The organism is Luteibacter sp., assembly GCF_035539195.1.
Taxonomy (GTDB): domain Bacteria; phylum Pseudomonadota; class Gammaproteobacteria; order Xanthomonadales; family Rhodanobacteraceae; genus Luteibacter.
This window is the reverse complement of the sequence record NZ_DATLIW010000005.1, coordinates 1-55829: the sequence shown is the minus strand read 5'-3', so window position 1 is coordinate 55829 and position 55829 is coordinate 1. Positions and strand designations below refer to the sequence as shown.

At 64.9% G+C, this 55829-nt stretch carries 54 protein-coding genes; 23 read left to right on the top strand and 31 right to left on the bottom strand.

From position 1 onward, the window contains the following. Positions 1–16: 16 nt before the first annotated feature. Positions 17–1366 carry a chromosomal replication initiator protein DnaA gene (dnaA, locus tag VM621_RS01150; RefSeq protein ID WP_325467155.1) on the bottom strand — a complete coding sequence of 450 codons (1350 nt, stop codon included), beginning with the start codon at positions 1364–1366 and terminating at the stop codon, positions 17–19. Between the two features lie 189 nt (positions 1367–1555). On the opposite strand from dnaA, the gene rpmH reads away from it, so the two are divergent. The 4 genes from rpmH to mnmE all read left to right on the top strand — a co-directional run bounded on the left by rpmH (position 1556) and on the right by mnmE (position 5199). Then, positions 1556–1690, top strand: a complete 135-nt coding sequence (gene rpmH / locus VM621_RS01145; protein ID WP_008211413.1) for a 50S ribosomal protein L34 — start codon at positions 1556–1558, stop codon at positions 1688–1690. A gap of 14 nt (positions 1691–1704) precedes the next feature. Beyond that, complete coding sequence (gene rnpA, locus VM621_RS01140) at positions 1705–2085, top strand: ribonuclease P protein component (RefSeq protein ID WP_052767231.1); 381 nt, start codon at positions 1705–1707, stop codon at positions 2083–2085. A gap of 70 nt (positions 2086–2155) precedes the next feature. Further along, a complete protein-coding gene (yidC, locus tag VM621_RS01135) occupies positions 2156–3850 on the top strand; it encodes a membrane protein insertase YidC (RefSeq protein WP_325467154.1) in 1695 nt (564 codons plus the stop codon). A 5-nt stretch (positions 3851–3855) separates the two neighbouring features. Further along, the gene (mnmE, locus tag VM621_RS01130) at positions 3856–5199 is read left to right on the top strand and encodes a tRNA uridine-5-carboxymethylaminomethyl(34) synthesis GTPase MnmE (RefSeq protein ID WP_325467153.1); all 1344 of its coding nucleotides are present in this window, start codon (positions 3856–3858) and stop codon (positions 5197–5199) included. Between the two features lie 28 nt (positions 5200–5227). Here the strand turns inward: mnmE and VM621_RS01125 are convergent, their stop codons facing one another. Then, a complete protein-coding gene (locus VM621_RS01125; RefSeq protein WP_325467152.1) occupies positions 5228–5920 on the bottom strand; it encodes a hypothetical protein in 693 nt (230 codons plus the stop codon). Continuing rightward, a complete protein-coding gene (locus VM621_RS01120) occupies positions 5917–6540 on the bottom strand; it encodes a MarR family transcriptional regulator (protein ID WP_325467151.1) in 624 nt (207 codons plus the stop codon). Before VM621_RS01120 ends, VM621_RS01125 begins: the two co-directional genes overlap by 4 nt. 65 nt (positions 6541–6605) lie before the next feature. Between VM621_RS01120 and VM621_RS01115 the strand changes: the two genes are divergently transcribed. Continuing rightward, positions 6606–7367, top strand: a complete 762-nt coding sequence (locus tag VM621_RS01115; RefSeq protein ID WP_325467150.1) for a hypothetical protein — start codon at positions 6606–6608, stop codon at positions 7365–7367. A 142-nt stretch (positions 7368–7509) separates the two neighbouring features. Here VM621_RS01115 and VM621_RS01110 read toward each other — a convergent pair whose 3' ends face one another. Together VM621_RS01110 and VM621_RS01105 are read right to left on the bottom strand one after the other, a co-directional pair. Next, complete coding sequence (locus VM621_RS01110) at positions 7510–8736, bottom strand: MFS transporter (protein ID WP_325467149.1); 1227 nt, start codon at positions 8734–8736, stop codon at positions 7510–7512. Positions 8737–8834: 98 nt separating this feature from the next. After that, the gene (locus VM621_RS01105; protein ID WP_325467148.1) at positions 8835–9731 is read right to left on the bottom strand and encodes a LysR family transcriptional regulator; all 897 of its coding nucleotides are present in this window, start codon (positions 9729–9731) and stop codon (positions 8835–8837) included. A gap of 115 nt (positions 9732–9846) precedes the next feature. On the opposite strand from VM621_RS01105, the gene VM621_RS01100 reads away from it, so the two are divergent. Then, positions 9847–10896, top strand: a complete 1050-nt coding sequence (locus VM621_RS01100) for an NAD(P)-dependent alcohol dehydrogenase (protein WP_325467147.1) — start codon at positions 9847–9849, stop codon at positions 10894–10896. Positions 10897–11342: 446 nt separating this feature from the next. On the opposite strand, the gene VM621_RS01095 is transcribed toward VM621_RS01100, so the two are convergent. After that, positions 11343–11783 (bottom strand): helix-turn-helix domain-containing protein, encoded by a 441-nt coding sequence (locus VM621_RS01095; protein WP_325467146.1) that lies wholly within the window; start codon positions 11781–11783, stop codon positions 11343–11345. 79 nt (positions 11784–11862) lie between these two features. Between VM621_RS01095 and VM621_RS01090 the strand changes: the two genes are divergently transcribed. Both VM621_RS01090 and VM621_RS19550 read left to right on the top strand, forming a co-directional pair. Then, on the top strand, positions 11863–12657 hold the full coding sequence (locus VM621_RS01090; protein WP_325467145.1) for an SDR family oxidoreductase: 795 nt from the start codon (positions 11863–11865) through the stop codon (positions 12655–12657). Positions 12658–12825: 168 nt separating this feature from the next. After that, a complete protein-coding gene (locus VM621_RS19550; RefSeq protein ID WP_414674474.1) occupies positions 12826–15264 on the top strand; it encodes a DNA translocase FtsK 4TM domain-containing protein in 2439 nt (812 codons plus the stop codon). A 75-nt stretch (positions 15265–15339) separates the two neighbouring features. On the opposite strand, the gene rbsB is transcribed toward VM621_RS19550, so the two are convergent. The 14 genes from rbsB to VM621_RS01010 form a co-directional block, all read right to left on the bottom strand. Next, the gene (rbsB, locus tag VM621_RS01075) at positions 15340–16275 is read right to left on the bottom strand and encodes a ribose ABC transporter substrate-binding protein RbsB (RefSeq protein WP_325467144.1); all 936 of its coding nucleotides are present in this window, start codon (positions 16273–16275) and stop codon (positions 15340–15342) included. Between the two features lie 23 nt (positions 16276–16298). Further along, positions 16299–17243, bottom strand: a complete 945-nt coding sequence (locus VM621_RS01070) for an ABC transporter permease (RefSeq protein ID WP_325467143.1) — start codon at positions 17241–17243, stop codon at positions 16299–16301. Between the two features lies 1 nt (position 17244). Continuing rightward, a complete protein-coding gene (locus VM621_RS01065) occupies positions 17245–18726 on the bottom strand; it encodes a sugar ABC transporter ATP-binding protein (protein WP_325467142.1) in 1482 nt (493 codons plus the stop codon). Beyond that, positions 18726–19124 (bottom strand): D-ribose pyranase, encoded by a 399-nt coding sequence (gene rbsD, locus VM621_RS01060; protein WP_325467141.1) that lies wholly within the window; start codon positions 19122–19124, stop codon positions 18726–18728. The genes VM621_RS01065 and rbsD overlap by 1 nt, the downstream gene beginning before the upstream one ends. Further along, positions 19121–20017: a ribokinase gene (gene rbsK, locus VM621_RS01055; RefSeq protein WP_325467140.1), complete on the bottom strand. Its 897-nt coding sequence runs from the start codon at positions 20015–20017 to the stop codon at positions 19121–19123. The genes rbsD and rbsK overlap by 4 nt, the downstream gene beginning before the upstream one ends. A 115-nt stretch (positions 20018–20132) precedes the next feature. Continuing rightward, a complete protein-coding gene (locus tag VM621_RS01050; protein WP_325467139.1) occupies positions 20133–20486 on the bottom strand; it encodes a DUF971 domain-containing protein in 354 nt (117 codons plus the stop codon). A gap of 141 nt (positions 20487–20627) precedes the next feature. Further along, positions 20628–21248, bottom strand: coding sequence for a hypothetical protein (locus tag VM621_RS01045; RefSeq protein WP_325467138.1), 621 nt, complete (start codon positions 21246–21248; stop codon positions 20628–20630). A gap of 39 nt (positions 21249–21287) precedes the next feature. After that, on the bottom strand, positions 21288–22625 hold the full coding sequence (hslU, locus tag VM621_RS01040) for an ATP-dependent protease ATPase subunit HslU (RefSeq protein WP_325467137.1): 1338 nt from the start codon (positions 22623–22625) through the stop codon (positions 21288–21290). A gap of 4 nt (positions 22626–22629) precedes the next feature. Then, positions 22630–23163 carry an ATP-dependent protease subunit HslV gene (hslV, locus tag VM621_RS01035; protein WP_325467136.1) on the bottom strand — a complete coding sequence of 178 codons (534 nt, stop codon included), beginning with the start codon at positions 23161–23163 and terminating at the stop codon, positions 22630–22632. Positions 23164–23543: 380 nt separating this feature from the next. After that, on the bottom strand, positions 23544–24425 hold the full coding sequence (locus tag VM621_RS01030) for a tyrosine recombinase XerC (RefSeq protein ID WP_325467135.1): 882 nt from the start codon (positions 24423–24425) through the stop codon (positions 23544–23546). Next, positions 24422–25108, bottom strand: coding sequence for a DUF484 family protein (locus VM621_RS01025; protein WP_325467134.1), 687 nt, complete (start codon positions 25106–25108; stop codon positions 24422–24424). The genes VM621_RS01030 and VM621_RS01025 overlap by 4 nt, the downstream gene beginning before the upstream one ends. 49 nt (positions 25109–25157) lie before the next feature. Continuing rightward, positions 25158–25988, bottom strand: a complete 831-nt coding sequence (gene dapF / locus VM621_RS01020; RefSeq protein WP_325467133.1) for a diaminopimelate epimerase — start codon at positions 25986–25988, stop codon at positions 25158–25160. 5 nt (positions 25989–25993) lie between these two features. Continuing rightward, a complete protein-coding gene (gene lptM / locus VM621_RS01015; protein WP_325467132.1) occupies positions 25994–26206 on the bottom strand; it encodes an LPS translocon maturation chaperone LptM in 213 nt (70 codons plus the stop codon). Between the two features lie 43 nt (positions 26207–26249). After that, the gene (locus tag VM621_RS01010) at positions 26250–26720 is read right to left on the bottom strand and encodes a GNAT family N-acetyltransferase (protein WP_325467131.1); all 471 of its coding nucleotides are present in this window, start codon (positions 26718–26720) and stop codon (positions 26250–26252) included. Positions 26721–26963: 243 nt separating this feature from the next. Here VM621_RS01010 and VM621_RS01005 point away from each other — a divergent pair, with 243 nt between their 5' ends. Beyond that, positions 26964–28448: a RimK family protein gene (locus VM621_RS01005; protein WP_325467130.1), complete on the top strand. Its 1485-nt coding sequence runs from the start codon at positions 26964–26966 to the stop codon at positions 28446–28448. Here the strand turns inward: VM621_RS01005 and VM621_RS01000 are convergent. Next, entirely contained in the window at positions 28438–28674 is a 237-nt protein-coding gene (locus tag VM621_RS01000) for a hypothetical protein (RefSeq protein WP_325467129.1), read from the bottom strand. The two genes, VM621_RS01005 and VM621_RS01000, sit on opposite strands and share 11 nt — an antisense overlap. A 110-nt stretch (positions 28675–28784) precedes the next feature. Here VM621_RS01000 and VM621_RS00995 point away from each other — a divergent pair, with 110 nt between their 5' ends. From VM621_RS00995 to VM621_RS00980, 4 genes are read left to right on the top strand one after another with little or no spacing between them, the layout of a single operon-like run. Continuing rightward, entirely contained in the window at positions 28785–29333 is a 549-nt protein-coding gene (locus VM621_RS00995; RefSeq protein ID WP_325467128.1) for a lipocalin family protein, read from the top strand. A 58-nt stretch (positions 29334–29391) separates the two neighbouring features. Then, entirely contained in the window at positions 29392–30222 is an 831-nt protein-coding gene (gene aroE, locus VM621_RS00990; protein WP_325467127.1) for a shikimate dehydrogenase, read from the top strand. Between the two features lie 13 nt (positions 30223–30235). Then, positions 30236–30505, top strand: coding sequence for a YkgJ family cysteine cluster protein (locus VM621_RS00985; RefSeq protein ID WP_325467126.1), 270 nt, complete (start codon positions 30236–30238; stop codon positions 30503–30505). A 13-nt stretch (positions 30506–30518) separates the two neighbouring features. Next, on the top strand, positions 30519–31043 hold the full coding sequence (locus VM621_RS00980; RefSeq protein WP_325467125.1) for a dihydrofolate reductase family protein: 525 nt from the start codon (positions 30519–30521) through the stop codon (positions 31041–31043). 9 nt (positions 31044–31052) lie between these two features. Here the strand turns inward: VM621_RS00980 and VM621_RS00975 are convergent, their stop codons facing one another. Together VM621_RS00975 and VM621_RS00970 are read right to left on the bottom strand one after the other, a co-directional pair. Next, positions 31053–31370 (bottom strand): hypothetical protein, encoded by a 318-nt coding sequence (locus VM621_RS00975; protein ID WP_325467124.1) that lies wholly within the window; start codon positions 31368–31370, stop codon positions 31053–31055. Between the two features lie 52 nt (positions 31371–31422). After that, the gene (locus VM621_RS00970) at positions 31423–32037 is read right to left on the bottom strand and encodes a LysE family translocator (RefSeq protein WP_325467123.1); all 615 of its coding nucleotides are present in this window, start codon (positions 32035–32037) and stop codon (positions 31423–31425) included. A gap of 239 nt (positions 32038–32276) precedes the next feature. On the opposite strand from VM621_RS00970, the gene VM621_RS00965 reads away from it, so the two are divergent. The 10 genes from VM621_RS00965 to VM621_RS00920 all read left to right on the top strand — a co-directional run bounded on the left by VM621_RS00965 (position 32277) and on the right by VM621_RS00920 (position 41987). Further along, the gene (locus VM621_RS00965) at positions 32277–34583 is read left to right on the top strand and encodes a TonB-dependent receptor (RefSeq protein WP_325467122.1); all 2307 of its coding nucleotides are present in this window, start codon (positions 32277–32279) and stop codon (positions 34581–34583) included. 170 nt (positions 34584–34753) lie between these two features. Continuing rightward, a complete protein-coding gene (locus tag VM621_RS00960; RefSeq protein ID WP_325467121.1) occupies positions 34754–35287 on the top strand; it encodes an energy transducer TonB in 534 nt (177 codons plus the stop codon). A gap of 101 nt (positions 35288–35388) precedes the next feature. Further along, positions 35389–35682 (top strand): hypothetical protein, encoded by a 294-nt coding sequence (locus VM621_RS00955; protein ID WP_325467120.1) that lies wholly within the window; start codon positions 35389–35391, stop codon positions 35680–35682. A gap of 131 nt (positions 35683–35813) precedes the next feature. Continuing rightward, positions 35814–36110, top strand: coding sequence for a hypothetical protein (locus VM621_RS00950; RefSeq protein WP_325467119.1), 297 nt, complete (start codon positions 35814–35816; stop codon positions 36108–36110). 41 nt (positions 36111–36151) lie between these two features. Beyond that, positions 36152–36685, top strand: coding sequence for a gamma carbonic anhydrase family protein (locus tag VM621_RS00945; protein WP_325467118.1), 534 nt, complete (start codon positions 36152–36154; stop codon positions 36683–36685). Between the two features lie 48 nt (positions 36686–36733). Next, the gene (locus VM621_RS00940; protein ID WP_325467117.1) at positions 36734–38779 is read left to right on the top strand and encodes a M3 family metallopeptidase; all 2046 of its coding nucleotides are present in this window, start codon (positions 36734–36736) and stop codon (positions 38777–38779) included. Between the two features lie 49 nt (positions 38780–38828). Beyond that, positions 38829–39596 (top strand): exodeoxyribonuclease III, encoded by a 768-nt coding sequence (xth, locus tag VM621_RS00935; RefSeq protein ID WP_325467116.1) that lies wholly within the window; start codon positions 38829–38831, stop codon positions 39594–39596. Further along, on the top strand, positions 39593–40264 hold the full coding sequence (locus VM621_RS00930; protein WP_325467115.1) for a YecA family protein: 672 nt from the start codon (positions 39593–39595) through the stop codon (positions 40262–40264). Before xth ends, VM621_RS00930 begins: the two co-directional genes overlap by 4 nt. Before the next feature lie 221 nt (positions 40265–40485). Further along, complete coding sequence (locus VM621_RS00925) at positions 40486–41316, top strand: pirin family protein (protein ID WP_325467114.1); 831 nt, start codon at positions 40486–40488, stop codon at positions 41314–41316. Positions 41317–41627: 311 nt separating this feature from the next. Beyond that, the gene (locus VM621_RS00920) at positions 41628–41987 is read left to right on the top strand and encodes a hypothetical protein (RefSeq protein WP_325467113.1); all 360 of its coding nucleotides are present in this window, start codon (positions 41628–41630) and stop codon (positions 41985–41987) included. Between the two features lie 24 nt (positions 41988–42011). Here the strand turns inward: VM621_RS00920 and VM621_RS00915 are convergent, their stop codons facing one another. From VM621_RS00915 to VM621_RS00880, 8 genes are all read right to left on the bottom strand, one after another. Beyond that, entirely contained in the window at positions 42012–44753 is a 2742-nt protein-coding gene (locus tag VM621_RS00915) for a discoidin domain-containing protein (protein ID WP_325467112.1), read from the bottom strand. A 5-nt stretch (positions 44754–44758) separates the two neighbouring features. Continuing rightward, complete coding sequence (locus VM621_RS00910; protein WP_325467111.1) at positions 44759–45580, bottom strand: carbohydrate ABC transporter permease; 822 nt, start codon at positions 45578–45580, stop codon at positions 44759–44761. Continuing rightward, positions 45577–46455 carry a sugar ABC transporter permease gene (locus tag VM621_RS00905; protein ID WP_325467110.1) on the bottom strand — a complete coding sequence of 293 codons (879 nt, stop codon included), beginning with the start codon at positions 46453–46455 and terminating at the stop codon, positions 45577–45579. Before VM621_RS00905 ends, VM621_RS00910 begins: the two co-directional genes overlap by 4 nt. Next, on the bottom strand, positions 46452–47714 hold the full coding sequence (locus tag VM621_RS00900) for a sugar ABC transporter substrate-binding protein (protein WP_325467197.1): 1263 nt from the start codon (positions 47712–47714) through the stop codon (positions 46452–46454). Before VM621_RS00900 ends, VM621_RS00905 begins: the two co-directional genes overlap by 4 nt. Before the next feature lie 23 nt (positions 47715–47737). Then, a complete protein-coding gene (locus VM621_RS00895; protein WP_325467109.1) occupies positions 47738–49219 on the bottom strand; it encodes a glucoamylase family protein in 1482 nt (493 codons plus the stop codon). Positions 49220–49379: 160 nt separating this feature from the next. Next, a complete protein-coding gene (locus tag VM621_RS00890) occupies positions 49380–50906 on the bottom strand; it encodes a tryptophan halogenase family protein (protein WP_325467108.1) in 1527 nt (508 codons plus the stop codon). 105 nt (positions 50907–51011) lie between these two features. Continuing rightward, the gene (locus VM621_RS00885; protein WP_325467107.1) at positions 51012–54053 is read right to left on the bottom strand and encodes a TonB-dependent receptor; all 3042 of its coding nucleotides are present in this window, start codon (positions 54051–54053) and stop codon (positions 51012–51014) included. Between the two features lie 224 nt (positions 54054–54277). After that, on the bottom strand, positions 54278–55297 hold the full coding sequence (locus VM621_RS00880) for a LacI family DNA-binding transcriptional regulator (protein ID WP_325467106.1): 1020 nt from the start codon (positions 55295–55297) through the stop codon (positions 54278–54280). Positions 55298–55829: the final 532 nt, after the last annotated feature.

The window sequence follows — 55829 nt, the reverse complement described above, 5'->3', positions numbered from 1 at the left end:
TATTATCCACAGGTTCTCAGCCCGTCAATATACGGATGAGCTGTTCCCAGTCCTGACGCATGCGCACGTCCTTTTCGCAGAAACCGCGGATGGTTCGGCAGGCATGGAGCACCGTCGTATGGTCGCGACCGCCAAACGCCTCACCGATCTCCGGAAGGCTGTGGTCGGTCAGTTCCTTGGACAGCGCCATGGCTACTTGCCGGGGACGCGCCAGGGAGCGCACACGGCGTTTGGAGAGCAGATCGGACAGACGTACCTGATAGTAGTCGGCCACCATCTTCTGGATGTTGGGCACGGTGACCGCCTGTGCGTGCGTATTCAGCAGGTCGCGCAGGGTTTCCTCCGCGAAGTCGGTCGTAATCGGCTTACGGTAGAAGTTGGCCCGAGCCGCCAGCGTGTTGAGCGCGCCCTCGAGGTCGCGCACGTTGGAGCGAATGCGCTTGGCCAGCAGCATCGCCACATCTTCGGACACCTCCATGCCCTTGTCGGCTGCCTTGGACAGCAGGATCGCCGCACGCGTCTCGAAGTCCGGCGGCTCGATCGCCACCGACAAACCCCAGCCGAGGCGCGACTTGAGGCGTGGCTCGAGCTTGTCCAGTTCCTTCGGATAGCGGTCGCAGGTGAGGATGATCTGCTGCTTCGCTTCGAACAGCGCATTGAACGTGTGGAAGAACTCTTCCTGCGTGGTGTCCTTGCCGGCGAAGAACTGGATGTCGTCGATCAGCAGCGCATCCACGGTACGGAAGCGACGCTTGAACTCGTCCATGTTCTTCTGCTGCAGGGCCTTCACCATGCCGCTGACGAACTGTTCGGAGCGCAGGTAGAGCACCTTCGCGTCCGGGTTGTTCTGCATGAGCAGGTTGCCGGCCGCGTGCATGAGATGGGTCTTACCCAGGCCGGTGCCGCCATAAAGCAGCAACGGGTTGTAGGCGCGGCCCGGATTCATCGCCACCTGCATCGCGGCGGCCTTGCCCAGCTGGTTCGACTTGCCTTCGACGAAGGTGTCGAACGTGTAGTGGGGGTCGAGGTTGTGCACGTGGGGCGCTTCGGGCGCGGCCTCGCGTGCGGGGCGCGCAGGCGCCGCCGCCGGGGACGACGCGACGGGCCGTTGCGGCGCAGGTCGACCGCCGGACGAGCCGACTTCCAGACTCACCGGCACCGGATGTCCGAGCAGGTGTTCGGAGATCGTCTGGATCTGTTTCAGGTATTCGTCGCGGACCGTGTCCAGCGAGTACGGGTTCGGGGCGTAGAGATGCAGCCCGCTGGCGTCTTCCCTGGCCTGCAACGGCATTAACCAGGTCTGGACGTCCTCGGCGCTCAATTCGCCTTCAAGACGCTCGAGACAGCGCCTCCAAAGATCACTCATCGGGTATTCTTGCCACAGAAAGGGCGCTTGCGCGCGGGGTGGACGACGAAGTCTACCAGCGTTCCGCTTCTACCTCGGGGTTCGCCTGGCGGCGCCTCCGCCGTTCTTCCGCGGCCAAGCGGTTGACACACCTGCGGAATGTCGGCCATACTTTCCGGCCATATTCATTCTTCACCCGGATTAAGAGTCATGAAGCGGACTTTCCAGCCCAGCAAGCTCAAGCGCGCCCGCACCCACGGCTTCCGCGCCCGCATGGCGACGGCCGATGGTCGCAAGATCCTGAACGCGCGTCGCGCGAAGGGTCGCAAGCGCCTGATCCCGTAATAGGTTCGCCTGTCGTGCGAGCCGCAGCCCTGCCGCGTGATGCGCGGCTACGCCGCGCCGCCGACTTCGCAGCATTGCGAACTGTCAGCGGTCGCCTCGGCGGCCGCTGTTTTCTTTTGCGCTTCGGAAACAACGACGTCGACACGGCGAGGCTTGGCCTGGCCATCTCCAAGCGCTGTTCCAAGCGCGCGGTCGACCGTAACCGGATCAAGCGCCTGGCGCGTGAGGCGTTTCGCCGTGCGCGCATCGCCCTCCCCCATGTCGACATTCTTGTCATGGCGCGCGACAGCGCGGTCAAAGAGACCGGCGAAGCCTTGCTGGCCGAACTCGACATGCTCCTGCGCAAGGTCCGGCCGTTGAAGCGCGAAGGCGCCGACGGCACAATCGCGCGTTGACCTTCTTCTCACCGTCGTCCCCGCCTCTCCCGGCCAGCTGGTCGAGGCGTCATCCGGATCTGGCCCTGCAATGAATCAAACGCGCACGCTCCTCTTCTTCGCGCTCATGTTCGTGGCGTATCTCTTGTGGACCGAGTGGGAGAAGGACTACGTCCACCCGCCCGCTCCTCCTGCGCCCACCGGCCAGACCACGGCTGGACAGCCTGGCGCCGATGCGGCCGTGCCGGGTGCGACGAGCCCCGCTGGCGTGCCGAACGAATCCGCGACCCCGGCCGACGGCAAGGCCGAGCTGATCACGCTGTCCAACGACCTGCTCCGCCTGACCATCGACACCCGTGGCGGCAGCATCGTCCGTTCGGAACTGCTGGCCTACCCGACCGAGCCGGAAACCAAGAAGAATCCGCATTCGCCGCCGGTCCGCCTGCTCGACGACGAAGGCGCGCATTTCTTCGCCGCCCAGGATGGCCTGGTCAGCAACACCGGCGCCGCGCCTGACCATCGTGCGCTGTTCCACGCCGAGAAGACCGAGAACGTTCTCGCCGATGGCCAGAAGTCGGTCAGCGTCGACCTGACCTGGACCGACCCGTCGGGCGTTAAGGTGGTCAAGCGCTACACCCTGAAGCGCACCGACTACGTGGTCGACCTCGACCAGCGCATCGAGAACGGTTCGAGCGCCGTGTGGAATGGCAACGCCTACCACCAGCTGCAGCGCGTGCCGGCTGAGAAGGTCAACTGGTTCAAGGCGTATACGGACCCCGCGCAGCACAGCTTCTTCGGTGCCGCGTGGTACAGCCCGGAAAGCAAGTTCGAGTCGCTGCCCTTCGTCGACTTCGCCAAGAAGCCGCTCAACCGCCAGATCACCGGTGGCTGGGTGAGCATGTTGCAGCATTACTTCTTCGTCGCCTGGATTCCCCCGGCGAACGAGGCAGTGACCTATAGCAGCAACATCGTCGACCCGAACTCCGCGACGCCGCGCTACCTCGTGCGCGCCTTCGGTCCAGCCATCCAGGTCGCCCCCGGCCAGTCGGCCGACAGCGTCGCGCGCCTGTATATCGGTCCGAAGCTGCAGGGCACGCTCGACGTCATCGCGCCGGGCCTCGAACTGACCAGCAACTACGGCTGGTTCACCATCATCGCCCAGCCGCTGCACTGGCTGCTTTCGCAGCTGCATGCGATCAGCGGCAACTGGGGCGTTGCGATCATCCTGCTCGTGCTGCTGATCAAGGCCGCGCTGTACAAGCTCACCGATGCGCAGTTCCGCTCCGGTGCGCGCATGCGCAAACTGCAGCCGCGCGTCGCCGCGCTCAAGGAGCGTTACGGCGACGATCGCATGAAGATGCAGCAGGCGATGATGGAGCTGTACAAGAAGGAGAAGGTGAATCCGATGGCGGGCTGCCTGCCCATCCTGATCACCTTCCCGATCTTCATCGGCCTGCTTCGCGTGCTGTCGGAATCCATCGAGCTGCGCCACGCGCCCTTCTTCGGCTGGATCCACGATCTGTCCGCGCCGGATCCCTTCTACGTGCTGCCGGTGCTGTACTTCATCGTGACGCTGCTCACCCAGCGCATGATGCCGACCGCCGGCATGGATCCGACGCAGGCCAAGATGATGAAGGTGATGCCGCTGATCTTCGGCGTCTTCTTCGCCTTCTTCCCGTCGGGTCTCGTGCTCTACTGGACGATCAACGGCGCGACCAGCCTGCTCCAGCAGTGGTACATCAACCGCAGCGTCGACCGGGCCGAGATCAAGGCCAAGACCGCCTGAAGGAAATGACACACGGCGCCGACACCATCGCAGCCATCGCCACCGGCGCGGGCGCGGCCGGGGTCGGCGCCGTTCGTGTGTCGGGGCCCCTGGTTCCCGCTATCGCCATGGCTTTCCTCGGTCGCGAGCCGACACCGCGGCATGCGCACTTCGCCGCGTTTCGCGACGGTCGTGCCGAGCTGATCGATCGCGGCATCCTGCTGCACTTTCCTGGTCCCGCGTCGTACACCGGCGAGCATGTGCTCGAGTTGCAAGGGCATGGCAGTGCCGTGCTTCTCGACGCCCTGCTTCGTCGTTGCATCGAACTCGGCGCGCGGCTCGCGCGCCCGGGCGAGTTCACCGAACGCGCCTTCCTCAACGGGAAACTCGATCTCGCCCAGGCGGAGGCCGTGGCCGACGTCGTTGCCGCCACGTCGGAGGCGAGTGCCCGCGCCGCGCTGCGCTCGATGGAAGGTGTCTTCTCGGCCCGCGTCGACGATCTTCTCGCCGAGATGATCGCGCTACGTGTGCATATCGAAGCGGCGATCGACTTTCCGGAAGAGGAGATCGATTTCCTTGCGGACCCGGCGATCGGCCAACAGCTCGCCTCACTGCGTACGAACCTCGACACCTTGCTCGTCGAAACGCGTCGAGGGGTTCGTCTCAACGATGGCATCACCGTCGCGATCGTCGGTCGTCCCAATGCCGGCAAGTCCAGCTTGATGAACGCACTCGCGGGACAGGAGCGCGCCATCGTGACCGACATCGCCGGTACGACGCGTGACGTGTTGCGGGAGTCGATCAGCATCGACGGCGTCACACTCGAACTGGCGGACACCGCGGGTCTTCGTGAATCGTCCGATGTCGTCGAACGCGAAGGTATACGACGAGCCCGCGCTCAGCTGGAGCGCTGCGACGTTGCCTTGCTGGTGACCGACGCCGAGCACGCGTCGTCCGACCTCGCCTTCTTCGAAGGTACACCCGCGCACGCTTCGCGCGTCGTCATCGTCAACAAGATCGACCTGGCGCGCACGGCCGCCCATGGCGAGGTGCGCGATGGGTACGCCACGCTATGGGTGTCGGCTCTCACCGGCGAGGGACTGGAGGCGCTGCGCACGATGTTGAAAGCGCTCGCCACGGCCGGTGCCGGCGATGGCGCCTTCAGCGCGCGTCGTCGGCACGTCGTCGCGCTCGAGTCGGTCCGCGAGCATCTGCTGCGTACGGCGGATGCCTTGCATGGCTCGCACGCCGGGGAGCTGGCGGCGGAAGAGCTGCGTCACGCCCAGCAGGCGCTGGGCGAGATCACCGGAACCTACTCGTCCGACGATCTACTCGGCGCGATCTTCAGTTCGTTCTGTATCGGCAAGTAGACCGCGGACGACGAATGGCAATCAGCAATCAAACGCCAGCGATACGCCTTAAGCGTTCGAGCACGATCGCCAGTCTTTCTACATGATCTTCACTCGGATGAAAGTGGCGGACGATGTTCGACGTGAATTGCGGATTCCCCAGCATGCCATCGATTTCGTCGCGAATGAATTCGGAAACGCCAGGTACTTCGGCATCGATCTCATCGGCCAGTTCCGCTCTGCCGTCGACGAGGTTCACGATATCTTCGATGTCGTGATGCATGAAATCGCCACCCCCGCGCCCATGAAATGACGTGATCTTTGTCGCCAGGAATAACGGTGCCGAGATGTGTCGAAGGTTCACCCCATTAGGAAGGCGTGTGGTCAAGGGCCGCCTTGCCGCATCTTCGTACCACTCGTTTGAGAACCCCAGAACATTTTCCTCGGTTGACATCACGTCCAGCACCAGCTCGCCTTTCGTGAAGCGGCAGATCACATCGCTGTTCTCATTATCACGAAAGCCAAGGTCGACGAGGCGATCCCGAAGATCGTAGTACTGGACCTTCGTGGTCACCTCGGCCACGACGTCAACATCGATCGTCTGTCTGATAGGAGGACGGGACCCGTCGGTGATCAAAAGGCCCACGGCACATCCACCAACAAGCACAAGTTCATTCATCAGGTCGCCCAGCGACGCCGCTACTAACTGGACTACCAAGAGATTGGGATCATTGTCGATCAAAGTAGGAGCTTCCTCAGTTCCACCGTCGCTATCTCTCTTTCGCGCGCGGCCCCAATGCGCAGGGCATCGACAAGCGTCAGGATGTCGTAGAGCTTTGGGTCAGCCAGACTGGCGGCGGGAACGGACTTGAAAAGTGGAACCAAGCTCGCGCCACGACGACTCCCCGTCGAGTGGGGCCACACGAACACATCCGCACCTTCCGAAAAGTACCTGGCAAGTGTTGGGCCGCCACCGGCGGTCGGAATGCCTCGCACGTCTGGACCTATTACTGCCGGGAAAGCTACGCGCACGCCTCCGATGAGAAAATCGAACGTTATCTGACCATCGACGAGAATCGTTCCAGAGTCCGCGCGGAGGAGCCCGGATTGAGTTGCTCTTTGCACCGCCGCGTGGACCTCTGAAGCGGACATCTCCAGCTGTTCGGCCAGGGCCGCATAGGGCAAGGACACACCCCTGGTGCACTGAAGTTTCAGGGCGACCAGAAGGTCCTGGGGTTTTAACGAAGGTTGCTTAAGAGCCATGCGGATGAAGGTACACGAAGCATTCACTATTCGCAAATGGCGAATACTTGGTAGAAATAGCACCGATGTTTGTAAGTGACTGACAAAAATGCGATACATTTATACTTCTAAAGCGGATCAACGTATACTATATTAAGTATTAGAATGAGTAAGCGGAGTAGGCCATGCAAGCTTCCACACGCAAGAAAAGTCCAAGATCGCCGTCCGTCGCCTTGGATGAGGCGTTGGAGCGTGCTCTCCGAGCCTACGACAGAGATCGGCTGCACGCCGCTCCTACCGAAGTATTTGCGCAGAACGTCGGGTATAAAGGCGCAAACAACGGAGCAGCCCTAGGAGTCCTGGCCTCGCTTCGGTATTACGGACTTGCGGAACGCCCCTCGGAGGGAATGTTGGCGTTGACGAAGGCTGTTGAGGACTACAGGTTTGCTCCTGAAGAGCACATGCGACAGTCGCTACTCAAGACCTTCCTGAGATCCCCGCCCTTGTATGACGAGCTGCTCTCGAAGTACGCAACAGGATTGCCATCCGATGCAAACCTCCGGTACGAACTCATCCAGCGGGGCTTCTCGCCATCAGGCGCAGAATCTGCGCTGACGGCGTTCAAGCGATCGGTTGAGTTCGCCGGGTACTTCGACCACGAGCGCGAAAGAGACGCCGCGATGGCGCAGATGAATCAACTCGCTGGCTGGCCTGAAAGCAATGCAGCCGCGCAGTTTCAACCCGTGACGGGCGGAAGAGGCGATGACTTGGCCGCCCCTACTCGCGACGCCGACACCCCGAGTGCAGAAGAAAATGACCGTATCCCGGTCAGGCTCCCCGGTGGGCGGCGCGCTTGGCTGATCATCCCCAGTCCGTTCTATGAAGCGGATAAGAGCCGCCTAAAGGCCCAGATCGACCTCCTACTAACGGAAGAAGACGGAGCCTGAAAGGCTGCACCTGATACGCGACAACGCCCACTCGCTTAAATCGACCCGCTTATGGTCGGGTCATGCCACGCGTCGCTGCCGTCATGGGCTTCCGCGGGTGGTAAGGCGAAACGCACGAATCCACGACGGGATGCAGTGAGGCTCAGCAAGCCTCGGCGGTGGCTCCGGAGATCGTCCGCCTTTCGGCGGCGATCGCCGCCGCCCAGATACCGAGCCCGGCGACCGCCAGGAGGCTGCCGACCCAACCCGGAGACGTCCAGCCGTAACCGCCGGCAATGGCGAGGCCGCCGAGATAGGGGCCAAGCGCGTTCGCCGTATTGAAGGCGGAATGGTTGAGCGAAGCGGCAAGCCCCTGCGCATCGCCCGCGACATCCATCAGTCGCGTTTGCAACACGGTACCCAGCGCGCCGCCGATACCGATGCAGAACACATCCAGGCTCAGCAGCCAGATGTTTCCCGCGGTAAACGGGAACAGCGCGAGGATCGCCATGCTCCACACCAGCAGGACCCCGGCGGTACGCATCAGCGCGCGATCGGCGAAGACGGGAACGACCATGTTGCCGATCGTCATGCCCACGCCGAACACGCCCATCACCCAGGGCACCGAGGACAACGGCATCTTCGTCACGCTGATCAGGATGTCCGCCAGATAGGTATAGACCGCAAACATGCCGCCGAAGCCGATCGCCCCGATGGCGAGCGTGTACCAGACCTGCGCTCGCTTCAGCGCGCCGAGTTCGCGCAGCGGACTCGCCTTGGCATCGGCTGGCGTATCGGGCGCGAAGATAGCGACGGCGGTGATCGTCAACACGCCGAGCACGGCGACCAGCGCGAACGCCCAGCGCCAACCCACCGCCTGGCCCAGCCAGCTGGCAAGCGGCACGCCGACGATCGTGGCGACGGTCAGGCCGAGGAACATCTGGCCCACCGCGCGCGTCCGGCGGTTCGCCGGCACCAGCGACGAAGCCACCAGGGCGGCCACACCGAAGTACGCGCCGTGGGGCAGGCCGGCGAGGAAGCGGAAGACGAGCATCCAGTGGTAGTTCGGCGACAGGCCGGTCAGGCCGTTGAAGACCGTGAACATCGCCATGAGGATAAGCAGCAACCGGCGACGCGGCACGCGTGCACCGAGCACCGTCATCACCGGGGCGCCGACGACGACGCCAAGCGCGTAGGCGCTGATCGCATGGCCTGCGGTCGGCGCGTCGATGCCCAGGCCCTGCGCGAACAGCGGCAGCATGCTCATCGAGGCGAACTCGGTCGTGCCGATGGCGAAGCCGCCGACGGCCAGGGCGAGGATCACCAGACCGACGTGCGGCGCGCGAACGGGCGGGGTGCCCGGGTCTGTAACGGGAGCGGCTGTGGACATGCGAGGCTCGGGGACGTGAGGGGCCGCCGCGCTTGGTGCGCTGCAGCATGAGTCTAGGATACGCCGTGCCCGGCCTTCGACCAAGGCCGGCCGGCGCGTCAGGTGCCGTCGTCGTCGCGGATCAGGTCGATGAAGGCTCGCAGCGCCGAGGTGACGCGCCGCTGTCGCGGGTAATAAAGCATGAAACCCGGGTACGGCGGGCACCAGTCCTCCAGCACACGGACCAGCCGCCCCTCCCGGATAAAGTCGGTCACCTGGTCCTCGAGCACGAAGGTCAGGCCGACCCCGGTCAGCGCCACGTCCAGCGACAGCCGGAAATCTGCGAAGGTGAGCCGGCCCGGCACGTCGACATCGAGCTTGCGCCCGGCCTGCTCGAACTCCCACTTGTAGATACGCCCGCTGGGGAAGCGGAAGCGAATGCACTCGTGGTGCATCAGGTCATTGGGGTGCAACGGCGTGCCATGGGCGGCGAGGTAGCCAGGGGTGGCCACGCAGACGCTGCGGTGAGGGCCGCCGATCGGCACGGCGATCATGTCTTCGGGCACCTGCTCGAGGAAGCGGATGCCGGCGTCGAATCCGGAGGCGACGATGTCGATCAGGCCATCGTTATCCACGGCTTCGAAGCGTACGTCCGGATAGGCCGCGAGGAACCGCGGCAGTAACGGTGGCAGGATCAACTGGGCGGTGATCCTCGGCATGTTGATCCGCAGCGTGCCGGACGGGGCCGCGCGAAAGTCGTTCATTTCCTCCAGCGCGTCGCCGACATCGCGCAGGGCCGGCTCCAGTCGCTCGAGCAGCCGCTGCCCGGCCTCGGTAAGCGAAACGCTCCGGGTGGTGCGGTGGAACAGCATGACGCCGAGCCGCTCCTCGAGCCCGCGGATGGCATAGCTGATGGCCGAGGTGGAAAGGGTCAGCTCGGCCCCCGCCTTGCGGAAGCTGGCGTGGCGCGCGACGGCGGCGAAGGCGGCCAGGTGAGAAAGGTTGTCGGGGCGCATGATTGTGCAGGATACCTCAACAGCTCATCGCGGAATCCCCGTTGGCGGGGCCAATCCCGCCGACGTATTGTTGTGGACTACCGATCAAAACCCACAACGATAAGGATTGGCTCCCATGATCGAAGTCCGCGGATATGCCGCCAAAAGCGCAACGACCCCCCTCGTTCCGTTCACCTTCCAGCGCCGCGAGCCGGGCGAGCACGACGTCCGTATCGAGATCCTCTACAGCGGCGTCTGCCATTCCGACCTGCACCAGGCCAAGGGCGACTGGGGTAACTCCACCTTCCCGATGGTCCCCGGTCACGAGATCGTCGGCCGCGTCGTCGCCGTCGGCTCGGCGGTGAAGAAGTTCAAGGTCGGCGACTTCGCCGGCGTGGGCTGCATGGTCGACTCCTGCCGTACCTGTGAATCCTGCAAGCAGGATCTCGAGCAGTACTGCCTGACCCACACCAGCTTCACCTACAACGGCACCGAGCAGGACAAGACCACGGTGACCCAGGGCGGCTACTCGACCGAGATCGTCGTCGAAGAGCGTTTCGTGGTGAAGATCTCCGAAAAGCTCGACCTCAAGGCCACGGCTCCGCTGCTTTGCGCCGGTATCACCACCTACTCCCCGCTGCGTCACTGGAAGGTCGGCAAGGGCCAGAAGGTCGGCGTCATCGGTCTGGGCGGTCTCGGCCACATGGGCGTGAAGTTCGCCAAGGCCATGGGCGCGCACGTCACGATGATCACCACTTCCGCATCGAAGGGCGAAGACGCCAAGCGCCTCGGCGCTGACGCCGTATTGCTTTCCACCGACGCAGAAGCGATGGCGGCCCAGGCTGCCAGCTTCGACTTCCTGCTCAACACGGTGCCGGTGTCGCACGACATCAATCCGTACACCAACCTGCTCAAGCTCGACGGCACCATGGTGCTGGTCGGTGCGCTCACGCCGCTCGACGGCGTCATCGGTGGCAGCCTGATGCTCCCGCGTCGCACGATCGCCGGTTCGGCTATCGGCGGCATGGCCGAGACCCAGGAAATGATGGACTTCTGCGCCGAGCACAACATCGTCTCGGACATCGAAGTGGTCGACATGGCTTCGATCAACGAGACCTATGTGCGCCTGGCGAAGAACGACGTGCGCTATCGCTTCGTGATCGACATGGCGACGATGCCGGCGTGATGGATGTCAGACATCGCAGCATGAGGTAGCACCCATCGCCGGCACAGCCGGCTCCCACAAGGGCGGTCGATCGCACTTGTGGGAGTCTGCGTCATAGGCTTATGAGAGCCTCCGTCATGCGTTTGTGGGAGTCTGCGTCATACGCTTGTGGGAGCCTCCGTCATACGCTTGTGGGAGCCTGCCTCTTAAGCCTTTTTGGGATCTGCCTCGTATCGGCGCCGGCTCGGTATGAGGCTCGCTTTATGTGGGAGCCGGGTTTTTTATGTGGGAGCCGGCTTTGCCGGCGATAGCGCGAAGGTGCACCAGGACGCACCACGCGTGGACCGAACCGCCGGAGCGCATCATCGCCGCGGCGCAAGATCAAGCCGATCGTCGCTTCGACGCCCGGCGAACCGACGCAGAAGTTCGCGATCCCGACCTGCGCGTGATTCGCGGAGGCGGCCGACTCAGGCCGGCATGACCAGATGCATCGGCGTTTCGCTCAACGGCTTGCCGGTGCACTGGTCGATCACCACCGCCTTGATCGGCTCGCCCGTCTCGTCGTTCACCAGTCGGCTCATGGCTTGGCCGCCACCGTTATAGGTGCGGCCCCACTCGCCCATCGCCGCCATGATCGGGATGAAGTCGCGCCCGGCCTGGGTGAGCACGTATTCGTCGCGCGGCGGGCGCTCGCTGTAGCGGCGCTTCTCCAAGACGCCGGCTTCGGTCAGGGCTTTTAATCGACGGGACAGGATGTTCGGCGCAATGCCGAGGCTGGTCCGGAACTGGTCGAACTGACTCATGCCCCTGCTGGCATCCCGAAGGATCAGCACGCTCCAGGTATCGCCCACGAAGGCGAGGCCACGGGAGATGGCACAGGTGCCGGAAGAAAGTTTGTCGGTATCCATTGCATTATGATACCGACGTCACTATCGTATGGCAACCTAGTTACTATCTTTTTGCTACCAACCCATCCGGAGAGACTCCATGAGCACTGAAAACAAAGGCACCGCCATCGTTACGGGCGCTTCCTCGGGTATCGGCGAGGTCTACGCGGAGCGTCTCGCCGCCCGTGGCTACGACCTGATCCTGGTCGCCCGCCGCCTCGACCGTCTCGACGCCCTGGCCAAGTCCATCGGCGAGAAAACCGGCCGCAAGGTCGAGACCCTCAAGGCCGACCTGACCCAGAAGGCGGACGTCGCCCTGGTCGAGAAGCGCCTGAAGGAAGACGCCTCGATCACCCTGCTGGTGAACAACGCAGGCATCTCGCTCGAAGGCAGCATCCTCGACAACGACACCGCGGCCATCGAGCAACTGATCGCGATCAATATCACCGCACCGACCGTGCTCTCCGCCGCCGCGGGCAAGGTCTTCAAGGCCCGCGACCAGGGCGGCATCATCAACATCGCCTCGGTACTGGCATTCGCCCCCGACCTGTTCGACGGCATCTACAGTGGCTCCAAGGCGCATGTGGTCAATATCACCCTGGGCCTCGCCGCCCAGTTGAAGGGGACGAAGGTCCGCGCGCAGGCCGTGCTGCCGGGCGCTACTCGCTCCGAAATCTGGGAGAAGTCGGGTAAGGACGTCGACGCCCTGCTGCCGGGCATGGTCATGGAAACGGCCGACCTGGTCGACGCGGGCCTCCTCGGCTTCGATCGTGGCGAAGTCATCACCATCCCGCCGCTCGCGGACGAGGGCCAGTACCTGGCCTATGACGCCGCTCGCCTGGCGATGGCGCCGAACCTGTCGCGCAAGGACGTGGCACCGCGCTACCGCGTGTAACCGCCGCCGCGTCGGATCGACGCGTGTGACGATGGCCGACCGGGCCGCTCATCCAGGCCCGATCGGCATGCTTTTCAGTGTGAACAGCGGCTTATCCCACCTTCACACATCGACTCGCACGAATGCGCGCTAAACTACGGGGCTCGCTCGATTCTCTTGCGGTTCGGCATGCCCTCTTTCGTTTTCGGCGCCTTCGGGCTGTCCACGCTCTGGTTACTTCCCCTGCTCTGGCGCATCGGCGCCGCGCTGGTCCGTCGGCGCTCCCCGCCCACGGTCGGGCCGGGCGCGATTCGCTTCTGGTCGGGGTTTGTCATGGTCTTGCTTGCGAGCACGACGCTCGAAGGCATCGTCATAGCCCATTACACGGACGATCCTGCCGTCGGCGGCGTGATCTGTCGTTGGCTTGCTTTGGCGTTCGGCAACTTCCCCGGTGCGGCACTGACCTCACTCGTCGCGGTGGTCGCCATCGTCGTCGCGTTGCCCTGGTATCTGGGTGTGTCGTGGGCCTCGGCCGTCGTACGACTGAACGGATTCCTTGAGCCGATGGGCGCGCTCGCCATCGAGGGCACGCGCCGGCTCATGAGCCGTACGGCATCGCGCGCCACCGGTCGCCGCCCCGCGTCCGCCGTCCGCCGCGCGGATCGCGTGCCCGCTGCGCGTCGTCGGGCCAAAGCCCCGACGGCGACGCCACCCAAACCTTCGCCAACCGCCAAGCCGGTGAACGCTGCCCGGCAGAACGATCCCGTGCGTCCCTCGGTTTCGACATCCGTGCCGCCTCGCCATCGTGCGCGGCCCGATACCGTGATCCGCGAACCGTGGCTCGCACCCCGCGCCCTCGCCGCCGCGTCCGGTCCGGCTCGCGCCGAGGAACACTCCTACAGTGCCTTGCGTCGCGCCGAGGAGGAGCGAATGCCCGTCGAGCAGCCGGCGGCCGTCGTCGACGAGCCGTCGCCGGCCGCAGCCGCGCCACCTGTCGACGTAGCGCTGCCGACGCCCGTCGTCCCACCGGTTGCACCGGTCTCGCGCTTCGCCGTGGCCGCCAACGATGAAGTGCCGGTCGAGCCGATTCGCGGCATCACGCTGACACCGGTGCGGCCACTACGCAGCAGCACGGCGGTCAGTGCGGTCGGCCTTCCTCCGCTCGGCTTGCTCGCCGCCGCGCCCCCCTTGCACACGACGCTGGCAATCTCCGAACAGGAACTCCGCGACACCGGCGACCTGATCGAGCAGCGCCTGCGCGAGTTCAAGGTGCCGGTGCAGGTGGTCGGCGCCTCGGCCGGTCCGGTGATTACGCGTTACGAGGTCGAGCCCGCCGTCGGCGTGCGTGGCAACCAGATCGTCGCGTTGATGAAGGATCTCGCGCGCGGCCTCGGGCGCACCACCATCCGCGTGGTCGAGACGATTCCGGGCAAGACCTGCATGGGCCTGGAGCTACCGAACGAGCAGCGCCAGATGATCGCGCTGTCGGAGATCCTCGACTCCGCGGAATACCGCGAGTCGGATTCGCTGCTGACGCTGGCCATGGGCAAGGGCATCACCGGCGAGCCGGTCGTCGCCGATCTGGCCAAGGCCCCGCACATGCTCGTGGCCGGCACCACCGGTTCGGGTAAGTCGGTCGCCGTCAACGCGATGATCCTGTCGATGCTCTATAAGGCCACGCCTGAAGACGTCCGCATGATCATGATCGACCCGAAGATGCTCGAGCTCTCGGTCTATGAAGGTATCCCGCATCTGCTGGCGCCGGTCGTCACCGACATGAAGCTCGCGGCGAACGCGCTGAACTGGTGCGTGGCCGAAATGGAAAACCGCTACCGCGTGATGTCCGACCTGCGCGTACGCAACCTCGCCGGCTTCAACCAGAAGGTGCGCGAGGCGCGCGCCGCCGGCAAGCCGCTGTTCAATCCGTTCCCGGCGCACCCCGAAGTACCGGAACACCTGGATACCTTGCCGATGATCGTCGTGATCATCGACGAGCTCGCCGACCTGATGATGGTCGCCGGCAAGAAGATCGAGGAGCTGATCGCGCGGTTGGCGCAGAAGGCACGTGCGGCGGGTATCCATCTGATCCTTGCGACGCAGCGTCCGTCGGTCGATGTCATCACCGGTCTGATCAAGGCGAACATCCCGACGCGCGTGGCCTTCCAGGTGTCGTCCAAGATCGACTCGCGCACCATCCTCGATCAGATGGGTGCCGAGAGCCTGCTCGGCCAGGGCGACATGCTGTTCCTGCCGCCAGGCACAGGCTATCCACAGCGCATCCACGGCGCCTTCGTAGCCGACGAGGAGGTGCATCGGATCGTCGCCTGGCTCAAGCAGTTCGGTGAGCCGGACTATAAGGACGAGATCCTCGCGGGGCCACCGAGCGAGGCCGCCGATGGCGAGTTGGGCGAAGACGGCGTCGATGCCGAACTGGACCCGCTGTACGACGAAGCGGCCGCCTTCGTGCTGCGCTCGCGGCGCGCGTCCATCTCCTTCGTGCAGCGGCAGTTCCGTATCGGCTACAACCGCGCGGCGCGTCTGGTCGAGGCAATGGAAGCCGCAGGCCTGGTGTCGTCGATGGGCATCAACGGCCAGCGCGAGGTCATCGCGCCAGGGCCTTCGGACTAAGCCGGGGCCCCTCTGCCCGGTGCAAAAAAAAGGCCGGGCCATCGTCGGATGGCCCGGCCTTTTTGCAGGTGGTGCTTATTCCTTGGTCAGGAGCTTCAGCGGTACCGCGATGGACTTATCGACCGGCTGCTTGTCGATCAGTTTCTTCGCGGTCTCGACACCGAGCTTGCCGATCTCTTCCGGCTGCTGGGCGACCGTGGCGGCCATGGCGCCGCTCTGCACGGCGGTCTTGCCGTCCGGCGTGCCGTCGAAGCCGACGACGAGGATCTTCTTGTTCTTGCCGGCCAGGGCCTGCACCGCGCCGAGCGCCATTTCGTCGTTCTGGGCGAAGATCGCCTGGACGTCGTTGTTACCCTGGAGCAGGTTCTCGCTGACCGAGAGGCCCTGCGCACGGTCGAAGTTCGCCGGCTGTTGCGCGACGACCTTCATGCCGGTCGTGGCGACCTCGTCGTCGAAGCCCTTGCCGCGCTCACGTGCCGCCGAGGTGCCGGCGACGCCCTGCAGTTCGATGATGTTGCCCTTGCCGTTGAGCTGCTTGGCGAGGAAGTCGGCAGCCATCTTGCCACCGGCGATGTTGTCCGAGGCGATGTGCGAGGCGACTTCGGCACCGTCGACGCCGCGGTCCAGCGTGATCACCGGGATGTTGGCACGCTGTGCGGACTGCACGGCACCGGCGAGGGCCGAGGAATCGGTCGGGTTGAGCAGGATGACCGAGACGCGCTTCTGGATCAGGTCTTCGACGCTGGAGATCTGGCGAGCCGGATCGTCCTGTGCATCGACAACCACCAGCTGTACGCCGGCGTCCTTGGCGGCTTTCTGGGCGCCGTCCTTCAGTTCGACGAAGAACGGGTTGTTCTGCGTCGACAGGGCGAGGCCAATCACCGGCGTTCCGGAAGCGGCGGCACCGCCAGCCGTCGAAGCGGCCGCCGGCGTCGATTCGCCCGGGCCCTGCTGCGAACAGGCGGCGAGCAGCGTTGCCGCTGCGGCGGCCAGGAATGTGAGCTTACGCATGGTGTGTTTCCCTCGTTTTGTTTTTACTGCCGCCTGTCGAGCAGGACGGCGATCAGGATGACGATGCCCTTCACCACCTGCTGGTAGAAAGAGCTTACGCCGAGCAGATTGAGACCGTTATTCAGGAAGCCGATCAGGAGCGCGCCGATCAGGGTGCCGAACAGCCAGCCGCGGCCACCGGCCAGGCTGGTGCCGCCGAGCACTACCGCGGCGATCGCGTCCAGTTCGTAGCCTGCGCCGGCCGTCGCCTGCGCGGAGTACAGGCGTGAGGTAAGCACGACGCCTGCGAATGCGGAGAGAAGGCCGGACAAGCCGTAGATGCCGAGCTTCATCGGCGAAATGCGCACGCCGGAAAGACGGGCCGCCTCTTCGTTGCCGCCGATCGCGACGACGTGGCGGCCGAACACCGTGCCGCGAAGCAGGAAGCCGCAGAGGATGAAGGCGACGGCCATCCAGATCACCGGCAGCGGAATCAGGTTGGCGATGTAGCCGCCACCGAGCATGGCGAAGCCGGGATTGGTCACCGGGATCGGGCTGCCTTGCGTGTAAGACAGGGTCAGGCCGCGCAGCAGCGTGACCGTGCCCAGGGTCGCGATGAACGGTGCCACCTTGCCCCACGAAACCAGCGCGCCATTGACCATGCCAAGCACGAGGCCGAGACCGAGACCCGCGCCGACGGAAAGCACCATGCCGTGACCGGCCGCCATCAGGCCCGCGGTGATCGCGCCGGTAAAGGCGAGGATCGCGCCGACGGAAAGGTCGATGCCGCCGGAAAGAATAACGAAGGTCATGCCGAACGCGATCAACGCATTGATCGACACCTGGCGCAGCACGGTGAGCAGGTTGCCCGTGGTCAGGAAGTCCGGACTCAGCACCGACAGCACGATGAAGAGCAGCAGCAGTCCGATCACCGAGCCGAGGCGCTGGAACAGCGTCTTGGCCTGGCTCCAGTTGAGTTGAAGCGTCATGTCAGTGGCCTCCGGTCGCGGCGGTCATCACGGTTTCCTGGGTGGCTCCGTGGGCTTCGAGCAGGGCCGTCGCACGCCCCTCGTGCATCACCAGGATGCGATCGCTCATGGCGAGCACCTCCGGCAGTTCGGAGGAAATCATGAGAATGGCCACGCCCTGCTCCGCGAGTTGATTGATGATGTGGTAGATCTCGGCCTTGCCGCCGACGTCGACGCCGCGCGTGGGCTCGTCGAGGATGAGCACGCGCGGCTTGAGTGCCAGCCACTTGGCCAGCACGACTTTCTGTTGGTTGCCGCCCGATAGCGCGCTCACATTGAGCTCCATGTCGCGCGTGCGGATCTTCAGCGCGTCGATCAGGCCACGCGTCTGTGTCTTCTCGCCGCCGCGATCGACCAGGCCGATATGCGCGGGCACGCGAGGCAGGCTGATGTTCTCGCGCAGGCTGAGGTCGAGCACCAACCCCTGCGCCTTGCGGTCCTCGGTGAGAAAGCCGAAGCCGGCGTGGATCGCCTGGTTGGGATTGGTCGCGGTCACGACTTCGCCGTCGAGCAGCACGCGGCCGGCCGAGGGTTTGTCCAGACCGAACAGCAGCCGCGCCAGTTCGGTGCGCCCCGCACCGAGCAGGCCGGAGACGCCGAGCACTTCACCCGAACGCAGGTCGAAGCTCACGTCCTTCACCATGCCGCCGCTGATGTGTTCCACCTGCAGGCGGACCTTGCCCGGCGTGGAAGTGCGCGACGGGAAGCGCGCCTCGAGCGTACGGCCGACCATCATCTTCACTACTTCGTCGAAGGCCAGTCCGGGTACCGGACGTGTACCGACGAACTTGCCGTCGCGCAGGATCGAGATGCGGTCGCAGATGGCGAAGATCTCTTCCATGCGATGCGAGACGTAGACGATGCCGGTACCCTTCTCGCGTAGCGCGCGAATCAGCTTGAACAGCGTGGTCGTCTCGTGTTCGGTCAACGCCGCGGTCGGCTCGTCCATGATCAGCACGCGCGCGTTCTGGCCGAGCGCGCGGGCGATCTCGACCATCTGTTGCGTGCCGACGGAAAGGCGTTCGACGCGGGTATCCGGATCGAGTCTCTCCATGCCCACCTGGGCCAGCCACTCCATCGCCTTCTTCGTCATCGCCTTGCGATCGAGCAGGCCGAAGCGCTGGATCTCGCGGCCGAGGAACAGGTTGTCCGCGATGCTCAGCGCCGGGATCAGGTTGAGTTCCTGATGGATGATCGCGATGCCGTACTTCTCGGCATCGGCTGGCGTGGTGATCGAGACGGGCTGGCCGTCCACCTTGATCGTGCCGGAGTCCGGCGCATAGATCCCCGTGAGGATCTTCATCAGGGTGGACTTGCCGGCACCGTTCTCACCCATCAGGGCGTGCACTTCGCCGGCGACCAGCTCGAAGTCCACGCCTTCGAGCACTTTCACCGGGCCGAAGGCCTTGTGGATGTCGTGCATGCTGACGAGCGGCGCGGCCATCAGAAGGTCACGCCCGCATGCAGGATCACGTTGGCATACGGCACGGTTTCGCCGGTGCGGACCACGGCGACGGCACGGGCGCTGAGTCGCTTGAACTCGTCATGCGAGATTCGCTCGACAGCCAGGCCCTCGTTCTCCAGCCGGTCGGCCAACTGCTTCAAGGCGGGATTGTGCTGATGGATCTCGGTGGCGACCGTCAGGCCCTGCACGGCGAGTTCGGCGTAGACCGCTTCGAACACGGTGGCAAAGCTCGGCGTACCGGGCAGCACGGCCAGGTCGATGCAGGGCACGCCCGGCGGAACCGGCAGCCCCACATCGGCGATCACAAGCATGTCCAGATGGCCCATCGCGGCGATCACGCGATTCAGTTCCGCGTGAAGCAGACCACTGCGTTTCATTGGTGTGTCTCCAGGAACGCCGCGACCTCGTCGGCACGCGGCATGCCGCCCTGGGCGCCCAGGCGCGAAACGGCGATCGCCGCGGTGGCGCAAGCCTTGCGCACCGCGACGTCGAGGCCTTCGGCGAGGTACACCGCGAGCGCGGCGTTGAATGTGTCACCGGCGCCAGTGCTGTCCACCGCGTCGACCTTGAAACCGCCCTGGTGCCGCGGCTCGTCGTCCTTGTCGCGGAACCAGGCGCCGTCCTCGCCGCGGGTCAGTACGACCGGGCAGGGTGCGCGACGCATGAGTTCGCGGAAATCGGTCTCGCCTTGCGCGCCGAGCACCGTGGCGAGCTCATGCTGGTTCGGCGTGAGAAAGCGCACGCGTGACAGCCACTCGACCGGCAGCAACTGCGCGGGGGCGGGATTGAGAATGATGGGGACGCCTTCGTCCTGCGCGATGCGCAGCGTGGCGTCGACCGCGTCCAGAGGAATCTCCAGCTGGACCAGCACCGCGTCGGCACCGCGAATGATGCCGCGGGCCGCTTCGACCTGGGCGGGTGTCACGCGACCGTTGGCGGCCGGCACCACGACGATGCTGTTCTCGCCGCCGGCGACCGTGATCGAGGCCGTGCCGCTGCCGATCCCGTCGACTCGCGTCACATGCGTCACGTCGACGCCTTCGGCGACGAGGCCGTCATAGAGCTGCTGGCCGAAGGCGTCGTCACCGACGCAGCCGACCATCGACACCGAGGCACCGAGTCGCGCGGCGGCGACCGCCTGGTTGGCGCCCTTGCCGCCGGGAATGGTGAGGAAACGATCGCCGGTCAATGTTTCGCCGGGGCCGGCGAAACGCGGCGCGAGCGTGACCAGATCCATATTGATGCTGCCGACAACGACGATTCGCGTCATGCCTTGTAGCTCCGCGGTGATGACTTTGGAACGTCCGTTGTTCGCCGGTGTGATGGGGATGGCGCGCAAATATACGCCTTGCACGCGCAGGTTGCTTTGCTGCGCGTGCTTTCCATTACCGGGAGAGTCCCTTGGCCTCGAGTTCCGCGAGGTACGCCGGCCATGCCGTCTCGTAGGCACGGCCGAGGTTGTACAGCGTGTCCCAGCCGAAGATGCCACTGGCGTGGCCGTCGTCGAAGCGGATCAGTACGCCGTAGTGGCCGGTGGGTTCGAGCGCGGTGATGCCCACGTTGCGTTTGCCGGCCACCAGTACCTTCTGTCCAGGGCCGTGGCCCTGCACTTCGGCGCTGGGTGAGTTCACCCGGAGGTATTCGCAGGGAAGCCGGAATCGTTCGTCGTTGTCGAAAGCGACCTCGAGGATGCGCGAGGCGGCGTGCAGGACGATATCGAGAGGGCGCGGGTGAGACATGGGCCGGTGGCCTTGGCGGTGCGACAGGAAAATGTAGGGGTCGGATGTGGGCGCCGATGTACCGGCGCTTCCCGCGAAGATGGGCGCCCGGATTTACCGCGAGCACCCATCGCCGCTGAAGCGGCTCCAACACGAAACCGATTAGTGTGCGCTGCCGAAACCGCCGCCGGTGTCGCCCTGTTCGAGTGGCGGCGGGTCGCCGGCCACGGCGAGCAGGGACGTGGCGTAGGCGTCTTCCATGCTGATGGTGGAGATCTCGTCCCAGGAGAAGAACGACGGCTCGCGCAGCCATTCCGCATCGGGGGTGATTTCCTGCATGTTGAAGCCTTCGTCTTCCACGCTGACGAGGCGGCCGATGTAGCAGACCTCGGCCTCGTCCTCGCTGTCGACATGCACGCCGATGACCGGCGCATGCGCAGCGGCGGCTTTCACCACTTGCTGGATGTCGTCCAGGGGGAAGTCCGCCGGCGGTGTCGGGCGGATGCCCTTCAGTGCGAGCGCCTTCTCGAGGAAGCTGCTGTGCTTGTCCGGCGCTTCGAACTCGGAGATGTCGCGATGCCGCATGATGTACATGCCGTCATAGCTCACGCCGTCGCCGATGACCCACAGCAGGAAAAATTCGCGACCGACTCCGCCCACGTAGCCGCAAAAGCTGCCGTGCTCGAGTTCGTCGCGCCACAGACGTACCAGCTGCTGGCTATCCTGCGCTTCACGCAGGCTCGCACGCTGGCCGTTGGTTTTGAGTTGAATAACCTTGCCCATATACGTCAATAGTTTACCAGAGGGGGGACCCCTCATTGTTCAGAGGATGTAACGGCTCAGATCCTCGTCCTTGACGAGCGAAGACAGGTTTTTATCGACATATTCGGCGTCGATCTCATACTTTTCGCCGGACTTGTCGGCTGCTTCGAAGGAAATGCGTTCCAGGAGGCGTTCCATCACCGTGTGCAGGCGGCGGGCGCCGATGTTCTCGGTGCGCTCGTTGACCTGAAAAGCCACCTCGGCCAGCCGGTCGATTCCCGACTCGGTGAACGCCAGCTCCACGCCTTCGGTATTGAGCAGTGCAACATATTGCTTGGTCAGGGCGTTGTGCGGCTCGCGCAGGATGCGCTTGAAGTCGTCGACGGAGAGGGCCGACAGCTCCACGCGGATCGGCAGGCGACCCTGGAGTTCGGGAATCAGGTCCGAGGGCTTGGCCAGCGAGAACGCGCCGGAAGCGATGAACAGGATGTGGTCCGTCTTGATCGCACCGTACTTGGTCGACACCGTCGAGCCTTCCACCAGGGGCAGCAGGTCGCGCTGCACGCCTTCACGGCTGACGCCGGCACCGCCCCACTCCGAACGCTGCGCCACTTTGTCGATCTCGTCGATGAAGACGATGCCGTTCTGCTCGGCGATGTCGACCGCACGGGTGCGCAGGTCGTCGTCGTTGAGCAGCTTGCCGGCTTCCTCCTCGATGAGGAGGGGGCGCGCCTGACGGATCGTCATCTTGCGCTTCTGCGACTTCGAACCGCCCAGGTTCTGGAACATCTTGCCCAGCTGCTGGCTCATTTCCTCCATGCCCGGCGGGGTCATGATCTCCACGCCGACATTGGTGGCGAAATCCAGTTCGATCTCGCGGTCGTCCAGCGCGCCTTCACGCAGCTGCTTGCGCAGCTTCTGCCGCGTATCGCTGTCGATGGCCGGCGTCTGGGAACCGGTGTCGTCCCAGCCGGTCGCCTGCCGGCGCGGCAGCAGCGCATCCAGCAGTCGATCCTCGGCGGCATCTTCGGCCTGGCTGCGTACGCGGCTCTTGGCGTGGTCGCGCACCAGCTTGTACGAGACATCGGCGAGGTCGCGGATGATCGACTCCACGTCCTTGCCCACGTAGCCGACTTCGGTGAACTTGGTCGCCTCGACCTTCACGAAGGGCGCATTGGCCAGCGTGGCCAGGCGACGGGCGATCTCGGTCTTGCCGACGCCGGTCGGGCCGATCATCAGGATGTTCTTCGGCGTGACTTCCTCACGCATGCCCGGTTCCAGCTGCATGCGGCGCCAGCGGTTGCGCAGTGCGATGGCCACGGCGCGCTTGGCGTCCTGCTGACCGATGATGTAACGATCGAGTTCGTTGACGATCTCGCGGGGAGTGAGTTCGGACATCGGCTCAGAGCTCCTCGATGGAGGTGTTGTGATTGGTATAAATGCAGATATCTGCGGCGATCTTCAGCGATTTCTCGACGATCGTCCGCGCACTGAGCTCGGTGTTCTCCATCAGTGCGAGCGCGGCCGACTGGGCGTAGGGCCCACCGGAGCCGATCGCGATCAGGCCATGGTCGGGCTCGAGCACGTCGCCATTGCCGGAGATCAGCAGCGAGGCTTCCTTGTCGGCCACGGCCAGCATGGCTTCCAGACGGCCCAGGCGGCGGTCGGTACGCCATTCCTTGGCCATCTCCACCGCGGCACGGGTGAGGTTGCCGCCGTGCTTGACCAGCTTTTCCTCAAATAGCTCGAACAAGGTGAAGGCATCGGCCGTGGCGCCGGCGAACCCGGCCAGGACGTCGCCCTTGCCCAGGCGGCGCACCTTGCGGGCGTTGGCCTTCATGACGGTGTTACCAAGGGTGACCTGGCCGTCGCTGCCGATGACGACCTTGTCGTCCCGGCGGACGCAGACGATGGTCGTAGCGTGCATCGGTTCCATAGCGGGTTCCTTTGGGGAGTCGGCTAGAGGTGGGGGCCGGGGGGAGATGTCGCAAGCCTTGGGGGCAAGTGGCCCCTGTAGGAGCCGATTCATCGGCGAGCTCTTTCTTCGGTGGAAACTGAGGCAAGCAACCTGGGAGGTCGCGGCTGCGCCGCGGGTTTATTTGCCATTCGCCGATGAATCGGCTCCCACCGAGCCGGCCCTGTAGTGGGACTGGGGCTAGCACCCTGGGGGTGTCGCGGCTGCGCCGCGGGGTTATTCATTACTCGCCGATGAATCGGCTCCCACCGAGCCGGCCCTGTAGGTGGGGCTGGGGCTAGCACCCTGGGGTGTCGCGGCTGCGCCGCGGGGTTATTCATTATTCGCCGATGAATCGGCTGCTACGGTTTTCTCTTCGCGCGGGGATGCGCCGCGTCGTACACCTTGGCCAGGTGCTGGAAGTCGAGGTGGGTGTAGATCTGGGTGGTGGCGATGTCGGCGTGGCCGAGCAGCTCCTGCACGGAGCGCAGGTCGCCGGAGGACTCCAGCATGTGGCTGGCGAAGGTGTGCCGAAGCATGTGCGGGTGGACCCGCTTGGCCTGCCCGCTCGAAAGCTTGGCCAGCCGCATCTGCACCGCGCGCGGGCTGATCGGCGCCCCTCCGCGACCCTTGAACACCGGCTGTTCGGGCCCGGCGCCGCCCAGGCCAGCGAGCCCCTTCAAGGCTGCGATGGCGAAACGTCCCACCGGCAGGATCCGCGTCTTGTTGCCCTTGCCCAGCACGCGCACCTGCCCATCCTCGAGATCGAGGTCGCCCCAGCGCAGTTCGGTGAGCTCGGAGAGGCGCAGGCCGCTCGAATAGAACAACTCCATCATCGCGGAGTCCCGCGGCGCCAGCGTGCCGCCGAGCGTGGTCTCGACCAGTTCCTTGGCCTCGTCGGCGTCGAGCACTTGCGGCAGCTTGCGGCGCACCTTCGGCCCGCGAACGGCGGCAGCAGGGTCGTGGGCCAGCTGGCCTTCGCGCGTGAGGTAACGGAAAAGCGTGCGACAAGCGGAGAGGAGACGCTGAATGCTGTTGGGTTGCAAACCCGCCCGGTGTTCGCGGGCGATCATGCCGCGCAGGCGGTCGGGGGTGAGCGCGTCGAAGCTCGTCATGCCCTCGGCTTCCATGAAGCGCAGCAGTTTCTCGAGATCGCGCCGGTAGGCCGCGAGGGTGTGGACCGATGGCGCGCGCTCGGCCGAGAAATGCCGCAGGAAGGCCTCGACGGCCTCGCGCGGAGTCACGCCGCCTTCCGCGCCCGTTCGATCGCCGAGCCGACGGTGGTCGAAATCATGTCCAGGAACAGCGTGCCCATGCCGGGATGAAAGCGGTCGGCATCGGCACTGCCGATCGCCAGCAGGGCATCCGGGCCGACGCGCATCAGCGCGGCCGAGCGGACGTCCGGGGCCTCGTTGCCGAACAGGCGGTGCAGCTTGTCCGGCGCCAGCCGGCCGGCGACGGGATCGGCATGTTCCAGGAACGAGGCGAACTCCGGCAGCCCCGAACTGCCGCGCGGCTCGCGGAGCAGCCACGGCTCGTCGGGCAGACCGGACAGGTCGCCGAAGAAGACCAGCCGGATCCGCTCGGACTGGAAATCCTCGGTCAGCCGGCGGACCACGCTGCGTACGGTTTCCTCGATGTCCTTCGCGCTGAGCAGCGCGAGCATCAGGCCGTGGACGCGGCGCATGAGCTTTTCGTTGTCGCCGGCGATCGCCGCCAGCTCCTTCAGCCGCGTCTCGAGCTCGGCGTTCCTATCGCGCAGGCCGCGCAGCTGATGGACGGCGAGCGATGCCGCCGGGCCGTTGCTGCTGGGCAGCGTGAGCGCGTTGGCGAGTTCCGGATAGTCGGCGAGGAAATCCGGGTGTCGTCGCAGATAGGACGCCACGGTGGCTGGCTTGATGTCGCCGTCGATCGCGGTGTCGGTCATGGGGTGTGTTCCTCTTTGATAGCCAGTGTGCCCCGTTCGTGTGCGAACGTCACACTTCGCCTTCGAAAACGAAGGCGGCCGGACCGGTCATCCACAGCGTGTGGCCGGGACCGTGCCATTCGATGGTCAGGGTGCCGCCGGGCAGTTCGATGTTCACCACCGGCCCCGCCATGCCCAGCGACTGGGCCACCGCGGCGGCGGCGCAGGCGCCCGTGCCACAGGCGCGCGTCCAGCCACTGCCGCGCTCGTGCACGCGCAGCCGGATGCGATCGGGCCCGAGGCGCTGGGCAAATCCGACATTCACGCCCCGCGGGAAGGCCGGGTGGCTCGTCAGCGCAGGGCCAAGCACGTCGATGCGCGGATCGGCGAGGTCGTCGTCGAAGACGACCGCGTGGGGATTGCCCATCGAGACGGCGCCGAACGTGATTCGCTCGCCGGCGACGTCCCGGGTGTACGTGGCGGCCTGGGCGGGGGCCTCGAAGGGCAGCGAAGCGGGATCGAAGTCCGGTTCGCCCATGTCGACCACCACGGTGTGCTCGTCGAGCACGCGGACGGTCACCGGGCCGGAGGGGCTCTCCAGGCGAACGTCGGTGTTCCGCTCGATCACGCCGTCGCGGTACAGCCAGGCGGCGACACAGCGGACACCGTTGCCGCACTGGCCCGACGGCGAGCCATCCGCGTTCCAGATGCCGTAATAGAACTCGCAGGACGGATCCCGCGCGGGCTCGATACTGATCAACTGGTCGAAGCCGACCCCGGTATGGCGATCGGCCAGGCCGGCGATGCGGGCCGCGTTGGGAATGCGCCCGGCGTCTTCGCGCCAGTCCACGATGACGAAGTCGTTGCCGATCCCATGCATCTTGGTGAAGCGGTTGGGCATCGTGGTTACTGGTGGATGACGGAATTGAACGGGGTGATGGTGGTGCTCGCCCGGGCCGGACCGCCTGCCGTCGAGGCGGCGGCAGGATGCGCGCCCTGCGGGGCGGCGTTCGCACCGGCAACCGCGGGCGGTGGCATGAACAGGTTGCCCTTTTGACCGCAACCGTAGAGCGTGGCGGCGATAGCGGCGATGGCGAACGGCAGGATCAGTCGGCGCATGGGCGGTTCCCCGTAAACGGCGGCCAGTATAGCCCCGCGACGCTCAGAGCGGCTTTTCGAAGCGCAGGGCGTCCGCGCCGTCGGCGTAGTAGCGGGTGTACTCGCCGATGGCGTGGTAACCGAGTCGTTCGTACAGGCGGATGGCCACGGCGTTGTCTTTGCGCACTTCCAGCCGCAATGCGCGGCAGCCGCGCGCACGCGCCGTGTCCTCGGAAGCTTCGACCAGCGCCGATCCCACACCCTTGCCCTGGGCCTGCGGGGTGGTCGCGATGGAGTACAGACGGGCCACGGTGCTGCCCTTGCGGAAGAACACCACGGCGGTGCCAAGGAAGCGACGATGGTTCGCACTGGCCACCAACACCAGCGCACTCTCGCTGTCGAGGTGCTTGCGGTACTGGGCACGGCTGAGACGGTCCTGCGCGAAGCTCGATTCCTCGAGGGCGACCAGATCGTCGAGATCGCTGACCTCGGCGCGACGAACGCGAACCGCGGCGGTAACCGGGGGTGGATGCATGCGCTTTGGGAACTCCGGCGCGAGTGGATGACGGCTGCGGAGCCGGACGGTGAAGAATCGGCAAGCGCGGCACTGTAGACCTCGTGCCCGGGCCGATCAATGACTTTTTCATGAATTCGTTTAGACAGGCTTCAGTGCTGGCGCTTGTGCGTCGCGCCACGGGAGGACCACACTGCGCCACCGACGAAACGAACGACCCCGGGTGGGGTCGCAACGCAGGTATTCGTCGTCTGTCGAGGTCTCATGAGCCGGCTCGTCATCGTCGTGGAAAAAGCCTCGGACTGGGGCTCCTACTACCCATCCGCCGATGTCGTCAGCGCCATGGACTACCTCCGTGAGCCGGTCGGGGGCGACGACGAGCGCACGCACGTCATCAATCTCTGCCGTAGCTACAAGTACCTGGGCACCGGCTATTACGTGTCGCTGCTGGCCGAAGCACGCGGCCACAAGGTGATCCCGTCGGTCCGCACGGTGAACGACCTGCGTCGTCGCTCGCTCTACGGCCTGGATATCGACGACCTCAACCTGAAGCTGTCCAAGTTCCTCCCGGCCGGCGGCCGCGACACGACCGACTTCGGCGTGCTCGTCTATTTCGGCGAGACGGCCTATGAGGATCTGCAGGATCTTGCGAGGCAGATCTTCGAAATGTTCCCCTGCCCCCTGATGCGTATCGAGTTCGAGCGCGACCGCGTGTGGCAGGTGTCGTCGATCAAGCCCGTGGGTCTGCATACGCTGGACGATGCCCAGGAAGACGCGTTCGCCCAGGCGCTGGACAAGTTCTCCAAGAAGCTCTGGCGAAAGCCGAAGGCGCGCCGCCGGTTCCGCTACGACATCGCCATGCTGGTCGACCCGAACGAGAGCATGCCGCCGTCGAACAAGAAGGCGCTGAAGCACTTCATCGAGGCCGGCAAGCATCTCGGCATCGAGGTCGACCCGATCGGCAAGAACGATTACCAGCGGCTCGCCGAGTACGACGGCCTGTTCATTCGGGAAACCACGGCCAGCGACAACCACACCTATCGCTTCGCGCACCGCGCGGAGAAGGAAGGCATGGTGGTGATGGACGACCCGACCTCGATCCTGCGCTGCACGAACAAGATCTTCCTGAACGACCTGATGGTCGCGCGAAAGCTCGCCACGCCGGCCACGGAGATCATCTACCGCGACGACGCGCGACGCGTGCGCGACCTGCCCGACCGTCTCGGCTTGCCGATCGTATTGAAGATTCCGGACGGTTCGTTCTCGCGTGGCGTGGTCAAGGTGGAAACACGCGAGGCCCTGGAGAAGGCGGCGGCCGAGCTGTTTTCGCACAGCGCCCTGCTGATCGCGCAGGAGTATCTCTACACCGAGTTCGACTGGCGCATCGGCGTGCTCAACCATGAGCCGCTGTATGCCTGCCAGTACTACATGTCGCGCGGGCACTGGCAGATCTACAACCACGGCGCCAAAGGTACGGCGAAATCGGGTGGGTTCCGCACGGTGCCGGTTCGCGAAGCACCCAGCGAAGTGGTCAAGCTGGCGCTCAAGGCGACGCAGACCATCGGTGACGGCCTGTACGGCGTCGACCTCAAGCAGGTCGGCGACAGGCCCGTGGTGATCGAAGTCAACGACAACCCGTCGATCGATGCCGGGGTCGAGGACGCATACCTGGGCGAAGACCTCTATCTGCGCATCATGCAGGAGTTCCTCCGCCGCCTGGAGCTGAAGCGTCTGGGCATCACCAGCTGACGTTGGGTCGGCGGCGGAACAAGGATGCCAGCAACGACAGCGGCAGCCCCGGCTTCATCGCCACCAGGACGCTGGCCGGTGCGAGCATCAGCCAGAACGCCGGTGTCCAGCCCAGCGCTTCGTCGTGCGCCGAGAGCGGCGTCAGCAGAAGCAGCAAGGTGCCGACCGCCAGCCAGACCATGGCGATCAGGGCGCGAACGCGGCGGGGCGAGAGCGGGTCGTTCATGGCGAAACTCCGGGAGCGCGGTGTCGGTGGAGCTCAGGCTAGGCACCTGCCGTCTCAGGGATCGCGACCCGTTGACCTCGCCGTGACGCCGGGACGCCCACGCTGGCGCCATGACCCGATTCCCGCTCGCTCTCTTGCTCGCAGCCGGCATGGCCACCGCCGGTTGTGCCGCCGACGCCCCGTTGAAGACGGTCGGCCACGTGGACCTGCCCCGCTACATGGGCACCTGGTACGTCATGGGAAACATTCCCAACTTCGCCGAGCGCGGCAAGGTGGCTACGGCGGACGAGTACTCACTGCGGCCCGACGGCCAGATCGATAACGTCTACCACTACCGCAAGGGCTTCGATCAGCCCGCGAAGACCTGGCATGGCAAGGCCTGGCTGCCGGATCCCAAGGACACCAGCCGCTGGAAAGTGCAGCTGCTCTGGCCCTTCCGTTCCGACTATATGATCCTGGCCCTGTCCGACGACTACCGCGTCAGCATGGTCGGCCTGCCCTCGCGAAAGCTGCTCTGGATCATGTCGAAGGACCGGACGATGGACGACGCCGTCTATCGACGCCTGCTCGACGTCGCCCGCCAGCAGGGTTTCCCGGTCGAGCAGATGCGCCGGGTACCGCAGTCCCCGGACGATGTGGGAAAACCCGGATACCCCTAGGCGGCGTTAGAATCGTCCTACCGGGCAGGTTCCGTCCGGCGCCGATCCAGGAGTGTCCATGAGCGCTGAAGCGCACCGTTTTGCCGTGTTCGGTCATCCGATCGCGCATTCGCTGTCCCCGCAGATTCACCAGGCTTTCGCCGATCAACTCGGCATCCGCCTGAACTACGAGACCATCGACGCCGCGCCGGACCAGTTCGAGCCGGCCGTCCGCCGCTTTTTCGCCGAAGGCGGCCTTGGCGCCAACGTGACCATGCCGCACAAACTCGCCGCCCTGAACGTGGCGAAGGAACGTTCAGAGGCGGCTGTGCGCGCCGGTGCCGCGAACACCCTCACCCCGCTGATCGACGGCACACTCCAGGCGCACAACACCGATGGCAGTGGCTTCGTGCGCGACATCACCGAGCGTCATTCGCTCGATTTGCGTGGGCACGACGCCCTCCTCCTCGGCGCCGGCGGCGCGGCACGTGCCGTCGCCTGGGCGTTGATGGACGCCGGCGTGCAGACGCTGACCATCGTCAATCGCAGCCCGGAGCGTGCCGACCAACTCGCCGACGCGATCGGTGAACCGGCGCGCTGCCACACCCGTTACTGGGATGACCTGACGGGCAAGTGCTTCGACCTCGTCGTGAACGCCACGTCGATCGGAGTCATCGGTGGCACGTTCGACCTGCCGATGTCGATCCTGCAGGACCACAGCACATGCTACGACCTCTGCTACGGCGCCGCGGCCGCTGACTTCAAGGGCTGGGCCACAGCCGCCGGCACGCGTTACTTCCGCGACGGCCTCGGCATGTTGGTGGAACAGGCCGCGGATGCGTTCGAGCGTTGGCACGGCACGCGACCGGATACCGATCCGGTCTACGACATGCTGCGCCAGAGGTTCTGAGGCCGGTCCGGTCATGGCCATGTCGCTATCCTGCCGCCTGGGCTGCGGTGCCTGCTGCATCGCGCCCTCCATCAGTTCGCCCATACCGGGCATGCCTCTGGGCAAACCGGCGGGCGTACGTTGCGTGCAGCTCACCGACGACAATCGCTGCGCGATCTTCGGTCGGCCGGAACGGCCGAAGGTCTGTGGCGGGCTGCGGCCCGACGCGGAGATGTGCGGACCGGATCGGGATTACGCTATGGACTGGATCGCCGGGCTCGAACGGGCGACGGCCGCCCACTGAGAGGTTCTGTCTCATGGCGAAGCTCATCTTTGAACTGAACCAGTCCCTGGACGGCTACGTAGACCACCTCGCCATCACCCCGACCCCGGGGCTGTTCCGTCACTTCGTGGATCGGACGCGTGAACTGACAGGCATGGTGTACGGCCGTCGCATGTACGAGGTGATGCGTTATTGGGACGATGACCTGCCGGACTGGGGCCCGGATGAACACGCCTACGCGGCAGCGTGGCGAAGCCGGCCGAAATGGGTCGTATCGCGTTCGTCATCATCGGTCGGACCGAACGCAACGCTGGTCGACGACCAGGTCGAGGCTGTCATCCGAGACCTGAAGGCGCGGCTCCCCGGTGAGATCGAGGTGGCCGGGCCCGAACTGGCCGCCAGCCTGGCCGACCTGGTCGACGAATACCGGATGTACATCCACCCTACCGTGATCGGTGGTGGCAAGCCATTCTTCGCCGCCGCCAGGCCACCGCTTCGTCTGGTGGGCCATGACCTGGTGTGCGAGAACGTCGTCAGGCTTACCTACGTTCCAGCGTGACCGCGTAGCTCAGGGCAACGTGGCCACAGGTTGCGCCGGGCACGTATACGTCGCCTGGTACTCGTAAACGGTCTTCTGCGCGTCCTGCGCGTCGGCGGGCACCTGTCTCGCCAGGACCAGACGAATGGTGTCCACGGTGGGTTCGCTACAGCGCTTGCGGGCTGCCGCGATGCACGGCTGGTCGGTAATCGCATCGGTCTGGCAGGACACGGCGATCGGCGCGACCGGTGCTGCTGCGACGTTCACCGGCGCGGTGGGTGAGCTGGCACAGGCGGCCAGCGCCAGCAGGGCGACGGTGGGCCAGACGAGACGGACAGCGACATTCATCGGAAGCTACTGCTCATGACACAGCCTAGGCTGTCGGTATGACCGGATCTTTTCAGCGAACCAGTTGGCGAATCCCGAGCGCGACGATCATCGCGCCGCAGACGCGATCCATCCACGCCTTGCCGCGTCGGTAACGCGCGGCCACGCTCGGTGTCGCGAACACGAGGGCAACGACGCCATACCAGGCCGCGGCGACGACCGCTACCGTGGCGAGCATGCCGACGAAAGTGGGGCCCGAGACGTGCTTCGGCGCGGCAGCGGCGAAGACGGCCGCATAGAAGGCCATCGACTTCGGGTTGGCGATGTTGGTCGCGACGCCGGTGCGGAAAGCCTCTCCCAGGCTGCGCCCTTCGCTGGACGTCCGTGCGGCGCTGGTGCTGCCGGCCTTGAAGATCAGGCGCCCGCCGAACCAGATCAGGTAGCTGGCGCCAATGACCTTCACGGCCAGGGCGATCCACGGGAAGGTCGCGAAGACGATGCCGATACCCAGGATGGAACAGCTTGCCCAGAACAGATTGACCACGACTACGCCACCGACCAGGGCCAGCGCCTCGCGCGTTGTCGTCGAGGCGGCCTTATGAGCGACGGCCACGAAGTTGGGGCCCGGCAGCACGACGCCGACGACATACACGGAAAGAACGGTGGTGATGGCGGTCCAATCGATCATGACAACGAGGCCGGAAGACTGACGCCCAACCGTAGCACGTTTGGGAAAACGTTACAGCTTACGGACGTCCAGAAGTCCGAAGTGCTTTTTGGACGAAAGCCGCGCGTTGGACAAAAAAACGGCGAAGCCACCGGCATCACGCTTTCAACCACCGTCAACCAGCCGTCATCTGTAAGTAAACGTCGATACATGCGCAACCGCGACTCTCCCTGGTTTTACACCTCCAGGGGATCGACCCGATGACGTTCGCACGTGCTTCGCTTCGTCGCACCGCCCTCGCCACCGCGCTTGCACTTTCGTTGCATGCCGGTTTCGTCCACGCTGCCGACAACGACAGCGACAAGGCAGCCCCGGCGGCCGACACCGCCGCGACCACCAAGGACGCGAAACAGCTGGACGCCGTGTCGGTGATCGCGCCGGGTGAAACACGACAGATCCAGAGCATCGGGGTCGAGGAGATCACGAAGCAGCAGACGCCGGGTACCAGCGCGTTGAAAGCACTCGATAAACTGCCGGGCGTGCAGTTCCAGTCGGCCGATCCCTGGGGCGCTTACGAGTGGTCGACGCAGATCACCCTGCACGGCTTCGACCAGTCCCGCCTGGGCTTTACGCTTGACGGGATTCCGCTCGGCACGATGGGCTACGGCGTGACCGACGGCCTCCAGGTCACGCGCGCCATTACCACCGAGAATCTCGCGACCGTGGAACTCGCCCAGGGCGCTGGCGCGCTGGGTACCGCATCGAACACGAACCTTGGCGGTACCGTGCAGTTCTATTCGGCCGATCCGGACATGACCCCGGGTGTGCGCCTGAACCAGGTGATCGGCTCGGACTCGACCCACCGGACCTTTGCGCGAGTCGATTCGGGCGATTACCACGGCTTTTCCATGTACGTATCGTTCGCCAACGCCGACACGGACAAGTGGAAGGGCTTCGGCGACCAGAAATCCAACCAGGCGAATCTGAAGGCCTTGTACCAGTGGGGCGACGGCAATCGCATCAGCCTGTTTGTCGACAGCAGCAAGCGCAAGGAATACGACTACATGGATTTGTCCCTGACCAGCCAGCGCGCGCTGGGCTGGGATTGGGACTACCTGCAGCCGGACTGGAACTCGGCGGTGCAGATTGCCAACGCATTGAACGGCAAGGGACAGTATCCGGCGTCGCTCAACGGGTTGCCCGCCAACTACGACAAGGGCGATGCGACGTATTACGCCGGCGGTGGCATTCGCCGCGACACGCTGACCGGCCTGTCGGGTTCGTTCAACCTCGGCGGCGCCACGCTCGACACGACGGGGTACTACCACGCCGACCGCGGCGAGGGTCAGTGGGCCACCCCGTACCAGGCATCCTCGCCGACCGTGCCCATCTCGATGCGCACCACCGACTACGGCCTGGATCGCTACGGCATCACCTCGGCGCTCAAGTTCAGCGTGGGCAACAACGATATCGAGGTCGGCGTCTGGGGCGAGGAGTCGAACACGAACCAGGAGCGCAATTACTTCAGGCTCAATGGTCAGTACACGGGGCTGTATACGGTCTACAACGACCAGGATCCGTTCCTGCGCGCGTTCCTCCAGCACTATGAAACGAAGACGCGCATGGGCTACGCCGAGGACACGATCCACCTGCTCGATGACCGGTTGACGATCAACTTCGGCGCCAAGTCGCTGCGCGTGACCACCGACGCCACCTCGCTCGTGCCGACCACCGCATTCGCGCAGGGACAGATGCGTGCGAAGAAGGGCTTCCTGCCGCAGGCCGGTGTGGACTACAAGCTCGACGCCAACCAGGACATCTACGCGTCCTATGCAAAGAACATCTCCGCCTTCGGCATCACGCCATTCAGCACGTCGCAGGCGGCGTTCGATGCGGCGAAAGAGCACCTGAAGCCGGAAGAGTCGCAGACCTGGCAGACGGGCTATCGTGCCCACGGCGACACCTTCGAGGCGTCGCTGGGCCTGTTCTACACCCGTTTCGCTAACCGCCTGCTGGCGACGACGCCGTGTCCGGCCGTGGTCACCTGCGCCGCGTCGCTGAACAACGTGGGCGACGTGAAGAGCCGTGGTGCGGACGTGGCTTTCCTGTGGAAGCCGGTGCAAGGGCTGAGCTGGCTCAACTCGTTCTCGTACAACAACTCCAAGTACCAGGACGACTACCAGAACTCGGGCACCGTCCACACGGCTGGCAAGTACGTGGTGGGTGTGCCGAAGACGATGTTCTCCAGTTCGGTGAGCTACGAGATCGCCGGCTGGCGCGCGAACATCGAAGGCAAGTACACCGGTCGCCGATACATCACCTATACCGACGACTCGTCCGTGCCCTCGTATTGGGTCGTCGACGCCGGCCTTGCCTACGACATCGGCAATTTGTCGGTGCTGAAGGAAATGAGCATCGGTATCAACGTGACCAACCTGTTCGACAAGCGTTACTTTGCCTCGACCGGGACCAACGGCTACGTCGCCTCCGACCCGGACGGGTACAACCAGACCCTGATGGCCGGCGCGCCTCGCCAGTACTTCGTGAACCTCAACGCGAAGTTCTGATCGCCGTGCCAAGGACGGCACCGACGGCGCCCTTCGGACCGATCGCAAGGGCATCGTGCACGCGGCCGCAACGACGCTGCAACAATGGCTCGCCAAGATGACAAGCCCGCTGGGGCCGTCCAACAGGGGGACGGCCTGGTTGCGGGTGCGTGCGCCACGGAACCACCCCCATGTCCCAGCTAGTCACCGCCGCGTTTCCCCGACGCACGGCTATTGCTATCGCCCTCGGCGTGATCGCTCTCGCGGTCGTCGTCGGGGTGCTCGCCTTCGGCGGCCGCCAGGCTGCCACCTCCACGGACGCCTCGGGCGCCGTCAGTACCGACGCGGGCCGGTCGTCCGGCGAATCCCCGGAAATCGGGATCCTGCTCGGGCTCGCCCGCGATGCCACGAAGGAAGGGCGTCTGGTCGCGCCCCAGGGCAACAACGCCTACGAGTACTACCTCAGCGTAAGCCAGCTCGACCCGAAGAACGCGACCGCACAGGACGCCTTGCGCGAAACGTTGCCGTTCGCGTCGCAGGAAATCGAACGACAGATCAACCGTCGCGAACTCGAGGAAGCGCGTCGTGAGATCGCGTTGCTGCGCGATTACGATCCGACCAATTACACGCTGATCATCCTGGGCGCCAAACTCGATGCCCAGCAGCAGGTCGTCACCGCCGAAGACGAGGCGAAGGCTGACGCGATACGTCGGCGAAACGGCTAGCCGGATTCAGGAGACGGCGGGTTTTGCCCGGTCATAGTTTGCTGGCACGTCAGAGAACGCTGGCGTGCAGCATCGACCTAATCTTAGGCAAGGAGCCTCAAATGAAAAACACCACCCGCCTGTTCGCCCTCGTCGCGCTTGCTATCGCCCCGCTGGCGGCCGTCCACGCCGAGTCGGCACCGGTCGACCTCGCCTGCGCCGTCCTCGATCCAGCCGCGTTCGCCGATTACGTCGGAAATCACCATCCGACACTGGTCGAGCTGCAGGGCCACATCAATTGCCTGAAGATCGTGATGCCGGGCGAAACGGCGACGGCCGAGTATCGCAGCGACAACAGCCGCTTCTTCGCCGAGATGGATACGTTCGGCCGCATTACCGGCGGCCGCTTCCGCTAAGGGACCAGGCGGTCGCGGCCCGGGCCGTGACCGCCTTCCCCTGGCGCCGGATGGGCGGATGCGACGGCGTTCATGGTCCGGACGACCATGCCGCGCGATAATCGGCACTCCCCCAGGCAAGGAGCCTCGCCATGCATCGTCTCGCCATCCTGTTCTTCACGGCCGTGCTCGGCGCCGCCGCCCTGGTAGCTTGCCAGACCGCGCCGGCCACCCAGCCGAAGCCCGTGGCCGGCTTCGTCACCGATATGAAGGCCTTCGACGCCTTCATCGCCACCAAGCCCACCCCCGCGCAGTTCCACGCTACCTATCCGGACGTCATGCTGGTCACCCCGGACATGATGACCACCCGGGAAATGCGCCAGAACAACAGCCGCTACTTCCCGAAGCTGGATGCGGACGGCCGTATCGTCGGTGGCTCGTTCATGTAATGCCTGCGGCGGACATGGCGCGGTGGATCTAGAATCGCGCCATGTCTATCTCGATCAGGCCCTTCAAGGGTATCCATCCGCGCCTCGGCGCACGTGTTTATGTCGACCCCGCGGCCACCGTCATCGGTGACGTCGAATTGGGCGACGACGCTTCGATCTGGCCCGGCGCGGTTGCCCGAGGCGATGTGCACCACATTCGCATCGGCGCTCGCAGCAACCTGCAGGACGGCGCGATCATCCACGTGACCCACGATGGGCCGTACACGCCCGGCGGGTTCCCGACGATCATTGGCGAGGACGTGACCATCGGCCACGGCGCCGTGATCCATGCCTGCACCATCGAGGACGGTTGCCTCATCGGGATGCATGCCACCGTGCTGGATGGCGCCGTCGTCCGAAAGAATGGCTTCGTCGGCGCGGGTGCCGTGGTTCCGCCGGGCAAGATCGTCGGCGAGCGCGAGCTATGGCTGGGCAATCCCGCGAAGATGGTCAGGGTGCTCAGCGAGGCGCAGGTGGCGCAGCTGTACTACTCGGCAGCCAACTATGTGCGCCTGAAAAACGACTACCTGGCTTGATTTGCCCGGGCCGGAGCACCACGCTGGACGCCTGACAGGAGATCCCCGATGGACAGCACCACCAACCCGCTTCTGGATACCAACGGCCTGCCGAATTTCCCGGCGATCCGTCCGGAGCATATCGAGCCCGCCATCGACAGCCTTATCGCCGAGCAGCGCGCCGCGATCGAGCGGATCGCGGCCGCCGACGCCGTGCGCGACTTCGACCACGTGATGCTGGCGCAGGAACGCCTCGATCAGGTCCTCTCCCGGGCCTGGTCGCCGGTCAGCCACCTGCACTCGGTCGCCGACTCCGAAGCCCTGCGAAAGGCCCACGGCGCGGCCGAAGAAAAGCTTACCGATCATGGTATTGAAGTCGGTCAGAACCGCGATCTCTATGCCGCTGTCCAGGCGGTGGCGGATCGCGGGGACTTCGCCAGCCTGCCCGTCGCGGCCCGCGCCGCCGTCGAGCATGCCCTGCGCGATTTTCGCCTCTCGGGCGTCGCGCTCGAAGAGCCGGCCCGCAGCCGCTTCCGCGAGATCGGCGTGGAGCTTTCCCGGTTGACCACCGAATTCTCGAACGCGGTGCTCGACGCCAGCGAAGCCTGGCGCAAGCACATCACGGACGAGCGCGACCTTGCGGGCATCCCCGCGTCGGGCCGTGCCGTGCTGCGTGAGTACGCCCGTGAGGAAAAGCTCGACGGCTTCCTGGTCACCCTGAAACAGCCAAGCGTGCAGGCCGTGCTGACCTACGCGGAAAACCGCGATCTGCGTGAAGCCGTCTACTACGCCTACCAGACGCGTGCCTCGGACCAGGGCCCGGACAAGGGCAAGTTCGACAACTCCGAGCGCATCGAGAAGATCGTGGCCCTGCGCCACGAGGCCGCTCGATTGCTCGGCTACGCCAACGCCGCCGAGGAATCGCTGGCGACCAAGATGGCCACCTCGCCGGAGGTCCTCGCCTTCCTTCGCGACCTGGCCGCCCGCGCCAGGCCGGTGGCGAAGAAGGAGCTGGAAGAACTGCGTCGCTTCGCTTCCGAAGAGCTCAAGCTCGACAACCTCGAGCCCTGGGATGTCGGTTTCGCCTCCGAGCGCCTGCGCCAGCAGCGCTACGCCCTGGACGAAGAACAGATCAAACCGTACTTTCCGGCCTCCGGCGCCATCGACGGCCTGTTCGCCGTGGTCGAGCGACTTTACGGCGTGCGCTTCGCGCCCCGCGACAATGTCGCCACTTGGCACAAGGACGTCCGCTACTACGACGTGATGAATGCCGACGGCACGATCTTCGCCGGCGCCTATCTGGACCTCTATGCCCGTTCGGGCAAGCGCGGTGGTGCCTGGATGGACGTGTGCGAGTCGCGTTTCCGCGACGGCGACCACCTGCAACTGCCGATCGCCTTCCTGACCTGCAACTTCCCGCCACCGACGGACGGCGCGCCTGCCCTGCTCACGCACGACGACGTGCTCACCCTCTTCCACGAATTCGGCCACGGACTGCATCACATGCTGACCGAGGTCGATATTCCGTCGGTCGGCGGCATCGAAGGTGTGGAATGGGACGCGGTGGAACTGCCCAGCCAGTTCATGGAGAACTTTGCCTGGGACCGCGAGGCGCTTCGCCTGTTCGCCAGGCACTACCAGACCGGCGAGCCGTTGCCCGACGACCTCTACCAGCGGATGCTCGATGCCCGGCATTTCCACGCCGGGCTGTTCCTCGTTCGCCAGCTCGAGTTCGCCTTGTTCGATTTCCGGCTGCACCTCGAGTACGACCCGGCGACGGGGGCCCGTCCGCTCGACGTGCTCGAGCAGGTACGCCATGAAGTGGCCGTCATGCATCCGCCGGCGTGGCAGCGCTTCCCGCACGCCTTCACCCACATTTTCGCGGGCGGGTACTCGGCCGGTTACTACAGCTATCTGTGGGCCGAGGTGCTTTCGGCGGACGCTTTCGAGCCGTTCGAGGAAGCGGGCGTACTGGACCGCGCCACCGGCCAGCGCTTCCGTGAGGAGATTCTCGCCGTGGGCGCCACCCGCCCGGCGCTGGCCTCGTTCAAGGCTTTCCGTGGCCGTGAGCCGCGGCCGGATGCCCTGCTCAAGAGCTACGGCCTGGCGGTCTGAGGCAACAGCCGCGCGGGTCGCCGCGCGGCTGTTCCTTTACAATGGCGCCATGAAGATCGCGTCGTGGAACGTCAATTCGCTGAAGGTTCGTCTGCCCCATCTCCAGCAGTGGCTGGGCGAGGCGCAGCCGGACATCATCGCGCTGCAGGAAACCAAGCTCACCGACGACAAGTTCCCCGCGGACGAAATCGCCGCCATGGGCTATCGCGCGGTGTTCTCCGGCCAGAAGACCTACAACGGCGTGGCGATCCTCGCGCGCGACGAAATCACCGAGGTCGTCACCGATATCGAAGGCCTGGACGACCCGCAGCGCCGCATCCTGGCCGCTACCGTCGGCGATATCCGCGTCGTGAACCTCTACGTGGTGAACGGCAAGGCGCTGGGCGACGAGAAGTACACATACAAGCTGCACTGGCTGGCGAGGGTCCGCGACTTCCTTCAGTCGCAGATCGCGATCCATCCCAAACTGGTGGTTCTGGGCGATTTCAACATCTGCCGCGACGACCGCGACGTGTACGACCCGGTGGCATGGGGCGAGGACATCTTCTGTTCGCCGCCGGAGCGCGCCGCGCTGCAGGCGCTGCTGGATGTCGGCCTCCATGACAGTTTCCGCCTTTTCAACGAGGAAGCCGGCCTATTCAGTTGGTGGGACTATCGCCAGGCCGCATTCCGCCGCAACATGGGCCTCCGGATCGACCTCATCTTGATCAGCGATGCGCTCAAATCGTCGGTAACCTCGTCGATCATCGACAAGGCCCCGCGCAAGTGGGAGCAACCGTCCGACCACGCGCCCGTCGCGCTGGAGCTGATGCTTTGAACACACCCAAGTCCGAATGGCCCAGTTCGCTGGACGACGCCGAACTCGAAGTGCTCGACACCTACCTGCGCGTGCATGGTGGCGATGGCGACCTGATGCTCGACGGGCTGCACGGCCTGCTCTCTGCGATCGCCGTGGGGCCGCTCGAAGTGAAGCCCGAAGAATGGCTGCACGAGATCCTGCATGACGCCTTCGAGGACGAGGACGAGGGCAACCAGCTGCTCGCCTTGTTGGCCAAGCTCAACGACTCCATCAGCGCCGAGCTCGATGTCGACGCCTACGAGCCGATCCTCGGCGAGATCGACACCGAGGACGGCCCCATGCTCTCCGCCGCCGGCTGGTGCGAAGGCTTCAGCCGCGGCATCGACATGCGCGCCCAGTTGTGGGAGAACCGCCTGGCCGAAGACCCGAACCTGATGCAGCTGCTCGGCCCGATCATGGCCCTGGCGGTCGACGAAGGCGTGCTCCAGGCCGACGCCGAGTTCGAGAAACTCACCGACGAGGAATACGACGAGTGCCTGGGCCAGCTGCCCGACGTACTCAATGCCGTCGGCGAGTACTGGCGCCAGAACGCCCCGACCGAGGAAGAGCTGGCCGCGATGACCCGCCCGCGCGTCGATGGCGAAGACGGCCCGCCGCGCCAGCGCTCCGGCCACTGGGTACATTAAGCAAGACCTGCCGACCCCTGTAGCCCCGTGCGAGAGCCATGTGGGAGCCATGTGGGAGCCGCTTCAGCGGCGAAAAGCCAACGGAGCGGTAACGCGGTAACCCCGCGGCAACCCCATCGCCGCTGAAGCGGCTCCCACAGGACAGATCGTTCACCGGACGCGTCTTGGCCCCGTCGCCGATTGGCGTCATCTTTGGCGGCATCGGCAACCGGAGAACCGTCATGACCCAACGAAGCATCGTCCGCCGCGTCCGCGGCATGGATACCGCCGACGGCGCCGGCGTGAAACTCAAGCGCGTGATCGGCCAGCCCGCCCTCGACATGCTGGACCCGTTCCTGCTGCTCGACGAATTCCGCTCGGACCAGGCGGACGATTACATCGAAGGCTTCCCCGAGCATCCGCATCGCGGCTTCGAAACCGTGACCTACATGCTCGCCGGTCGCATGCAGCACGGCGACAACCACGGCAACCGGGGCGACCTCGGTCCGGGCAGCGTGCAGTGGATGACGGCGGGCCGCGGCATCCTGCATTCGGAGATGCCGCAGCAGGAAGAAGGCCTGATGTGGGGCTTTCAGCTGTGGGTCAACCTGCCGGCCACGGACAAGATGGTCGAACCGCGTTACCAGGACATCCCGCCGGGCGATATCCCGGTGGTGCATCCGGTCGAGGGCGTCACCGTGCGCGTGATTGCCGGTGAGCTGGCGGGGGCGAAGGGCCCGGTGTCCGCCGTGGCGACCGAGCCGGTCTACCTCGATATCTCGCTGGATGCCGGCGCGCGTTTCGACCTCACCCTGCCCGAAGGGCACAGCGCCTTTGCCTATGTCTTCGACGGCATCTCGGCCGTGGTGGCTGGCGAGTCGCTGGCACGCAGCGAGCTCGCCGTGCTTTCCAAGGGCGATACGGTGAGCTTCGCGGCCGAAGGCGCTTCCCGCATCCTGCTCGTCGCCGGTCGACCGCTCGCCGAACCTGTCGCGCGATACGGCCCGTTCGTGATGAACACGCCGGCGCAGATTCATGAGGCGATTGCCGACTTTCGGGCCGGCAAGTTCTAAAGGCCGATGAGGATCCATCGCCGCTGAAGCGGCTCCCACAAGAAGACGTCCCGCACCGGCCCGGGGCGCGCGACCGCTCTGTGTGGGAGCCGATTCATCGGGTGTGAGGGCCGATTCATCGGTTGTGGGAGCCGATTCGTCGCTTGTGGGAGCCGATTCGTCGGCTGTGGGAGCCGATTCATCGGCGATCCCGCGGCAGCGGCCCGCGCTGAAACTGAACAGCCCCGCGAAGTTCCCCACCGTGTTTAAGTCCGGGACGGGGAAGGGTCTTTAGCATCGGCGCATCCGCATTCGCGAGGATTTCATTGCCCATGCGCATTCTGCTCACGGTCATCCCTATTACGGCAGCGCTCATCATCGCGGCGTGCTCGCCATCGCAGCCTTCTGTGCCAACGGCTGCGCCCACGGCGGAAGCCTCGACGACGACAACGCCGGCGCCCGGCAAGAGCGCGCCGGCCAATCCTGCCCTCGGCTCACCCGAATGGGTGGCATGGGTCGACAAGACGCTCGCCATCAGCGACGACGGCCATGGCCCCCAGCCGGATACTCCCGCCTGGGAGCAGGCGGTCAACACCAAGCTGGGCCAGGAGGCGCCGCAGGCGAAGCCAGGCACGGCGGAGTGGCAGCAGGCGGTGGATGCGCTGTTGCGGACTCGCGTGGCGACGCACTGAGGCAGTGGGCTTCGCCGGCCGACATTAGAGGCCGGCTTTGAACGTCGTGGTGTTCGCCGGAACCTTCAGTTCGCCCGAGGGTAGCGAGAGCACGAGGCCGCCGGGCGGGTGGATCGACTGGGTGAGGGTCAGGGTGACTTGCCCGCCCTTCGCCACCAGGGTGTAGCCCAGGCGCCCATACGGCGTGCGCAAGTCGCAGACGGCGATACCCTTCCCCTCCAGCCACGCGGGCTGCACGCCGGCTGCGAGGACCATGCTGCCGTCGGCTTCGCGGGCGTAGGCGAACAGGTCGAGCGCCGAGCGAACGAAGTCCGAGGCAATCCATGCGTGCGGCATGTCGCCGACGAAGCGCGGCTTGCGGGCGTCGTGGCCGACGACTTCGGCCCACTGGTTCCACGCCGCCGGACGACGGTCGGCGAAGAAAAAGGCGATCAGATCGCCGACGCGGTCCCGCCAGCCGAGCCGGACGAAGGTGGCGATCGTGCGTACCTCGTAAGGCGTGTAATCCTCCCAGGCCGCCTTGCCGTCGCGCCGCGCGACGAAGCCCTGCCAGTATCTCTCGAAGGTGCGGTCGACCAGCGCCCTCGGCAGACGCGCCTGCTCGCCACCGGGAGACAACGCAATCGTGGTCGAGGTGGCGTCGAAGTCGCCAAGCTCGGCCGACCCCGGAATGAAGTCGATACCGTGCGCTTTCACGGCTGCTTCGATGGACGCGTGAAGATCGCCGCGAAACGCGTCGCGCGAGGCCGAATAGGCGACGACGTCCTCGCCATGTCCCAGCGCCGACGCAAGTTCTACCGCATCGTCGTAACCCTTGAGCGCCCAGAAATCGTCCCAGTACGAATGCATCGGCTTGGTCGAATAGCCCTCGTGACTGATCGACGCCGGCATCAGCCCATAGAGCGGACGATCCGCGCCTTGCAGCCGCGCTGGATGGCGCTCGCTGGCGCGCAATGCGTCCATGTAAGCCACCGCCTTCTCGACATGGGGCCACAGCGCATCCACTGTCGCGCGATCGTGCGTGTATCGCCACAGCTCCGCCACGCTGAAGATCAGCTCGCCGTGGCTGTCGTTCTCGGGCACCGGATCGGAGCCGCGCGCGTCGACGCAGCAGGGCACCTTGCCGTTGGAGAACTGGTGCGGCGCATACCAGCGAATGAACGCCGAGGCGACGTCCTCGTGGCCAGTGCGAAGCAGCCCTTCGAGCATCATCGCGCCATCGCGCACCCAGGTGCGGGAGTAGGATCGCGTACCGGGCTGTAGCGCCGGCCCATCGCGCGAGATGAGGATATGCGCGATGCCGCTTTTCATCGTGTCGACGATGGGCTGCGCCGACGCCGGCACCGTGATGTCGACGCGATCCAGTTTGTCGCGCCACTCGGCGGCGACGGTATCCGCATGCGAAGCAAGCCAGGCAGCGGTATCCGCCGGCACATCGACGACATCGTTCTGTTTCACCGGCACGACCACGCCGAGATCCACATGACCATGCGCCGGCACGTGCACGTCGTAGAGCAAGGCACCCTGTGCGAAGCCGCCGTCGTCGTGCAACGTCTTGGTCACCGGCCGCTCGCCGATGTCCAGGCGTTCGGTCAAGGTCTTCGGCAGGTTCGCGCTCGCGACGAACGCAGTCGTCGCCTGCAGGGGAATGAGCTTGTGCGCTCCATTCACCGTCAACACGTGACCGTCCCATGCCAGGTCGCGAATCGGGCTGGTACCTCCTGGCGCGTTGAGGAACTGCGTGGGCGGATTGACCTGGAACGGGCGCGCCGCGAGGGCCAGCGTGACGTCGCGGGCGTCGTCGCCGTCGTTGGTAACCCGGTAGCTCAGCACCAGTTGCGATGCGCCAGGACGCCCCTGGGCGAATGCGGTCGTGTCCAGGCGGAGCCCCTTGGCGATCCACTGCACCGAAGGCATCGGTAGATACCGCTCGCGCAGCGACTGCGTGGTCGCGACATCCGCCCAGGTGATCAGCCTGCCGCCTTCGATCAGGAAGGGTTCGATCGAAAACCCGCCGCGCGCGATCTCGACGGCGCCATCTTCGGAGATCAAGGCCGAATCGGGACTGCCACCGTCGACGCCGACGATCGTCCAATAGGATTGCTCGCCGGAGAAACCGCGCGGATAGAGCCCGAGACGCTCTTGCTTCGCGCGCGATTCGAACACGGCGTTGGGTGTGGGCGGTGGCGCGGCCACCGCGCCGGGCTTGCGTGGGGTGAGACGCAGATTGTCGAAGCAGACCTCGCCCCGGTTGGCCGCCTGCGCCGGCTGCGCCTCGGCGTAGACGACGAACTCGATATCGCGCGTGTGACGCAGCGTGCGGTCCTTGACCGGTCCCCACGCGAACTCCACCTGACGGCTCGTCGCCTCGACAGGTTTCCACGCGTCGCCCGGCACGAAGTGCGGCTGCTGGAACCACCAGACGTTGTCGCCGCTGTCGTCGATCAGCTTCAGCTGCAAGGTGTTCGGCGGCATGCTGCCCCGTACGTCGAAACTCAGCGCGAAACCATCCGGGAAATCGATGGGCAGCATCCTGCGGATCGACGCGGCACCGGACACACCATGGAAATCGTACGTGAGGCACAGCGCCTGTCTATCCCGGCCCGGCGCGACGCGAAGCGCTGCCGAGACGTCGTCCGTATGCGTCGCCGACCAGCCAGTCGTCGCGTCGAAACTATCGAGCATGCGCGTCTGCCCAGCCGCGAACGCAGGTACGGCGAGGAGGCAAGCCGCCACGGCAGGCACGAGTGAAGCGAAACGCGACATACGGTTTATCCCTTGACGCTGCCCATCAACAGGCCTTCGAGGTAGTAGCGCTGCAGGGCGAGGAAGAGCACGAGCACCGGCAGGATGGTGACCACCGAGCCGGCCATCATCAGTTCGCTGTCCTGCACGTGCTCGCGCGAGAGCGAGGCCAGGGCGATCGGCAGCGTGTAGTGCTCCTGCCCGGTCAACGCGATCAGCGGCCACATGAAGTCGTTCCATGCGGCGAGGAAGGTGAAGATCGCCAGCGTGACCATGATCGGCTTCAGCAGCGGCATCACGATGGTGGCGAAGATGCGGAACTCGCCCGCGCCGTCGATGCGCGCGGCTTCCATCAGGTCGTCCGGAATGCCGCTGGCGTACTGGCGAACAAGGAAGATGCCGAAGATGGTTGCCAGTGCCGGCACGATCACCGCGCCATAGGTATTCACCAGACCCATGTACTTCAGCAGCAGGAACAGCGGCAGCATGGCCACCTGCGCCGGAATCACCAGGGCACCGAGCAGCATCTGGAAGATCCGCTGGCGGCCCTTGAACTCGAGCTTGGCAAACGCATAGCCGGCCATCAGGTTGAAGGCCAGCGAGACCACCGTGATCGCCGTGGAAATGAGCAGGCTGTTGACGAGGTAGCGACCCATGCCGGCGTTGAGGAAAAGCTGGCGGTAGTTGGCGAGCGTAGGATGCGTCGGCAACACCGGCGGCGGCAGTGCGCTGGCCTCACCCTGCGGCATGAAGGACACGGAGAGCATGTAGAGAAGCGGCGCGATGGCGATCGCCGCCGCACCGATCAGCAAGCCGTTGATAAGGGCCTTGGCCAGACGCGGACTCATGCCTTTTCTCCCTGCCGCGACAGGCGCAGCATCGTCGCGGTAACCGCGAACATGATGACAAAAAGGATGAAGGCCACGGCCGATGCCGAGCCGAGGTTCCACCACTTGAAGCCTTCTTCGTACATCAGGTAAAGCACGGACGTGGTGCTCTGCAGCGGGCCGCCCTCGGTCATCACGTAGGGTTCGGCGAACAACTGGAAGTAACCCGACACGGTGAGGATGCTCACCATCACCATGGTCGGCTTGAGCATCGGCAGGGTGATATGGCGGAACTGCGCGAAGGCCGAGGCGCCGTCGATGCGCGCGGCTTCGTAGAGGTCGCCCGGAATCGCCTGCAGGCCAGCCATGAAGATGATCATGTTGTAGCCGAAGTTCTTCCATACCGCGAACAGGATGATCGTCGGCATCGCCCAGTGCGGATCGCCCAGCCAGTCCACCGTGGGTGCGCCGATCGAAGTGAGCACGTAGTTGATCAGGCCGTACTTGGTGTTGAACAGGTAGCGCCAGATCACCGCGACGGCGACCACGGTGGTCACTACGGGCGCGAACAGCGCCGTGCGGAAGAAGGGCTTGAAGCGCGCCAGGGGCGAATTGAGCAGCATCGCCGTGCCGAGCGAGGCGATCAGCGACAAAGGCACGCCGACCACCACGAAATACACGGTATGGCCAAGCGCCGACCAGAACAGCGGCCGCTGCAACAGCTGCCAGTAGTTCTGTAGCGCGACGAAGCGCAGGTTGCGTATATCGGCCAGCGCGTAGAGATCGTAATCGGTGACCGATAGGATCAGCGCCGCGATCACCGGCAGCAGGAAGAACAGACCGAGGACGATCAGCGCTGGCGTGATGAACAGCCAGGCGGCGCGGGAGGTATTCATGGCGATGCCTTGTGGCCGTGGTCGAGCATCCAGCGACGTTTCTCCAGCAGGCGGTCGGCGCGGCGATCGATTTCCGCCGCGGCTTCGTCGATGGTGAGGTCGCCGTGCGCGGCCTGCGCAGCGACCAGCTGCATTTCGGTGACGATGCGCTCCCACTCGGCCACCGGTGGCGTGGGCTTCACGCGTTCGAGCTGCTCGCGGAAGGCGGTAGCCTTGTCGTCGTCGCGCAGCGCGGGAGCCTCCCACGAGGAGCGGCGCGGCGGCATGTCGCCGAGGATCTCGTAGAAGCGCGCCTGAATCGCCGGGCGCGAGAGGTACTCGATCAATGCCCAGGCGTCGTCCTTGTGCTTCGACGCGCGGAAGATGACCAGGCTGGAGCCGCCGGCGTTGGAGGCGCCGGGGCCGTTCGGCCCGGGCAGCGGCGTCGTGGCCCAGTCGCCCTGCTGTTCGGGCGGCAGGCGCTTGCGGAACTCGCCGATGTTCCACGGCCCCGACAGGTAGAACGTGTAGAACCCCTGGCCAAACGCCGCCCACGGGTTGCCCACGCCGACATTGGTCATCATCGGCGCTTGCTGGTTCTTGAACAGCGACACGTAGAAAGCGAGGGCCTTCTTGAAGCCGGCACTGCGGAAGTTGCCGTAACGGCCGTCGTCGCGAAGCAGCGGTTCGTCCTGCTGCAGAGACAGCGCGAGCAGCTGCTCGAACTCGTTGGTCGGCAGCAACACGCCATAGGTCTTGCCGGGTGGCTGCGATAGCTTCGCCATCATCGCCTGCCATTCGGGCCAGTCGCGCGGCGGATGGTCGTAACCGACCCTGGCAAGGAGGTCCTTGCGATAGAACAGCAGGCGCGTATCGACGTACCAGGGCACGCCATAGAGTTTGCCGTCGATGACGTTGGTGGACCAGATGGCTGGGAAGTAATCGTTGCGATCGACCACCCTGGACGAGGCGACCAGGGCGTCCAGCGGTTCGATCGCATCCAGCGCGACCAGCTCCGGCACCCAGGTGTTGCCCAACTGGGTGATATCCGGCGTGGAATCGCCCGCATACGCGGTCAGCAGCTTCTGGTGCGCCGCCGTCAGCGGCAGTTGCTGCACCGATACATGCAGGCCCGGATGCTCGCGTTCGAACGCCGGCAGCAGCTTCTCCACCGCCTCGCCTTCGCGACCGATCGTCCAGAACTGCAGGGTCCGCGTGCCCTCGTCCTGCCTGGCACAACTGGCCAGTGCGGCGCCGGCACATGCCAGCGCCGCGACCATCCGGATGACGCGGGTGGCGCGACTCACCACAGGTTGGCGGCCGTGTCGGCATCCAGCCAGCCACCGGTGAAGCCGGCGCGCTGCAGACCCTTGCGGATATAGGGATTCTTCTTCATCACCGACCAGACGAAGTCGCTGCGGTAGTTCTCGATCATCAACACGATGGGACCCTGGTCGATACCCAGGTGCACGGTATCGGCCCAACCGAAGCCCGGGACCAGCTTGCCCGTACGCAGTTCGGTCTTGGTATCGAACGTCATGTTGAAGGCGTCGACGAAACCGTACTTCGTATAGATGTACTGGCCGTACTTCTTCTTCATTTCCTCGAGCGCGGGGATCACGATCTCCGGGGCGAAGGCGATCGAACCGCCGGCGGCGGTCGGCACGATGGTGCCGTCGTCGGAGATGTAATCCAGGCCCGCACCGCGCGCCGTGTAGCCGGCGAAAGTGCGCTCCTTGTCGCCCTGCTTGACGATCAGGCCGCCGGGGCCATTGCTCGCGGTAAGGCCCCACACGTTCTTGCCATAGCCCTTCCAGCCACCGGGGTTGGCCACCGCATACGCCTGCTGCGAGTACGCGGCGCGACGGCTGTTCTCGAAGTAATCCATGTTGTGGTCACGACCCCAGGCATCGCGGATGCCGCGGAAGTCGACCCAGGTATGACTGTACTGGTGGCCGAACAGCGGCGCGAAGTTGAGGAAAGTCTGCCCGTGGAATTCGCCCCAGGTCTTGTCGTAGGTGGCCGTCCACGCGTGCCATGCATCCTCGTTCACCGGATGCGTCGGCGAGCCCAGGGCCAGGATGTAGACCAGCATGCCTTCGTTGTAGCCGGCCCAGTCGTGCGGAATCATCTTGCCGCCGGGCGTCCAGCCCATGCTGATGAGCGGGCCGTGGTTCTGCGCCCAGGTCCACTCCACGCGACGGTAGATGTCGTCGGCGAGCTGGCGGATCTGCGCTTCCTGCGGGTCGTCGTGATCGTAGTAGCTCTGGGCGAACAGGATGCCGCCCAGCAGCAGGGTGGTGTCGACCGTCGAGACCTCGGTCCAGCGCGCTTCACGTGCACCGGTCTGCATGTTCAGGAAGTGATAGAAGAAGCCCTTGTAGCCGGTGGCACCGTCTTCGGCGTCGTTCTGCGGGGCATCGTGGAAGAAGCGGAGGGTGGCCAGTGTCCGTTCCACGGCCTGGTCGCGCGTGATGTAGCCGCGCTCCACACCCACGCCGTACGCCGTCAGGCCGAAGCCGACCGAAGCGATCGAGGCAAAGGACGGGCTCGGGTAATGGTCGGGAATGAGGCCATTGGTCGGGTTGCCGCTGTCCCAGAACCATTGGAACGTACGCTTCTCCAGTTCCACCACCATCGGCGGTACGGCATGGAGATCCTTGAGCGCGGCGGCCGAGACGTGTTTCGTCTTCGCGGGTTCTTTCTGCGCGAGGGCCAGGGGAGCAGTGCTGGCGAGCATGACACCGAGTGCTAGTGAGAAACGCTTGATCGTACTGGCTTTCATGGCACACATTCCTTGAGACTATTCAGGGCCGGCGCGTCGGATGCGGGGACATCGCCGGCGCGTAAACGTTTACGTCAAGAGGTCGGAGAAAGGCCCCGAAGGGCCTTGGTCGAGCAGGAACCATACGATCCAGGCAGGTCCCTGGCAATCACCTGTCGCATCACGTCACCACCGTCGGCGCCCTGCATTCGCGCTCGATGAACTGCTGGTGCGTCGGCATCAGGTCGACGTTCTTCGAGATGACGTCGCGAATGCTGTCTAGGAACTTCGGCAGGTCGGCGTCCGGCATCTGGTCCACCAGGGGGTTATAGCTCGTCGGCATGATGCCCTGGCCGATCATCACCTGGACCCAGCTGACGGAGGCGAACATCTCATCAGCATTGCGAAAGAAGCGTCCGCTGTGGCGGAACAGGTCGACATTGCTCTTGAGCGAATCGGGAATCGACATGGTCCGGCAGTAGTTCCAGAACGGTGTGTCGTCGCGACTCGTGGCGTTGTAGTGAAGGATGAGGAAGTCGCGGATGCGCTCGGACTCGAATCGCGTCCGGTCGTTGAAACGATCGACCAGGACCGGGTCCATGACGTCATCGCTGGGGAACAGCTCAAGCAGCTTGGAGATACCGGCCTGGATCATGTGGATGCTGGTCGACTCCAGCGGCTCCATGAAGCCACTGGCCAAACCAAGCGCCACGACGTTCTTGTTCCACGTCTTCTTGCGCATGCCGGTGACGAAACGCAGCGGGCGCGGATCGCCCAGCGCCTTTCCATCCAGATTGGCCATGAGCTTCGCGGCCGCTTCGTCCTCGCTGATGAACTGACTCGAGTAAACGTAGCCATTGCCGGTGCGATGCTGCAGCGGAATGCGCCATTGCCAGCCAGCCTCGCGCGCCGTGGAGCGCGTATACGGCGTCGGCGCCTCAACACGTGCGCAGGGCACGGCAAGCGCGCGATCGCACGGAAGCCAGCGGCTCCAGTCTTCGTAACCGGACTGCAACGCACCTTCGATGAGCAGACCGCGGAAGCCGGAGCAGTCGATGAAGAGATCGCCCTCGATACGCTCGCCGTTCTCCAGTACGACCGCGGCGACATGGCCCGTCTCCGCATGCAGGTCGACGTTTCGCACCTTGCCCTCGGTGCGGCGCACACCGCGTGCTTCGCTGTACTCGCGCAGGTAGCGCGCATAGAGCGAGGCGTCGAAGTGGTACGCGTAGCCGATCGTGGACAACGGCGACCCGGCCGGAACGTCCGTGGGCGCGGGCATGAACTTGCCCCGTGTCGCTGCTACCGTATTCACCGAATAGTCGTGCAGGTCGGCGTCCGAGTGCAGGCCAGCGAGCCTGGCCTTAAGCCAGTAGTGATGGAACGGCGTCAAACCGATGTCATGGCCGATCACGCCGAACCCGTGAATGTAGGAGTCACCCAGCTTGCCCCAGTCGCGAAACTGGATGCCGAGCTTGAACGTGCCCTGCGTGCGCGAAACGAAGTCGGCTTCGTTCAGCCCGAGCAGGTTGTTGAACAACTTGATATGCGGGACGGTGGCCTCGCCGACCCCGACGGTTCCGATCTCCTCGGACTCCACCAGTCGCACGGTCACCTGCTTGTTCAGTACGCGGATCAGCGCCGCCGCAGCCATCCAGCCGGCCGTACCGCCACCCACGACGACGATGTTGGTGATGCCGTTGGCCATCGTTATCCACGCATGCCAGGAAAAGAAAGACGCCCGCGGGGAGACACACGGGCGCAAAGTAAAAGCGCATCCGGCAAAGCCGTCCGGATGCGCCGGTGGCGCGGTTTAGAACTTGAAGCCTGCAGTGAATCGGGCGGTACGCGGAACGAACGAGATGTTGCCGGTCTTGTTGTAGACCACCGGGTTCGAGAAGTTCGCCACGCCGTTCGAACCGAAGTTAGTGGTGTAGTCGACCAGGTTCTTCCAGTTGAACACGTTGAGGACGTCGAAGCGGAGGTAGAACTTGGTCTGGTCGTTCTCGCTGATTACGAAGTCCTTCGTCGCCTGGATATCGATGTCGCGATAGCCCCAGATCTTGCCGCCGACCAGGAACTTCGAGCCCGGCGGTGTGGCGGCGACAGGGCGAGCGCTCTCGCCGTAGTTGTAGAGCACGCCACCGCCGACACCCACGACGCCGTTGAACGGCAGCGGCGTGGCGATGGTCATCTTGGCCGAGAGCGTGATACCCCACGGCGCATCGACCGAGCCTGTCGCGACGAAGCGATGCTTCGCGACGGAGTTCGAGTTGATGAACGGGTAGTTGCCGATGGTCGCCTCGTCGAACGAATAATGTTCGTTGATGTCGCGGTTCTGCTTGGCGCGGCTATACGTATAAGCGAAGTTGGCGCTCCAACCCGATTCGTGCGTGTAAGGCTTGTCGGCCGACAGCAGCAGCTGCGTGGTACGTGTACGGATGCCGTTGTTGCCGATGATCATGCTGCCGAAGCCCGGGATGCCATTGCCCCAGGGCTGGGAACCGTTCTGGAAGAAGTCGCCATTCGGGTAGCGGTTGCCCAGCGTAAAGGCGAACCCGTCGTAGGAAAGCACGCGGCTCACGGTCACGTCGGTCTGCCAGTCGCCCAGCTTGTTCGACATGCCGAGGCTGTACTGATCGGAGTACGGGGCCTTCAAGTTGTTGTTCAACATGTCGACTTCCTGGCCCTTGTTCGTGCCGGCGACGAGCGCCTGCAGGTTCTGGAGACCATTGAAGTAAGACGGGTCGAAGTTGACGCAGTTGGTGTTCGAACCGACAGTGCAGGGACGACCGGGAATGTTGAACAGGATCTCCTGGTACGGCAGGGCGGACTTGGTCTGCTCCAGCTGCAGGTAGTCGTACAGGTTGCGGTCGTACGAGCGGCCGTAACCACCGTGGATCACGTGCTCCTCGTCGGCGAACAGGTCATACGAGAAGCCGACGCGCGGCTGCCATTCGTTCTGCGCCTTGCGATTGTGGCCGTTGCTGATGTAGTCCTGGTAATTGATCCCGCCCTTCGCTAGCGTCTGCGCGTAGGTCTGGCCGGGGAACTGGGCCTGCGCGTTCGTATCGAGCGAATTGAAACCGTCGATCACATTCTGCGGGGTGACCCAGTCCAGGTACGACGGCGTCTTTTCCTTATCCCAGCGCACGCCGAGGTTCAGGGTCAGGTGATCGTTCACCGCCCAGTCGTCCTGGATGTACGCGCCGTATTGCTTGCTCGTGGTCTCCGAGACCGGGTTGAGGCCTGGCACCGGATTGGCGAACTGCGCCTTGTACGGAAGCGGCTCGGTGCCGTCCGGACCGACGTTGTAGAAGAACTGCGGGTTGGTGGCCTGGGCGTCCTGCGCATGCAGGGTCACTTCCTTGTACTTGTAGCCCGTCTTGATGGTGTGGTCGCCGTACCAGGACAGATCGTTGAAGGTGAAGTCGTCCGAGATCATCGGGCCTTCCTGACCCTTGATCTGCGTGGCGAGCGCCGACGCCGACCCGACGTTGACGATGGCCGCGTCGTTGGCCGGGCGCCAGGTGTAGGTGTAGCCATTACCGTAATTGATCGGCAGCGGGTCGTTCGACGAGTTCTCGTAACTGGCCTTGAACTCGTTGTAGAACCAGTCACCGCTGTGCTGCCAGCGGAAGGTCCCGCGCGTGTCATGGTTCTGGATCTCGACGCTCGCCGATTGGGCGACACCCTTGGTGATGCCATCGGACTGGTTTTCGCGACGCACCTGGGTGCTGATCTCGATGCGGTCGCGGTCGGTCAGCTCCCAGTCGATCTTGCCGAAGTACAACTTTTCGTTGAACGGCAGGTTCGCCGGTCCGAGCTGCGAGCCAACACCAGCGGGCAGCAGCGATGCCACGTTAGCTGGCGAGTTGTCGCCCGGGCTGACCGTGGTCGGCGTATCGAACTTCTTCTCTTCGTATGTGACAAAGAAGTGCATCTGGTCCTTGATGATCGGACCGCCGAGCGCGAAGCCGTATTCCTTCTCGAAGGAGCGGGCCTTGACGCCATCTTCCTCGGCAGCGGTGCGGCTGCGGTATTTGTCCGAGGTGTAGGTGTCGAACACTTCACCGTGGAATTCGTTCGTGCCGGACTTCGTTTCGGCCGTGACCACCGCCGACGAGACCTGATCGTACTCGGCCTTGTAGTTGCTGGTGATGACCTTGTACTCGCCGATGGCCAGCTGCGGGAACGGGTTGCCCTGACTGGAGGTCTGGCCGGACACGCCGCCGGATTTGACGTAGCCCTTCTGGCCGACGCCGTCGATGAAGACGTTGACGGCGCTGGCGTTCTGGCCACCGGCCTTGAGCGAGGTATGACCCTGCGCGTCGACATTGAAGACCATGCCCGGCACGGTATCGGCGAACTCGAGGAAGTTACGCGACACCTGCGGAATCGTCTGGATCTGGCGCAGCGAAATCGTGCCGCCGACTTCCGGCGTCTTCACTTCGGTCAGCGTCGTCGCATTCACCGTCATGCCTTCCATCGCCGTGGCGTTGGCGGGCTTCGCGGTGACGTCGCCCGGGCCGGCCGCGGCAGCGGCGAGGTTCAGCGTGGCGGTCGAGGCGACCGTCAGCGTCACCGTCTGCTCGGTGCCCGGACCGGCGTCGACCTTGTACGAGGCCGGCGGCAGACCGTTGATGATGTAGGTGCCGTCGGCGCCGGCCTTGGCGTGGCGCGTCAGGCCGGTCTGCGGATTGAACGCGGTGACGTCGGCGCCCGGTGCGGCTTTGCCGCGCAGGTTCGCACTCGCGGACTGCGCGAAGGCGGACGGCGTGACCACGGCGGCGGCGACCGTCGCGGTAATAACGCTGGCGAGCAGCTTCTTCTTCAGATGCATCGAGGCTTTCATTTTTCCCCTCTCCCAAAAGGTTCTGTGTGTGCTGTTCCGGCCCGGCGGGGCGCAAGACACGGCGGTCGACGTTTTGGTGTCGGCCACTCTTCGAAGAGCGTTCTGCCCCCCGTGTATCGCGCCCGTCCCGCATTTGCGGACCGGAAGATCGATCGAAGTCCTGTGTTTGACGCCGTCCCTGAGATTCCAGCCACGGCCCGGCAAGCCGTGTATTCCGACGGGCGTCAGGCCCGTCGTCTTACCGTGTCGCTCCCGCCGCAAGAGGCGCGAACGACGATTTCGGTGCTGACGACATGCGGCTCGGGAGCGGCGTCATCGGGTGCTTCGATCATGGCGGCAAGGCGCTGGAGAGCGGCCTCGCCCAGTTCGGCGATGCGGATGCGCACCGTCGTTAGCGGCGGCGACACATAGCGCGCCATCGGAATGTCGTCGAAACCGACCACGGCGATATCGTCGGGCGTGCGCAGCTTCGCTTCGGCGAGGGCGGACAGGCAGCCGATGGCCATCATGTCGTTGGCGGCGAAGATCGCGTCGGGACGCGGCACCATCGCGAGGGCCTGCTTGCCGGCGTGGTAGCCGGATTCCTCGGTGAAATCGCCTTGCAGGATCGCGGCGCGTTCGCCGAGACCGGCGGCGGCAAGCGCGTCGCGATAACCGCGGATACGCTCCTGCACGTCGTGGTTCACTTCCGGACCGGCGATGAAGACGATGCGCTTGCGACCGAGGCCGAGCAGATGCTCGGTCATGGCGCGGGCACCGCCGAAGTCATCGACGTCCAGCGAGGCATGTCGTTCCGAGCGCACGTGGCTGTTGATCAGCACGGTCGGCAGGACGACGGGCAGGTTCTCGTCCAGGAAGGCTTCGTCCGCATGCGGCGACATCACCAGCAGGCCATCCACGCGACCCTGCATGGCGCGCAGGGCGATGGCCGCCTCGGTGGCGTCGCCATGGGAGCTGGAAACCAGCAGGTAGAGGCCACGGGTGCGGGCGGCCAGGTCGATACCGCGAATCAGCTCGGAGAAGAACGAACCATGCAGGTCGGGCAGCAGGGCCCCGATGGTCTGGGTGCGGCGGGTAATCAGGCTGCGCGCAGCATTGTGCGGAACGTAACGGAGGCGGGTCGCAACTTCCCGGATCCGCTTCTGGGTTTCCGCGGTCACGCCGCCGTGGCCGTTCAGGGCGCGCGACACCGAGGCCACGGAAACGTTGGCCATTCTCGCGACGTCTTTGATGGTCACACTCACGCGTTTCTCGCCCTTTCCCCCGCCCCGGAGGGCTGATGGCGCGGAACGTAAACGTTTTCATAGGAGCTTGTAAAGCGTTCGAAAACAAAGGCTTGTTGCGGTGCAGTAGTAAATCGGCCGTTACGTGATACCACTCGACCACCCTTGTTAAAATACTGTGTATTGTCAGCGGCTTGAGTGGTACGTAAACGTTTGCGGCGACGCAGCAGCCGCCGTGACGGGAAATTCACGGAGATAAATGGATGTCGCGTTCAGTAACGGGCGTTACATGCGAAATCGCAACTTCCTGCGCTTGGCGGCCAGGAGGGCCCCTGTTTCGGAAGGCAGTGTGTGGAAGCCGATTCATCGGCGATCCCGCGGCAGCGGGCCCGGTCGCCGCCAGCGCTCATCGCGAATAGAACTTTTCTGAAAAATTCGACTTTCTGCACTGGGATGACAGACAGCGGCACTTCGCCTACCTAGACTCCGCGCCCTCACCTACCCGATGGATGGATGTATGCGAAGGATTGCGCCTGGGGCGTTGTATGCGCTT

Excerpts from the sequence above, each read along its gene's own strand:
- VM621_RS01100 (WP_325467147.1), top strand. The coding sequence starts at position 9,847 with ATGATCGAAGTCCGCGGATATGCCGCCAAAAGCGCAACGACCCCCCTC.
- VM621_RS19550 (WP_414674474.1), top strand. The coding sequence starts at position 12,826 with ATGCCCTCTTTCGTTTTCGGCGCCTTCGGGCTGTCCACGCTCTGGTTA.
- VM621_RS00945 (WP_325467118.1), top strand. The coding sequence starts at position 36,152 with ATGTCTATCTCGATCAGGCCCTTCAAGGGTATCCATCCGCGCCTCGGC.
- VM621_RS00955 (WP_325467120.1), top strand. The coding sequence starts at position 35,389 with ATGAAAAACACCACCCGCCTGTTCGCCCTCGTCGCGCTTGCTATCGCC.
- aroE (WP_325467127.1), top strand. The coding sequence starts at position 29,392 with ATGAGCGCTGAAGCGCACCGTTTTGCCGTGTTCGGTCATCCGATCGCG.
- hslU (WP_325467137.1), bottom strand. The coding sequence starts at position 22,625 with ATGTCCGAACTCACTCCCCGCGAGATCGTCAACGAACTCGATCGTTAC.
- VM621_RS01115 (WP_325467150.1), top strand. The coding sequence starts at position 6,606 with ATGCAAGCTTCCACACGCAAGAAAAGTCCAAGATCGCCGTCCGTCGCC.
- VM621_RS00980 (WP_325467125.1), top strand. The coding sequence starts at position 30,519 with ATGGCGAAGCTCATCTTTGAACTGAACCAGTCCCTGGACGGCTACGTA.
- rbsB (WP_325467144.1), bottom strand. The coding sequence starts at position 16,275 with ATGCGTAAGCTCACATTCCTGGCCGCCGCAGCGGCAACGCTGCTCGCC.
- yidC (WP_325467154.1), top strand. The coding sequence starts at position 2,156 with ATGAATCAAACGCGCACGCTCCTCTTCTTCGCGCTCATGTTCGTGGCG.
- VM621_RS00985 (WP_325467126.1), top strand. The coding sequence starts at position 30,236 with ATGGCCATGTCGCTATCCTGCCGCCTGGGCTGCGGTGCCTGCTGCATC.
- VM621_RS01120 (WP_325467151.1), bottom strand. The coding sequence starts at position 6,540 with ATGTATCGCATTTTTGTCAGTCACTTACAAACATCGGTGCTATTTCTA.
- VM621_RS01000 (WP_325467129.1), bottom strand. The coding sequence starts at position 28,674 with ATGAACGACCCGCTCTCGCCCCGCCGCGTTCGCGCCCTGATCGCCATG.
- VM621_RS01110 (WP_325467149.1), bottom strand. The coding sequence starts at position 8,736 with ATGTCCACAGCCGCTCCCGTTACAGACCCGGGCACCCCGCCCGTTCGC.
- VM621_RS00910 (WP_325467111.1), bottom strand. The coding sequence starts at position 45,580 with ATGAGTCCGCGTCTGGCCAAGGCCCTTATCAACGGCTTGCTGATCGGT.
- VM621_RS01045 (WP_325467138.1), bottom strand. The coding sequence starts at position 21,248 with ATGGGCAAGGTTATTCAACTCAAAACCAACGGCCAGCGTGCGAGCCTG.
- VM621_RS00975 (WP_325467124.1), bottom strand. The coding sequence starts at position 31,370 with ATGAATGTCGCTGTCCGTCTCGTCTGGCCCACCGTCGCCCTGCTGGCG.
- VM621_RS01005 (WP_325467130.1), top strand. The coding sequence starts at position 26,964 with ATGAGCCGGCTCGTCATCGTCGTGGAAAAAGCCTCGGACTGGGGCTCC.
- VM621_RS01090 (WP_325467145.1), top strand. The coding sequence starts at position 11,863 with ATGAGCACTGAAAACAAAGGCACCGCCATCGTTACGGGCGCTTCCTCG.
- xth (WP_325467116.1), top strand. The coding sequence starts at position 38,829 with ATGAAGATCGCGTCGTGGAACGTCAATTCGCTGAAGGTTCGTCTGCCC.
- VM621_RS00900 (WP_325467197.1), bottom strand. The coding sequence starts at position 47,714 with ATGGTCGCGGCGCTGGCATGTGCCGGCGCCGCACTGGCCAGTTGTGCC.
- VM621_RS00895 (WP_325467109.1), bottom strand. The coding sequence starts at position 49,219 with ATGAAAGCCAGTACGATCAAGCGTTTCTCACTAGCACTCGGTGTCATG.
- VM621_RS00970 (WP_325467123.1), bottom strand. The coding sequence starts at position 32,037 with ATGATCGATTGGACCGCCATCACCACCGTTCTTTCCGTGTATGTCGTC.
- VM621_RS00920 (WP_325467113.1), top strand. The coding sequence starts at position 41,628 with ATGCGCATTCTGCTCACGGTCATCCCTATTACGGCAGCGCTCATCATC.
- VM621_RS00905 (WP_325467110.1), bottom strand. The coding sequence starts at position 46,455 with ATGAATACCTCCCGCGCCGCCTGGCTGTTCATCACGCCAGCGCTGATC.
- VM621_RS01010 (WP_325467131.1), bottom strand. The coding sequence starts at position 26,720 with ATGCATCCACCCCCGGTTACCGCCGCGGTTCGCGTTCGTCGCGCCGAG.
- VM621_RS00890 (WP_325467108.1), bottom strand. The coding sequence starts at position 50,906 with ATGGCCAACGGCATCACCAACATCGTCGTCGTGGGTGGCGGTACGGCC.
- VM621_RS00965 (WP_325467122.1), top strand. The coding sequence starts at position 32,277 with ATGACGTTCGCACGTGCTTCGCTTCGTCGCACCGCCCTCGCCACCGCG.
- VM621_RS00950 (WP_325467119.1), top strand. The coding sequence starts at position 35,814 with ATGCATCGTCTCGCCATCCTGTTCTTCACGGCCGTGCTCGGCGCCGCC.
- VM621_RS01105 (WP_325467148.1), bottom strand. The coding sequence starts at position 9,731 with ATGCGCCCCGACAACCTTTCTCACCTGGCCGCCTTCGCCGCCGTCGCG.
- VM621_RS01065 (WP_325467142.1), bottom strand. The coding sequence starts at position 18,726 with ATGGCCGCGCCGCTCGTCAGCATGCACGACATCCACAAGGCCTTCGGC.
- rpmH (WP_008211413.1), top strand. The coding sequence starts at position 1,556 with ATGAAGCGGACTTTCCAGCCCAGCAAGCTCAAGCGCGCCCGCACCCAC.
- VM621_RS01050 (WP_325467139.1), bottom strand. The coding sequence starts at position 20,486 with ATGTCTCACCCGCGCCCTCTCGATATCGTCCTGCACGCCGCCTCGCGC.
- dnaA (WP_325467155.1), bottom strand. The coding sequence starts at position 1,366 with ATGAGTGATCTTTGGAGGCGCTGTCTCGAGCGTCTTGAAGGCGAATTG.
- VM621_RS00925 (WP_325467114.1), top strand. The coding sequence starts at position 40,486 with ATGACCCAACGAAGCATCGTCCGCCGCGTCCGCGGCATGGATACCGCC.
- lptM (WP_325467132.1), bottom strand. The coding sequence starts at position 26,206 with ATGCGCCGACTGATCCTGCCGTTCGCCATCGCCGCTATCGCCGCCACG.
- dapF (WP_325467133.1), bottom strand. The coding sequence starts at position 25,988 with ATGCCCAACCGCTTCACCAAGATGCATGGGATCGGCAACGACTTCGTC.
- mnmE (WP_325467153.1), top strand. The coding sequence starts at position 3,856 with ATGACACACGGCGCCGACACCATCGCAGCCATCGCCACCGGCGCGGGC.
- VM621_RS00940 (WP_325467117.1), top strand. The coding sequence starts at position 36,734 with ATGGACAGCACCACCAACCCGCTTCTGGATACCAACGGCCTGCCGAAT.
- VM621_RS01025 (WP_325467134.1), bottom strand. The coding sequence starts at position 25,108 with ATGACCGACACCGCGATCGACGGCGACATCAAGCCAGCCACCGTGGCG.
- VM621_RS01095 (WP_325467146.1), bottom strand. The coding sequence starts at position 11,783 with ATGGATACCGACAAACTTTCTTCCGGCACCTGTGCCATCTCCCGTGGC.
- rbsK (WP_325467140.1), bottom strand. The coding sequence starts at position 20,017 with ATGACGCGAATCGTCGTTGTCGGCAGCATCAATATGGATCTGGTCACG.
- VM621_RS01070 (WP_325467143.1), bottom strand. The coding sequence starts at position 17,243 with ATGACGCTTCAACTCAACTGGAGCCAGGCCAAGACGCTGTTCCAGCGC.
- VM621_RS00885 (WP_325467107.1), bottom strand. The coding sequence starts at position 54,053 with ATGAAAGCCTCGATGCATCTGAAGAAGAAGCTGCTCGCCAGCGTTATT.
- VM621_RS00915 (WP_325467112.1), bottom strand. The coding sequence starts at position 44,753 with ATGTCGCGTTTCGCTTCACTCGTGCCTGCCGTGGCGGCTTGCCTCCTC.
- VM621_RS00995 (WP_325467128.1), top strand. The coding sequence starts at position 28,785 with ATGACCCGATTCCCGCTCGCTCTCTTGCTCGCAGCCGGCATGGCCACC.
- rbsD (WP_325467141.1), bottom strand. The coding sequence starts at position 19,124 with ATGAAACGCAGTGGTCTGCTTCACGCGGAACTGAATCGCGTGATCGCC.
- hslV (WP_325467136.1), bottom strand. The coding sequence starts at position 23,163 with ATGGAACCGATGCACGCTACGACCATCGTCTGCGTCCGCCGGGACGAC.
- VM621_RS00960 (WP_325467121.1), top strand. The coding sequence starts at position 34,754 with ATGTCCCAGCTAGTCACCGCCGCGTTTCCCCGACGCACGGCTATTGCT.